Source organism: Pseudoalteromonas sp. NZS11, assembly GCF_015864765.1.
GTDB lineage: Bacteria > Pseudomonadota > Gammaproteobacteria > Enterobacterales > Alteromonadaceae > Pseudoalteromonas > Pseudoalteromonas arctica.
Genome location: NZ_JADYWP010000011.1, coordinates 1 through 57,671 on the forward strand (window position 1 = coordinate 1; position 57,671 = coordinate 57,671).

The 57,671-nt window shown below is 38.3% G+C and carries 53 protein-coding genes, 2 tRNA genes and 1 riboswitch (1 of these 56 running past the window's edge); of the genes, 30 read left to right on the plus strand and 25 right to left on the minus strand.

Annotation, left to right across the window (positions count from 1 at the left end; genetic code table 11):
* The first annotated feature begins 958 nt into the window (after positions 1–958).
* Complete coding sequence (locus tag I6E82_RS17190) at positions 959–2,152, plus strand: porin (protein ID WP_197113817.1); 1,194 nt, start codon at positions 959–961, stop codon at positions 2,150–2,152.
* Entirely contained in the window at positions 2,152–2,613 is a 462-nt protein-coding gene (locus I6E82_RS17195) for a hypothetical protein (RefSeq protein ID WP_007579756.1), read from the plus strand. The genes I6E82_RS17190 and I6E82_RS17195 overlap by 1 nt, the downstream gene beginning before the upstream one ends.
* A gap of 27 nt (positions 2,614–2,640) precedes the next feature.
* Here I6E82_RS17195 and I6E82_RS17200 read toward each other — a convergent pair whose 3' ends face one another.
* Positions 2,641–4,635 carry a putative bifunctional diguanylate cyclase/phosphodiesterase gene (locus I6E82_RS17200; protein ID WP_231616951.1) on the minus strand — a complete coding sequence of 665 codons (1,995 nt, stop codon included), beginning with the start codon at positions 4,633–4,635 and terminating at the stop codon, positions 2,641–2,643.
* Positions 4,636–4,997: 362 nt separating this feature from the next.
* On the opposite strand from I6E82_RS17200, the gene I6E82_RS17205 reads away from it, so the two are divergent.
* From I6E82_RS17205 to I6E82_RS17240, 8 genes are all read left to right on the plus strand, one after another.
* Positions 4,998–5,930 (plus strand): hypothetical protein, encoded by a 933-nt coding sequence (locus I6E82_RS17205; RefSeq protein WP_007579759.1) that lies wholly within the window; start codon positions 4,998–5,000, stop codon positions 5,928–5,930.
* Positions 5,931–5,956: 26 nt separating this feature from the next.
* Complete coding sequence (locus I6E82_RS17210; protein ID WP_024589503.1) at positions 5,957–6,856, plus strand: DUF350 domain-containing protein; 900 nt, start codon at positions 5,957–5,959, stop codon at positions 6,854–6,856.
* A 3-nt stretch (positions 6,857–6,859) separates the two neighbouring features.
* A complete protein-coding gene (locus tag I6E82_RS17215) occupies positions 6,860–8,581 on the plus strand; it encodes a polyamine aminopropyltransferase (RefSeq protein WP_101163052.1) in 1,722 nt (573 codons plus the stop codon).
* 79 nt (positions 8,582–8,660) lie between these two features.
* On the plus strand, positions 8,661–9,074 hold the full coding sequence (locus I6E82_RS17220; RefSeq protein WP_008170558.1) for a YjfI family protein: 414 nt from the start codon (positions 8,661–8,663) through the stop codon (positions 9,072–9,074).
* A 24-nt stretch (positions 9,075–9,098) separates the two neighbouring features.
* A complete protein-coding gene (locus I6E82_RS17225) occupies positions 9,099–9,791 on the plus strand; it encodes a PspA/IM30 family protein (protein WP_004335088.1) in 693 nt (230 codons plus the stop codon).
* 74 nt (positions 9,792–9,865) lie between these two features.
* Positions 9,866–10,504 carry a DUF4178 domain-containing protein gene (locus tag I6E82_RS17230; protein ID WP_024592232.1) on the plus strand — a complete coding sequence of 213 codons (639 nt, stop codon included), beginning with the start codon at positions 9,866–9,868 and terminating at the stop codon, positions 10,502–10,504.
* The gene (locus tag I6E82_RS17235; protein ID WP_010554828.1) at positions 10,501–10,827 is read left to right on the plus strand and encodes a hypothetical protein; all 327 of its coding nucleotides are present in this window, start codon (positions 10,501–10,503) and stop codon (positions 10,825–10,827) included. Before I6E82_RS17230 ends, I6E82_RS17235 begins: the two co-directional genes overlap by 4 nt.
* 15 nt (positions 10,828–10,842) lie before the next feature.
* Positions 10,843–11,028: a hypothetical protein gene (locus I6E82_RS17240; protein ID WP_197118366.1), complete on the plus strand. Its 186-nt coding sequence runs from the start codon at positions 10,843–10,845 to the stop codon at positions 11,026–11,028.
* A gap of 29 nt (positions 11,029–11,057) precedes the next feature.
* Here I6E82_RS17240 and I6E82_RS17245 read toward each other — a convergent pair whose 3' ends face one another.
* The 5 genes from I6E82_RS17245 to I6E82_RS17265 form a co-directional block, all read right to left on the minus strand.
* A complete protein-coding gene (locus tag I6E82_RS17245) occupies positions 11,058–11,459 on the minus strand; it encodes a hypothetical protein (protein WP_024589501.1) in 402 nt (133 codons plus the stop codon).
* Positions 11,460–11,469: 10 nt separating this feature from the next.
* A complete protein-coding gene (locus tag I6E82_RS17250) occupies positions 11,470–12,003 on the minus strand; it encodes a hypothetical protein (protein ID WP_197118367.1) in 534 nt (177 codons plus the stop codon).
* Between the two features lie 109 nt (positions 12,004–12,112).
* Positions 12,113–13,489, minus strand: a complete 1,377-nt coding sequence (locus I6E82_RS17255) for a class II fumarate hydratase (protein ID WP_076925893.1) — start codon at positions 13,487–13,489, stop codon at positions 12,113–12,115.
* An 11-nt stretch (positions 13,490–13,500) separates the two neighbouring features.
* A complete protein-coding gene (locus I6E82_RS17260; protein ID WP_231616833.1) occupies positions 13,501–13,866 on the minus strand; it encodes a hypothetical protein in 366 nt (121 codons plus the stop codon).
* 101 nt (positions 13,867–13,967) lie between these two features.
* Positions 13,968–14,153: a hypothetical protein gene (locus I6E82_RS17265; protein WP_010554833.1), complete on the minus strand. Its 186-nt coding sequence runs from the start codon at positions 14,151–14,153 to the stop codon at positions 13,968–13,970.
* A 200-nt stretch (positions 14,154–14,353) separates the two neighbouring features.
* Between I6E82_RS17265 and I6E82_RS17270 the strand changes: the two genes are divergently transcribed.
* Positions 14,354–14,944: a DUF938 domain-containing protein gene (locus I6E82_RS17270; RefSeq protein WP_197118368.1), complete on the plus strand. Its 591-nt coding sequence runs from the start codon at positions 14,354–14,356 to the stop codon at positions 14,942–14,944.
* On the opposite strand, the gene I6E82_RS17275 is transcribed toward I6E82_RS17270, so the two are convergent.
* The 4 genes from I6E82_RS17275 to I6E82_RS17290 all read right to left on the minus strand — a co-directional run bounded on the left by I6E82_RS17275 (position 14,921) and on the right by I6E82_RS17290 (position 20,693).
* Positions 14,921–16,060: a GNAT family N-acetyltransferase gene (locus I6E82_RS17275; protein WP_197118369.1), complete on the minus strand. Its 1,140-nt coding sequence runs from the start codon at positions 16,058–16,060 to the stop codon at positions 14,921–14,923. The genes I6E82_RS17270 and I6E82_RS17275 overlap by 24 nt on opposite strands.
* A gap of 6 nt (positions 16,061–16,066) precedes the next feature.
* Positions 16,067–17,455, minus strand: coding sequence for an alpha/beta hydrolase (locus I6E82_RS17280; protein WP_197118370.1), 1,389 nt, complete (start codon positions 17,453–17,455; stop codon positions 16,067–16,069).
* Entirely contained in the window at positions 17,445–20,165 is a 2,721-nt protein-coding gene (locus tag I6E82_RS17285; RefSeq protein WP_197118371.1) for an ATP-binding protein, read from the minus strand. The genes I6E82_RS17280 and I6E82_RS17285 overlap by 11 nt, the downstream gene beginning before the upstream one ends.
* A 72-nt stretch (positions 20,166–20,237) precedes the next feature.
* Positions 20,238–20,693 carry an Lrp/AsnC family transcriptional regulator gene (locus tag I6E82_RS17290; RefSeq protein WP_197118372.1) on the minus strand — a complete coding sequence of 152 codons (456 nt, stop codon included), beginning with the start codon at positions 20,691–20,693 and terminating at the stop codon, positions 20,238–20,240.
* A gap of 136 nt (positions 20,694–20,829) precedes the next feature.
* On the opposite strand from I6E82_RS17290, the gene I6E82_RS17295 reads away from it, so the two are divergent.
* Together I6E82_RS17295 and I6E82_RS17300 are read left to right on the plus strand one after the other, a co-directional pair.
* The gene (locus tag I6E82_RS17295) at positions 20,830–21,999 is read left to right on the plus strand and encodes a PrnB family protein (protein ID WP_197118373.1); all 1,170 of its coding nucleotides are present in this window, start codon (positions 20,830–20,832) and stop codon (positions 21,997–21,999) included.
* 1 nt (position 22,000) lies between these two features.
* Entirely contained in the window at positions 22,001–23,125 is a 1,125-nt protein-coding gene (locus tag I6E82_RS17300; protein WP_024592220.1) for an aminotransferase class V-fold PLP-dependent enzyme, read from the plus strand.
* Here I6E82_RS17300 and I6E82_RS17305 read toward each other — a convergent pair.
* From I6E82_RS17305 to I6E82_RS17320, 4 genes are all read right to left on the minus strand, one after another.
* On the minus strand, positions 23,109–23,597 hold the full coding sequence (locus tag I6E82_RS17305; protein ID WP_197118374.1) for an RNA-binding protein: 489 nt from the start codon (positions 23,595–23,597) through the stop codon (positions 23,109–23,111). The two genes, I6E82_RS17300 and I6E82_RS17305, sit on opposite strands and share 17 nt — an antisense overlap.
* A gap of 291 nt (positions 23,598–23,888) precedes the next feature.
* Positions 23,889–23,981: transfer RNA gene (locus I6E82_RS17310), tRNA-Ser, on the minus strand.
* A 52-nt stretch (positions 23,982–24,033) separates the two neighbouring features.
* Positions 24,034–24,124: transfer RNA gene (locus tag I6E82_RS17315), tRNA-Ser, on the minus strand.
* Positions 24,125–24,343: 219 nt separating this feature from the next.
* On the minus strand, positions 24,344–24,484 hold the full coding sequence (locus I6E82_RS17320; RefSeq protein ID WP_004335040.1) for a hypothetical protein: 141 nt from the start codon (positions 24,482–24,484) through the stop codon (positions 24,344–24,346).
* 326 nt (positions 24,485–24,810) lie between these two features.
* Here I6E82_RS17320 and I6E82_RS17325 point away from each other — a divergent pair, with 326 nt between their 5' ends.
* Positions 24,811–25,680, plus strand: coding sequence for a diacylglycerol/lipid kinase family protein (locus I6E82_RS17325; protein WP_197118375.1), 870 nt, complete (start codon positions 24,811–24,813; stop codon positions 25,678–25,680).
* Positions 25,681–25,717: 37 nt separating this feature from the next.
* Here I6E82_RS17325 and I6E82_RS17330 read toward each other — a convergent pair whose 3' ends face one another.
* Entirely contained in the window at positions 25,718–26,647 is a 930-nt protein-coding gene (locus I6E82_RS17330; RefSeq protein ID WP_007579798.1) for a DMT family transporter, read from the minus strand.
* 102 nt (positions 26,648–26,749) lie between these two features.
* Here I6E82_RS17330 and I6E82_RS17335 point away from each other — a divergent pair, with 102 nt between their 5' ends.
* Positions 26,750–28,192, plus strand: a complete 1,443-nt coding sequence (locus I6E82_RS17335; protein ID WP_197118376.1) for an aminotransferase-like domain-containing protein — start codon at positions 26,750–26,752, stop codon at positions 28,190–28,192.
* A gap of 238 nt (positions 28,193–28,430) precedes the next feature.
* Here the strand turns inward: I6E82_RS17335 and I6E82_RS17340 are convergent, their stop codons facing one another.
* A complete protein-coding gene (locus I6E82_RS17340) occupies positions 28,431–29,225 on the minus strand; it encodes a YggN family protein (protein ID WP_165736359.1) in 795 nt (264 codons plus the stop codon).
* A gap of 388 nt (positions 29,226–29,613) precedes the next feature.
* On the opposite strand from I6E82_RS17340, the gene I6E82_RS17345 reads away from it, so the two are divergent.
* A complete protein-coding gene (locus tag I6E82_RS17345; RefSeq protein ID WP_007579801.1) occupies positions 29,614–29,799 on the plus strand; it encodes a PA3496 family putative envelope integrity protein in 186 nt (61 codons plus the stop codon).
* Between the two features lie 118 nt (positions 29,800–29,917).
* On the opposite strand, the gene I6E82_RS17350 is transcribed toward I6E82_RS17345, so the two are convergent.
* The 3 genes from I6E82_RS17350 to I6E82_RS17360 all read right to left on the minus strand — a co-directional run bounded on the left by I6E82_RS17350 (position 29,918) and on the right by I6E82_RS17360 (position 31,488).
* Positions 29,918–30,415, minus strand: coding sequence for a glutathione peroxidase (locus I6E82_RS17350; RefSeq protein WP_165722824.1), 498 nt, complete (start codon positions 30,413–30,415; stop codon positions 29,918–29,920).
* A 72-nt stretch (positions 30,416–30,487) separates the two neighbouring features.
* Positions 30,488–30,787: an AzlD domain-containing protein gene (locus I6E82_RS17355; RefSeq protein ID WP_004335020.1), complete on the minus strand. Its 300-nt coding sequence runs from the start codon at positions 30,785–30,787 to the stop codon at positions 30,488–30,490.
* Entirely contained in the window at positions 30,784–31,488 is a 705-nt protein-coding gene (locus I6E82_RS17360; RefSeq protein WP_024589490.1) for an AzlC family ABC transporter permease, read from the minus strand. Before I6E82_RS17360 ends, I6E82_RS17355 begins: the two co-directional genes overlap by 4 nt.
* 107 nt (positions 31,489–31,595) lie before the next feature.
* On the opposite strand from I6E82_RS17360, the gene I6E82_RS17365 reads away from it, so the two are divergent.
* The 4 genes from I6E82_RS17365 to I6E82_RS17380 all read left to right on the plus strand — a co-directional run bounded on the left by I6E82_RS17365 (position 31,596) and on the right by I6E82_RS17380 (position 35,766).
* A complete protein-coding gene (locus I6E82_RS17365; protein WP_007579804.1) occupies positions 31,596–32,252 on the plus strand; it encodes a cytochrome b/b6 domain-containing protein in 657 nt (218 codons plus the stop codon).
* A gap of 88 nt (positions 32,253–32,340) precedes the next feature.
* Positions 32,341–32,429, plus strand: a riboswitch (cyclic di-GMP riboswitch).
* A 96-nt stretch (positions 32,430–32,525) separates the two neighbouring features.
* Entirely contained in the window at positions 32,526–33,089 is a 564-nt protein-coding gene (locus tag I6E82_RS17370) for a hypothetical protein (protein ID WP_024589489.1), read from the plus strand.
* A 142-nt stretch (positions 33,090–33,231) separates the two neighbouring features.
* On the plus strand, positions 33,232–35,307 hold the full coding sequence (locus tag I6E82_RS17375) for a S9 family peptidase (RefSeq protein ID WP_197103472.1): 2,076 nt from the start codon (positions 33,232–33,234) through the stop codon (positions 35,305–35,307).
* Between the two features lie 60 nt (positions 35,308–35,367).
* Positions 35,368–35,766: a hypothetical protein gene (locus tag I6E82_RS17380; RefSeq protein ID WP_197118377.1), complete on the plus strand. Its 399-nt coding sequence runs from the start codon at positions 35,368–35,370 to the stop codon at positions 35,764–35,766.
* A gap of 22 nt (positions 35,767–35,788) precedes the next feature.
* Here the strand turns inward: I6E82_RS17380 and I6E82_RS17385 are convergent, their stop codons facing one another.
* On the minus strand, positions 35,789–36,541 hold the full coding sequence (locus tag I6E82_RS17385; RefSeq protein ID WP_007579810.1) for a LytR/AlgR family response regulator transcription factor: 753 nt from the start codon (positions 36,539–36,541) through the stop codon (positions 35,789–35,791).
* A gap of 238 nt (positions 36,542–36,779) precedes the next feature.
* Here I6E82_RS17385 and I6E82_RS17390 point away from each other — a divergent pair, with 238 nt between their 5' ends.
* Complete coding sequence (locus I6E82_RS17390) at positions 36,780–39,722, plus strand: TonB-dependent receptor domain-containing protein (protein ID WP_165722827.1); 2,943 nt, start codon at positions 36,780–36,782, stop codon at positions 39,720–39,722.
* Between the two features lie 283 nt (positions 39,723–40,005).
* On the opposite strand, the gene I6E82_RS17395 is transcribed toward I6E82_RS17390, so the two are convergent.
* Positions 40,006–40,479, minus strand: coding sequence for a Dps family protein (locus tag I6E82_RS17395; protein ID WP_004334993.1), 474 nt, complete (start codon positions 40,477–40,479; stop codon positions 40,006–40,008).
* A gap of 334 nt (positions 40,480–40,813) precedes the next feature.
* On the opposite strand from I6E82_RS17395, the gene I6E82_RS17400 reads away from it, so the two are divergent.
* Positions 40,814–41,023, plus strand: coding sequence for a hypothetical protein (locus I6E82_RS17400; protein WP_007579816.1), 210 nt, complete (start codon positions 40,814–40,816; stop codon positions 41,021–41,023).
* Here I6E82_RS17400 and I6E82_RS17405 read toward each other — a convergent pair.
* Both I6E82_RS17405 and I6E82_RS17410 read right to left on the minus strand, forming a co-directional pair.
* The gene (locus tag I6E82_RS17405; protein WP_010554854.1) at positions 41,020–41,625 is read right to left on the minus strand and encodes an alpha/beta fold hydrolase; all 606 of its coding nucleotides are present in this window, start codon (positions 41,623–41,625) and stop codon (positions 41,020–41,022) included. The genes I6E82_RS17400 and I6E82_RS17405 overlap by 4 nt on opposite strands.
* A 184-nt stretch (positions 41,626–41,809) precedes the next feature.
* A complete protein-coding gene (locus I6E82_RS17410) occupies positions 41,810–42,346 on the minus strand; it encodes a YaeQ family protein (RefSeq protein ID WP_197118378.1) in 537 nt (178 codons plus the stop codon).
* A 91-nt stretch (positions 42,347–42,437) separates the two neighbouring features.
* Here I6E82_RS17410 and ylqF point away from each other — a divergent pair, with 91 nt between their 5' ends.
* Entirely contained in the window at positions 42,438–43,382 is a 945-nt protein-coding gene (gene ylqF / locus I6E82_RS17415; RefSeq protein ID WP_007579822.1) for a ribosome biogenesis GTPase YlqF, read from the plus strand.
* Positions 43,383–44,039: 657 nt separating this feature from the next.
* On the opposite strand, the gene I6E82_RS17420 is transcribed toward ylqF, so the two are convergent.
* The gene (locus I6E82_RS17420) at positions 44,040–47,018 is read right to left on the minus strand and encodes a DUF3857 domain-containing transglutaminase family protein (RefSeq protein ID WP_197118379.1); all 2,979 of its coding nucleotides are present in this window, start codon (positions 47,016–47,018) and stop codon (positions 44,040–44,042) included.
* Positions 47,019–47,517: 499 nt separating this feature from the next.
* On the opposite strand from I6E82_RS17420, the gene I6E82_RS17425 reads away from it, so the two are divergent.
* The 7 genes from I6E82_RS17425 to fusA all read left to right on the plus strand — a co-directional run bounded on the left by I6E82_RS17425 (position 47,518) and on the right by fusA (position 56,411).
* The gene (locus tag I6E82_RS17425; RefSeq protein WP_197118380.1) at positions 47,518–48,759 is read left to right on the plus strand and encodes an OprO/OprP family phosphate-selective porin; all 1,242 of its coding nucleotides are present in this window, start codon (positions 47,518–47,520) and stop codon (positions 48,757–48,759) included.
* Positions 48,760–48,770: 11 nt separating this feature from the next.
* The gene (locus I6E82_RS17430; protein WP_197118381.1) at positions 48,771–49,742 is read left to right on the plus strand and encodes a Bug family tripartite tricarboxylate transporter substrate binding protein; all 972 of its coding nucleotides are present in this window, start codon (positions 48,771–48,773) and stop codon (positions 49,740–49,742) included.
* A gap of 12 nt (positions 49,743–49,754) precedes the next feature.
* On the plus strand, positions 49,755–50,222 hold the full coding sequence (locus I6E82_RS17435) for a tripartite tricarboxylate transporter TctB family protein (protein WP_008136528.1): 468 nt from the start codon (positions 49,755–49,757) through the stop codon (positions 50,220–50,222).
* Between the two features lie 3 nt (positions 50,223–50,225).
* Complete coding sequence (locus I6E82_RS17440; RefSeq protein WP_008136529.1) at positions 50,226–51,746, plus strand: tripartite tricarboxylate transporter permease; 1,521 nt, start codon at positions 50,226–50,228, stop codon at positions 51,744–51,746.
* An 11-nt stretch (positions 51,747–51,757) separates the two neighbouring features.
* Positions 51,758–53,380, plus strand: coding sequence for an ATP-binding protein (locus I6E82_RS17445; RefSeq protein WP_101163937.1), 1,623 nt, complete (start codon positions 51,758–51,760; stop codon positions 53,378–53,380).
* 14 nt (positions 53,381–53,394) lie between these two features.
* Positions 53,395–54,120: a response regulator gene (locus tag I6E82_RS17450; RefSeq protein WP_024589479.1), complete on the plus strand. Its 726-nt coding sequence runs from the start codon at positions 53,395–53,397 to the stop codon at positions 54,118–54,120.
* Positions 54,121–54,326: 206 nt separating this feature from the next.
* Positions 54,327–56,411, plus strand: a complete 2,085-nt coding sequence (gene fusA / locus I6E82_RS17455) for an elongation factor G (protein WP_010554859.1) — start codon at positions 54,327–54,329, stop codon at positions 56,409–56,411.
* Between the two features lie 853 nt (positions 56,412–57,264).
* On the opposite strand, the gene mdoH is transcribed toward fusA, so the two are convergent.
* On the minus strand, positions 57,265–57,671 hold the end of the coding sequence (mdoH, locus tag I6E82_RS17460; protein ID WP_024593824.1) for a glucans biosynthesis glucosyltransferase MdoH. It continues 1,555 nt past the right edge of the window; 407 of the gene's 1,962 nt are visible here — the last part of the coding sequence; its start codon lies beyond the right edge, outside the window — the gene reads right to left on this strand; the stop codon is at positions 57,265–57,267.

Sequence of the window (57,671 nt, forward strand, 5' to 3'; positions counted from 1 at the left end):
CGCCGATGATAGTGTAGCATTTGCTATGTGAAAGTAGGACATTACCAGGCTTCAAATTGTAGAAACCCGTTACAGCAATGTGACGGGTTTTTTGCTATCTGGGATTTAGTAAATAGCCAAAAGCTCATGCCGAACTCAGTAGTGAAACCAAAGCTTCGACCGATGATAGTGTAGCATTTGCTATGTGGTTCTCCACCGCTGTGGGCACTACGACATCACCAGGCTTCAAATTGTAGAAAGCCCGAATCTAACGATTCGGGCTTTTTTACGTCTGCAGAAAAGTAAAATACGTGTAATTAATGCACACTCACATCAACACCCATCACGTAGGGCGGGCGTAGCGACTCCCGACGCTAAAATCACAATAAAATCCATCAATAACTCAGTCGGCCAATACAGCAGCATTTGCTACGTGACTTTCTACTGCTGTGGGCACTATGACATTACACAAGCTCCACATTGTAGACAGCCCAAATTTAACGATTCGGGCTTTTTTTACGTCTGCAAAAAAGTGAAGTTTGGGAGGGTTTTTCATATATCGGATTATAATTAAATCAGTTACGCCTTATCAAACACCCACATTAAACACTCAATCCTAGTGAACGACATAAATTAAGAATCAGTTTGATCCCCTACTTAGTTGATAAGCATCTATATAAGTATAATTAAGCTCTATCTCAGTAATATTCAAGGGGGGGTGAGGTGCTTTTCCATGTAAATAGTATTACCTAGATGCTTAATGTTTTTATAGAGTACATATATTGTTCCAACATGTAATTCATTGACTATAATGATTAATCCTAGTTATGACTTTGCTAACTAAACTTAGATAGCGGTAAAATGCGCTACTTAAAATAATTAAATAATTGATTATCCGAACAGGTGAATTATTTCATCGTTAGCATAATTAATCTTCACTGTATTTTGCATAATTCAACAAAGGATTTAATTTTCTCTGATGCGATATAAAATATCTTGGTGCTTACTTTTTACCACTATGCTTACTCATTTTTCTGTTTTTTCTAATGAGTTTGAATTTTCTGGTTATGCTCGAGTTATTGGTGGCTACTTAGACGAAAAAAATGTCGAATATAAGGGATATGAAGACAGTCTTAAATTTTCTCCATCTAGTTTAATTGGATTCCAAGGCGAGTATCAGTTTGATGATAAGTGGTCTGCAACAGCTCAAGTTTTGTTAAGAAGCAATAACACAACAGCTTCCGATAACTCAGGGTTAGAGTGGTTATATTTAACATATAGACCGACAGATAATATTCAAATAAAACTCGGAAAATTACGCACACCTTTTTTTACCATGAGTGACTTTTCGGATGTTGGTTTTGCGTACCCATGGATCAATCCACCTCAACAAGTTTATGATACTTATTTATTTAAAACGTTTAATGGCATAGATGCTGTTTATAAATTTGGTGCAGAAAATTTTGATGTGAGCTTTGAAGGTTACTATGGTGAAGAGTCGGGTGATATAGGTATTGGCGCCTTAAGAACGGGCTTTGAAGTTGATAACCTTTTAGGATTTATTGGTAAGATTAATATTGAAAACTTAGAATTTAGAGTTTCCCGTTATAATGGGAATATCAAGCTTGATATTGATGAGATAAGACAGCTAGAAAATGTGCTTAATAGCCTTAATTTTACAAAAAGCGCCAGCTCGGTAAAAACAAAAGGTCGAGCACATGCAGACCAATTTGGTGTAATTTACGATAATTTAGATTATTTTTTTAGAGGTGAGTGGATCCGCATAAAAACTGACCTAGGGATAGTGCCTATAATTCAAAGCTATTATTTAACTGCCGGTGTTAATTATGCCCCTTTTACTTATCACTTAACATTTGCAGATAGCGACGTTGAAACTCGTTCTGCTGAGAATGAAATTCCGTTAGGTATTAATAGCGACTTAGATCAACTTGCATATGGGTACAATCGTATTTTTGATGAATCTACGCCTGATTCAATTAAGAGTTGGACAGTTGGTGTACGCTGGGATGTGTTGCCAAATCTTGCCTTAAAAGCTGAATTTTCAACGCTAGAAGGCGACGATGTAAAAGACTCGTTTTTTGTTACTCCTGATGACTCTGATTTTGATAAAAAAACTAATCTTTATCTTATTGGTTTGGATTGGGTGTTTTAATGATATTTTTTAAACCTATTAATAACATTAAAAAAACTATGATGCTCTTTGTAGTCGCTAGTAGCCTATTTGGTATTAGCATTTCAGTTTATGCAGAAAATACAAAGTCCTCGAACGTCATTATTGTAGTAAATACCACAGACCAAAACTTATCTTTTAGTAAGCAACAAATTCGCCATATTTATATGGGTGGAGCTATGAGCAGACAATTTAAAGCTGTTAACCTATTTGTCGGCAATCCGCTTAGAATAAATTTTAATACTAGGATGGTAGGTCTTACTGAATCTAGAATACAAGCTTATTGGGCCCAAATGCGATTCACTGGGCGCAGCAAACCACCTGTTGAATTTGAGTCTACAGAAGAGGTTATAGAATACTTACTAACCGTTGAGGACTCAGTAGCTTACCTTCCTGCAGGGATCACTATACCTAAAGAGCTCACCATAATTTCACTAAATTAAAAGTAAGCCGTTTAGTTAGAAAAAGCATCAATTGCACTGAGTTATTGTTAGTTCTTTAAATAATGTTTCTGCTCGTTCAATTGCTTGTGGTAGTTGTGCAATGCACACTGGCTTTGCAAAATAATAGCCCTGCATTTCATCACTACCATGTGATACTAGGTAGTTAGCTTGAGCGGTTGTTTCAATCCCTTCGCTACATATTTTTAAACCAAGGCGCTGGCCTAAATCGAGTATTGCTTGTAATACCGCAGTGTCTTTTGCTGAGCTTGCATATTGATTTACAAACATTCGATCTATTTTTAATGTATCAATTTCAATTTTAGTAAGATAACTCAATGAAGAGTAACCAGTGCCAAAATCATCTAATGCAATCGAGCCGCCCATAGCTTTAACTTGATTAAAAAATTTATTAGCGTTCTCAAAATTTTCTAAATAGCTTGATTCTGTTATTTCAAACTGAATATTTGAAATATTTACGCTATGTTCAAGTAGTTTACTTTTTACAGTATGAATGAAGTTATGATCCTTTAAGTCATGGCTTGAAAGGTTCATGGAGACGAGTACATTGTTCCCCATAAGTTGTTTTAGCATTTGCATATCTTTAAATACTTGTGTGATAACCCATTGAGTAATCGCTTTTATTTTACCTGCTTGTTCCGCAATAGGTATAAACTCACCAGGAGAAACAAAGCCTAGCTTTTCACTTTGCCATCTTATTAAGGCTTCTAAACCTTTGGCTTCTCCTGTACTCGACATTTTAAGCTGGTAAAATAACTCAAATTCATTTTGTGTTATTGCATGAGTTATTAAGTTAGCGACTTGCGATTTTCGTTTGTTATCTTCAAGCATCTTATGATGGAAAACGGTATATGCACCTTTGCCTTTTTCTTTTGATGTGTACATTGCAATATCAGCATTACTAATGAACGTATTTATATCAAATTTAGCTTCTTTGGCACTCGCTATACCAATACTAATACCTGCTGGTACGTCCCATTCGTTTATAGTGAACGGCTCTTTCATACCCTCAATGATACTTTCGGCGATATCTATAACGATAGACTGCTCAGTGATATTAGGTAGCATAATTAAAAACTCATCGCCGCCTAATCGCGCAATTATGTCGCTACTTCGCAGATGGCTTTTCACTTTATTTGCGACGGCTTGTAAAAGCATATCCCCGGTTTCATGGCCAAGTGTATCGTTAACCCCTTTAAAGCTATCAACGTCAAAAAACATAATTGCAATGTCTTGGTCGTTACTTTTACTACTAGCTAACTCAAGTTTAAGCAGCTCCATAAAAAACATGCGGTTAGGTAGGCCTGTTAATATATCATAGTTAGCGAGGCGCTCCATTGAATGTGTTTGTACTAAAAGCTGTGAGGTGTGTTTATGATTGGTTTGAACTTGGGAGTCAATTGTTTGTAGTAATGTATTAATGTCATTACCAAGTTGAGATACTTCATCGTGTCCAGTTACTTGATATTGAAGCTTATAATTTGTTGATTTTTCTACTTTCTGTGTGAATTCTGAGAGCTTTAAAAGTGGGCTTAATAAACGCTGATATATCCAAAATGAAATAATAATGGTGAGTACAATAATTAAAACTACAAAGGGTGCTGCACTGTAAAAAAGGCTAACCTTACTTTCATCTAATGGTTTTTTAAAGTCTTGTACAATGAGTAAATACCCAATAGGAAACTGTTCCTCCCCAATTGCCTTTAAGGCAACTAGTCCTTCATTGGTTATTGTAACCGCGTAAGGTAAATCTTTAGGTTGAATACTGACGAGTTCAGGTTTGAAGTTCTCTAGATATAGATAGTTAGGGTGCACGTATGACTGAATTAACTGCCAGTCAGCATCAAATACATTTACAAACTTAATATGTTCGTATCGATCAAAACCGAGCAATTCGGTAGTTATGGAGAACAAGTCAACTTGCTCAGACATAACGCGTAATAAACTATCGGAAATGTTTGAAGACATTGCATCTAAGTTTTGTTTAACAGATTGACGATACAAATCTTCGTGCTCATTAATCGCGAGGAAGAAAACTAAATTTGCGCTAAATATAATTAAAACTGTTGTTATTATAATCAATTTATACCGAATACTATGAAGCATCAAATTTAACCCTTAACCGTCATTTAATTATGTTTTAGTTATTATTATGTAATCAGACAATCCATAATTACAAAAAAAGTTACTTACTTCGCCCTTTTTAGCACTAAAAATCTAACATTAAGAATGCTTTTAAATTCATATACTAAATATAGCTGTTTATTTAATTTTGTACTGACTTACTTTGTTGCAATTTCATTCTTGGTTTAATAAGTGACCTGTGTAAAACTACCTGAGTTAATTTAGTAAATCAGGTGACATGAATGTCGAATATTAAAGCTTGGAAACTTATAAGCCTGTTTTGTTTGTTCGCAGTGCTTATGGGTTGTCAATCGAAAGAAGAGCAGCTGCAACAAACAATTCAAGAGTCTATTAAAAAGGTAGATACGGAGCTGTCTCAGCTTGGTACTGCCCTCGATAATGGAAGTGTACGCAATGCTGTGTTACTTAAAGAATATGGCGAGCTTCTTAAAAAACAACAACCAGAGCTTACAAAAGTTGTTGATGTAATTACCCTTGATGCAACGCGCCAAGGCGCACTTTATAGTGGCTTAACACAGCGACTTAAAGATATTAAAGGAACTTACTTAATTCCTCCTTACGAAGATACGTTACATAGCATTGATTTGTTACGTGATGCATCTAAACCTACGCTATTTTCTGATGCGTTAACCGATCCTATCAATATGCTAGCTGATATGTCCAAAGGCACTTTAGCGCGTGTAGGCGCAATTAGTAAGCAAGCTGAAGGTGAGGGTGTTGGTAACCAAATGGTAGGTAACCCTAACTATGGTAACTGGCAATCAAATAGTAACGGTATTAGCTTTTGGCAATGGTACGGAATGTACCGTATTTTAGGTGATGTATTTGATCGTGTTGAATATGGAAGCTGGAGTAAGCGCCGAAAGTATAGCTATTACAATGACTATGGCCGCTCGCGTTATTCAAGCCCTAAACAAATTAAAACCCAAAGCGCTTTAGAAACACGCACGCGCCAAACATACCAACGCCAAGGTAAGCAGTTTACAAGCCCTTATGCGAGTAAAAAAACAGGTGCATCAGGTTTAAGCCGTAGTAGTTATACGCCAGCAAAAAGCCGCAGTAGTTATTCTCGTTCGAGCAGTTATAGCAATAGCTCAGGATCGGTGCGTGATAGCGGTAGCAGAACCTCTCGTGGCGTGAGCCGTGGTAAGTAAAAGAATAAAGTTGGAGTTAGAATAATATGTATGAATTTAATGGAATAACTATGTGGTCACTGCAAGCGCTGGCGATTGATTTTGCAATTATTGTTTTATTATTTGTAAGCCTTAAATATATAAAAGGCTGGGTTTCAAACTTACATGCAAATGATGAAATAACAGAGCGTGATAACTTTGCTTTTGGGATTAGCTTTGCCGCTGGCTTAGTGGCACTGGCGATTGTATTAACGGGTGTAAGTAGCGGAGCTTTTGCTGCAACACTGCAACAAGAAGCACTGCAAATGTTAGCTTATGGCGCATTAGCAATTGTACTGATTAAGTTGGGTCACTTTTTTCAAGATAAAGTAGCGCTTCGTAAAGTAAGCCTGCACGACGAAATCGTTAAAGGTAACGTTACAGCTTCAATAATTGATTTTGGCCATGTTGTCAGTGTTGCTATCGTTATTCGCTCAGCTCTTTTATGGGTGGCTACTGACGGCTGGCATGGTCTTCCAATTGTAATTGCCGCCTTTATTATAGGTAGTGTTGTATTACTACTTGTTAGCCAGTACCGAGTGCAGTTATTTAAACGTACAAATAAAAGTGGCGACTGCCTACAACAAGCAATTGTTGATGGTAACTTAGCTGTGGGTATTCGTTACGCTGGATTTTTAGTAGGTAGTGCATTAGCTATTACAGCAGCAACGGGTGTTGCACCTTACGCGGCTGATAATATTAATGCGAGTTTACTATACTGGGCTATTAGCGCAGTAGTGAGCCTTGTTGCATTTATTATTTTGCACTTAGTGACAATTAAAATAATTTTATCTGGTTGCGATATTTCCGATGAAGTTAATCGTCAAAAAAATGTAGGTGTAGCTACTATTTCTGCAGCAGTATCATTTGCTGTAGGTATCACTATGGCAACATTACTAGGCGCATAATCAGTGTCATCAACCAACACCCCCCCAAGTAAGTCTCGCTTACTTGGGCACGATATATTACTTATTACTGTTATGGCCGTGCTTGCTGGGTGCGGCCTTATTTATGAATACTTACTGTCTCATTATGCGGGCCGTGTACTTGGCTCAGTAGAGAGCGCTATTTACGCCATGATTGGTACTATGATTGTAGCAATGGGCTTAGGCGCTTTTTTAGCGCGTTGGTTTAAAGATGCATTTACCGCTTTTGCTTGGTTAGAAAGCATTATTGCTTTGGTTGGCATGGGCTGCATTTTAGCGATAGCGGGTGTAATAGCAGTTAGTTATTCTCTTCCTCATTTATTTTCGAGCATTTTTAATTTACCCCCTGATGTTGTACTTAATGGTTACGTATTTCAAAAGCTACAAGAGTGGTCACGTTTTCTACCTTATGTTTTTGGTTTAATACTGGGCTTATTTATTGGTATGGAAATACCGCTTATAGCGCGCATTCGTCAGCACGTTTATGGCCGTTTTTTAGAAAACAACGCAGGGACTATTTATGGTGCCGATTATATTGGTGCTGGTATTGGTGCAGCTATTTGGGTAAGTATCATGCTCTCAATGCCTATAATGCAAGCTGCAGCGTGGACGGCGTTATTTAATATCATTGCGGGGCTCGCGTTTTTATGGCGCTACCATACCCATGTGCGCTTTGCTAAGGCACTTTTAGTTTGCCATATAGTATTACTGGCATTATTTGGCTTTATTTTAGTATTTGGCAGTAGCTGGATGAACAATCTAAGTAATGTTTTATACAAAGATAAAGTAATTTATTCGCAAGCAACTAAATACCAACACGTAGTTTTAACCGAAAGATTAAGCAAAAACCAACCTCAGCCAATTACCGATTTATATTTAAATGGGCGTTTACAGTTCTCAAGTATTGATGAGCAAATATATCATTCAATGCTGGTTTACCCTGCAATGCTTGCCTCTAACAGACACGACCGTGTATTAATAATTGGTGGTGGTGACGGGCTTGCACTTAGAGATGTTTTAAAATGGCCTGTAAGCGAAGTAACGCTAATAGATTTAGACGCGCAACTACTCAATTTATTTGGTCATAAAGACGGTGACTTTACGCCGCCAGAGCACATCAATAAGCGATTACTACAGCTAAACAATAAATCGATGCATGATTCGCGAGCCAACATAATTGTGGGTGATGCATTTTTAGAAGTAGAAAAGCTACTTGACCAATCTAAGCAGTTCGACACTATTTTAATTGATTTACCTGACCCTAATCATCCTGATCTAAATAAAATGTACAGTGACTACTTTTATAATCATGTACGGCAGCTATTAGCACCCGATGGCGCAATGGCGGTTCAATCAACCTCACCTTATCACGCTAAAAAAGCGTTTTTAAGCATTGCTAAAACAGTTAAAGCTGCTGGGTTTGGCTATGTTGAGCAGTATCAGCAAAACATACCTTCTTTTGGGCAGTGGGGCTGGACTATAGCGACTAAAATGGGGCAGTCGGCCAGTGGCCGTATTAATGATGCGACGGCTATGCCTGTGCCATCAAGATGGATTAGTAAAGAATATTTATTGGCAAGTTTTGTATTTCCTAACCACTACTTTGAACAAGTTAAAAGTATTGAGGTCAATAGGTTAGGGTCTGGTCAGTTGTACGATTACTACCGAACTGCATGGCAAATTGAAAGCGAATTGTATAAAAACTAATAAAACATGGTTGACATAATATGTCAGCCATGAGAATCTTAACTCAGACATAATATGTCAAACGACAAAAGGCAGAGACATGGAATTAAATGAACTTTCAATAAAATTAGCTTCTTTTGAAACTGAAGGCGCTAACTTTGAGTCTTTCTTGATTGCCAACCCAGGCGAGCAAGATGTTTTACAAGTCATTGTTGATGGAAATGATGAGCTTCCAATTTTTGTTACGCAAACGCAAGAGCAGTTATTATGTATTAGCTACTTGTTTGACGAAGATGAAGTTAAAAGTGAATTACGCGACGAATTAAACGAAACATTATTACGTTTAAACGTGCCAATTCCACTGAGTGCATTTGCTAAAATCGATAACAAATACGCGATTTTTGGTGCACTGTCGGTAAATTCATCATTAGATGACGTTACCCACGAACTAGTGACATTAGCCGATAACGCTATCGATGCACTAGAAGCCGTGACCTTGTATTTAAACGATTAATAGCTAGTTAGTGGAGTTAAGATTATGAGTATTTTAAAAAAATTATTTACAGCAGTACGTGGCGGCGCTCGTGAAGCAGGCGAAGCAATTGTAGACAAAAATGGCATCCGTATTTTTGAGCAAGAAATTGCAGACGCGCAAAATGCACTTCACCGAGCTAAAAAAAGCCTTACTGAAGTAATGGCCAAAGAAATGCAAACTAAGCGTAAAATTAGCGCTGTAGATGCATCAATCGCTGAACATGAAGCGTATGCAGGCCAAGCTCTTGAAAAGGGCAACGAAGCATTAGCATTAGAAATTGCAGAAAAAATTGGTGACTTTGAAGCTGAAAAAGCTGAAAACGAGCAAGTATTGTCTGGCTTTAGCAATCACATTGTTGCGCTTAAGCAGCAAGTTAAAGATGCTGAAAAATCGATTAAAGAGAATCAGCGTCAGCTTACAATGGTTAAAACCACTGAAAGCGTACAGCAAGCAACAATGGCTGTTAATAGCACGCTTAATACAAACAGCTCGTCTATGACATCGGCTCGTCAATCGCTTGAACGCATTAAACAGCGCCAACAAGATCGAAGTGACCAGCTTGGTGCTGCAAAGCAACTTGAGTCAGACGTAAATGGCGATGACTTAAAAGCAAAAATGGCTGAAGCAGGCATTGGCGACACAAGTCCAAAAAGCGCTGATATTTTAGCTCGCATCAAAGCGAAACAAAATAGCTAACCATTACGTTTATACTTTAAAAAGGTAACCGAGTTTTTCTCAGTTACCTTTTTTGCTTAAAAGGCAGCCTTCCTATGTTTAATTTTTTCAAATCTAAAAAAGAGCCAGAACGTCAACTTAATCATCCGAGCGATCTTAAAAAAGGCGACATGTTTAGCGTTATTGACTCATTTGCCTATCCTGCATGGTTAAAGGGTGAAACGTTACGTGTTACTGATATTCAGACTTACCAATATCAGCACAGTAGCGATACTGAATTTGTACTTGAGACAAATAGCGGCCAAGTTGTATTTTTACAAATTGAGCAAGATGATGGCGAAGAGTGGGCTAACTTTTCTATTAAAATTCAGCGAAACGAAGTTGAAGAGATATTTAGCCTTGATGAGTTTGCGCGTATTTTTGATGAAGAGTCGTTAACCCACATTACAGTGCAAAATACACCAGAGCGCTTTATGCAGTTTTTAGCTAAAAGCTACCAACAAAGCGAGTCGCCTTATGTGTGTTATTTCCATAATAAAGATTACCGCAACCAAACTTTGCCTCGCTATGAGCAAGAAGGTGGTGAGCCATGTGAAATGATTTGCTTAGCGTCAGATAATGAAGGCTTTGGTTTAAATATCGAAATTTGGGATGGCGGCGAAACCGAAGTATCGCTAACGCTCATGCGTCCAATGTCAGACATTGTAGACTTGTTTCCCGGAGACGCTAAGTGAGTGATGCTAAAGACAAGTGGTTACGTCAGGAACAAGCTGTACGTGCCACACAAATGGCATTTGATCTAAGCAGCGAAGTTCAAAAACTGATAAAAAAGCAGGCAATTGATCAAGAGCTAACGCCGTCAGATATGATCCGAAAAATACTTGGCTTAGACGTAAAGTCTAAAAAAACGCGTCAACGTTTATCGTTTAACTTAAATGATGATGAAATAGCGCAACTAGCCAGTCGCTTTGATGTACAAAGCGATGATAAGCGAGCCGTAAAGCAACAAGTAGCTGATTTATTAATAGCTCACACTAAAAATAAAAAAGTGAAATAATTTAATTAGGTTTTTATGAATATTGTTTTAATTGCTTACTTAATTATTTTTGCGTTGTTTGGTACTGCGGCGAGTTATTTTGTACGTTTTATTTATGCATATTGGGTGCTTAAAACAATGCCCATGAAATACATTATTAAAGCGGGTATTTGCGTGGTACTGGTGGTAGTAATTTCAGCGTTAATTTCGTATTTAAGTTAACGCTGAAATTAGCTTATACGCGGCCGTTTTTATTTTATATCAAACGACTGGCATTGGTGGTTAATACACAGCGATTGCACTTCAAGTACAGGAGAACAATCAGTTAAGCCTTGTGCTTTATTTTGTATGTTTTCTTGTTTTGTTATTTGTTGAGCAAGCTGTTCTGCTTCTTCTTGAGATGTGTTTAGCGTTGAATAAACAGCATATTTACTCGGTCCGCCGCATGCGCGGGCGCCCACTTCAAGTACTTTGCACTGAAAGCTTGCAGTGCAGCTGTTATTACTCACCATGTTATTCAGATCATAGTTTAAGTCAGATAAGTTTTTACTTTGCTCATTTGACGTCACAGTACTAGCACAACCACTTAGTAATAAAATGCTGCTAGCAATGCTTAAAATTGATAGTTTAATTGCCGATGGTAAACAACTCATAACGTTATCCTTAAAATGCACTTACCGCTGAGCCTTCAAGTTTAACACATTTATTTTCAACACACTGCGTGCTTGGCGTTGTTAAATGCTGACAAATGCTCATCATCCCTTTTTGTGAATTATAACTACTTTCAAGCTTAGTAATTTTGTCGCTAAGGGTTGCTACTTGTTCCTCAGATGCTGCGTTTGTTGAGTACACAACAAAGCTGCTTGGCCCACCACATGCGCGACTGCCTACTGCATTTACTCTACATTGGGTGCTGGTATCACATTGCTTATCTGCAATTAGTGTATTTAATTCGGTTTTAGCTGTTTTTATATCGTCTATTGAAACGTTTTTCAAATCAGCTTTTGGTATTTTTTCAGCAACCACACTATTTTTTTTATTTTCTTGTAATTGAGTGTTTTCTTCTAGCTTTTGTAGCTCTTGCTTTGGTGCTTCAGCTTCTGAGGTGATTGTTACTTGCTGTGTTTTAGCGGGTTCTTTATCCAAACATGCAGTTAAACACAGTGGTAAAAGTATGGCTAACAATGGGGTACGCATAAAAAACCTTGATAGTGATGAAATATTCATCACTATCATACACTGTGCATTTTTTACGGCAATAAAAACTATATTATCAAGTAATTAAAGGCACTAAAAAATTGTTCTGTTAAAGTCCGCCCTGCGTTAGTTTGGTAGGGTTGAGTAATTTTTCGAGTTCTTCGCGAGGTAAATCAGTTTCTTGTTCGGCTACATCAATAATAGGGCGGGCTTCTTTATAAGCCTGCTTCGCTATTTTTGCTGCTTTTTCATAACCGATCACCGGATTAAGCGCAGTTACCAAAATTGGGTTTTTAGCGAGCGCCTTATCTATATTTGGCTGATTTACTTTAAAACTAGCAATCGCTTTATCGCCCAGTGCTTGCGCGCTATTGGCAAGTAATTCTATGCTTTGTAAAATATTATACGCAATGACTGGCAGCATCACATTCAGCTCAAAATTACCCGCCTGGCCGGCTACCGTAATAGTGGCGTCGTTACCTATTACTTGTGCACTTACCATTGCGGCTGCTTCAGGTATAACAGGATTTACTTTGCCAGGCATAATAGATGAACCTGGTTGAAGCGCTTCAAGCTCTATTTCACCTAAACCTGCAAGTGGGCCTGAGTTCATCCAGCGTAAGTCGTTCGCTATTTTCATTTGTGCGACAGCGAGTACTTTTAATTGCCCTGAAAGCGCGACGATGGCGTCTTGTGAGCCTATGTTATAAAAAAAGTTACTACTAGGCGTAAATCTAATGCCTACATTGGCACTCAGGTTTTCTGTAAATTTTGCTGCAAATTTAGGGTCTGCATTTATTCCTGTTCCAACGGCTGTACCGCCTTGTGCAAGCTCGCATACACGCTCTAAACTATGTCTAATTCCTGCAGCGGCATGGTTAACTTGTGACTGCCATGCACTTAGAGTTTGATCAAACGTTACAGGCATTGCATCCATTAAATGCGTACGGCCCGTTTTAACTATATGGCCTACTTCAGCTTTTTTCTTTTCCAGGCTTTGCGATAAGTTTTCAAGCGAAGGAAGTAATTCATACACTACGTTTATTGCACTACTGAGTGCGATAGCAGTAGGAACTACATCGTTAGAACTTTGCCCCATGTTTACATCATCATTAGGGTGAATGCTTTCACTGCCTATCCGGCTAGCAAGCGTTGCAATAACTTCATTGGCATTCATATTTGAGCTTGTGCCCGAACCGGTTTGAAAAATATCAACGGGGAAATGCTCAATGTGCTCGCCATCAATAATACTTTGGCAAGCTTGCTCAATAGCATTGGCTTTAGCTTTGCTTAAATGCCCAAGCTCACAGTTACTTTGTGCTGCGGCTTGTTTTATATAAGCCAGTGCAGTTATAAATTGCTTCGGCATAGGTAAGCCACTAATGGCAAAATTATTAACCGCTCGCTGTGTTTGCGCTTGATAGAGTGCATCAGTAGGTACTTTTAGCTCGCCCATGCTGTCTGATTCTGTTCTAAAGTTGCTCATAAGTGTGCTCCTTAAAAAGGGTTGAATTCGTGACTAAGAATACGAGCTTCACGCTCAAGTATTAAAAATTGTGCAGTATTGTTATGCACTTTATAAAACCGTTTTAGTGCTAATAAAGGTTTATATAACTGCTCTAAACATTGTTTACGAATAGCATTATGTATAAGAGGGTCGCACATTTTGTTTATAATTTCATGGTGTGTGCGTCTAAGGTAAAACTCTTGAAGCAAGGGATTACGTTGTTGCTCAAATTTTTTGGCGACGTTAAGGGCGGTTTCTATGTAATCGGCAACGAGCATGGGTGCATGTAGGCCTGGTCTTAAGCAATGGCAAGAGAGTTCTTGATGGTAACGATGCTGGGCATAATTTGAAGACATAAAAAAACCGACTCAAGTTAACGATAATGGTTATCATTACATTTAATCGGTTTCAGTGTAAACAGTTATTATAAAAATTATTTGCGATACTAATTTGAGTTTTAATTGTAGCCAAGAATAAATATCTGATCTGTTTCATGTTTGGTCATCGCCTGTTGATTATGTTTAGGGTGCGAAAGTAAATCGATTACTGTAGCTCTCATATCAACGGCGTAACTATGATCGTCGGTGGTTTTTTCGGTTATAGCAATAGCTGCGTCTACAGCGGTATAAGGGGGTATATGCATAATTTTATCCTTTGAAATTTAATATAAGTTAAACCCTTTAGTGGGTTAGTTATATAAAAGCATATTACGTACCAATCATAATAAATTAACTCAACTATATGATAGTTATAGTGTTTAAAAATTATCTTTTTTTCATCACGACAAAATAAGCTAAATTTGCTTTACTGTTGTGCATTAATCTACAATTTTGGTGCACAGTAATGACAAAGCCATTTTCACAAGCCTGTGAAAACAATAAAACCCCTATTTTAGAGCAATTAAAAGTTGTATTAAAAAATACTAAAACAGTACTCGAAGTTGGCTCAGGAACCGGCCAGCATAGTGTTTTTTTTGCAGAGCAATTACCACATTTACAATGGCATACAAGTGATCGTGCTATAAACCACGAAGGGATTAATTTATGGCACCGCGAAGCTAATTTAACTAATTTACATGCACCACTTGAGCTTGATTTAAATAATGAATGGCCAGTAGATAAGGTTGACGCTATTTATACTGCAAACACATTTCATATTGTGAGTTGGCAATTAGTTGAACGTTTTTTTGACGGTGTTAAACGTCACTTAAATAGCGACGGTATGTTGTGTATTTATGGGCCATTCAAATACCAAGGTGAATTTACCAGCCCAAGTAATGATGACTTTAGTGCCTTTTTAAAAGAGCGCGATCCGTCAAGTGGAATAAGAGATTTTGAAGCAGTTGAACAACTAGCTAAGCAAGCAGGGCTTACGCTTATTAGCGATACAGCCATGCCTGCAAATAATCAGTTACTCGTTTTTAAACGGCAGTAATGAGCTACATTGCTCTTTATATATATCAATATGGCCGCGTTCACGCTTTAAGTAGTCGCTTATTGCATTACTAAAGTCGCCATCAACAATATGGTGAGCAGAGTAGGTAAGTACGGGTTCAAATCCGCGTGCTATTTTGTGCTCACCTTGTGCACCCGAATGAAAACAGTTGAGTTTATGCTTTATTGCAAACTCAATACCTTGGTAATAACACAATTCAAAGTGCAGCGAATCTACTACCTCACTTGCTCCCCAGTAGCGCCCATAAAGCGTGTTTTTACCTACTAAACTAAGTGTTGCAGCAATCACGTTATCGTCTCTTTTGGCCAGCATAATAACTAGAGTATTAGCCATTAAGGCATGTAAAAGCGTAAAAAACTCCATATTTAAATAGCCCAAATGACCAGAGCGCTTTAAGTAGGTACGCTGATAAAACTCACAAAACAATTGCATTATCTCGGGCGTAATTTGCGTTCCTTGCAGCCATTTAATATCAATGTTCTGTTGCGCTATTTTAGCTCGCTCTTTTTTAAGGGATTTACGTTTGCGTGAGTTAAGTATTTGCAAAAAGTCGTCAAAGGTTTCAAAACCTTTATTAAACCACTGAAACTGCACACCCACTCTTAGCATGGCGTGTTGCTCAGTTAATGATGTTGCTTGAGCTTGATCGCAAAAGTTAACATGCCATCCCGACCATCCTTGCTGAGCACTGTGTATGCTAAGTTGCTCTGTAATGTATTGATATACCGCATTTGGATTAGCGTGCTCGATAGCAATGCGCTTGCCTTCAATAGGGCTAAAGGGAATGCCAGATAGCCACTTGGGATAATATTCTAAACCGTGTTTTTCGTATGCCTCAGCCCATGCCCAGTCAAATACATACTCGCCGTATGAATGACTTTTTAAATACCCGGGTGCAAGTGCAACGAGCGTATCATCTTCAAAAATAGCTAAGTGGTGTGGCTGCCAACCGCTTTGCTGTGTTACGCATTGGCTTTGTTCAAGGGCATATAAAAAAGCATGTTGAGTAAATGGATCATCACCAAATAAACGTTGCCACTGCGCCTGATCAATCTCATTAATACTGCTAAACCATTGGTGCGAAAACGTTCCCATGACTACTTACCTTGTAGTTGTTTTAAGCTGTTCTACGTTTTTAATAAACGTACTAATTTGCATTTTAAGCTCGGTAAAATGAGGATTATAAGTTAAGCGCTGTAAAGCCGGATAGTGTTTTAAGTTAGCGCTTGTACGCTCTCCTAGTTGTGGGTTTTTAGTTGTTTTACATGTTTTATATAGGGGCTCGTCGTTAATGAAGCTGCCACAATTGCGATAAGTTGCGTTAATTCCATAATGTGGATTTTGCGGTGAGTTAACAACCGCAATATGCGATATACCATGAACTTTTTTACACTGTGGTGTTGTGCATTGCGGGTTATTTACTGTGTAGTCACCAGCAAAATCTGGCGGTAAAATATCAGTGCTTCCATAAAGTACTAAAGTATCGAGCGGCTTATATTTAATTGAATTACCTTTGTGTAGTGCACTCAAGAGCTTTAGCGTGGCACGCGTATCTATCGTGGTATCAATATCGCTAAGTACACTAAAAATAGGTAATTTAAGTGCAGGGCGTTTGTTTAAGCTACTTACGCTTGCAAGTGACATTGCATCGTACGAAGCGGCAGCTGCATTTAAAGGAAATGATTCATACTTAGCGAAGTCTACATCGGCGTCTTTATCAATCCAATTAACAAAGGGAATGGCATCAATCCACTTTGCTATCCAGCCGTACTTATTATGTGGCTCAGAGCCGGGCGAATAAAGCATAAGCGCTTTAATTTTTGGCGAAACAGTGTGTTTGGTTGCGTAATCAATAAGTAACGCTGCACCGGTAGAGTAACCTGCGAGTATCACCTCATCAAAGTCTTGCACCGAGCGTTCAATACCGTATTTTATTGCTTGTTGCCATTGGCTAACCTCTACATTGAGTAACGCACTTGCGGCGCTACCATGTCCTGGTAATAAAATAGTACGCACAGTATAGCCTTGCTGATAATACACTTGTGCTAAATCGTGATACGTAAAGGGGGAGTCAGTTAGTCCGTGGATTAGTAGTGCAACTTTATTACTGTTTGAATGCGTTAGCTCAAAAGGAGCAATAATATCTGCAATAGTAGGCTTAGGTTTTCGCGTACCTTGTGTTACTAATTGCTGATACGTTTGTGTAATAACAGGGCATGGCATATTTGAACGTGGATTGGCTTTATTTATATGTTTATATGCAAAATCTAAGTAATCGTTAAATGGTAAAAGGGCGTGGTAATTAAAGCGCTGGTGGTTGTGCTCATTTTCAAAGCGTAATAAGCCTTGTTGCTTACTTTTTGTTATAAATTTAAAGTCGCTCGCCTGCGATATACAGTTTTGAGCGACGGTAATATGCGAAAAAATACTTAAAACAAAACCAAAAGCTACTCTTAAAACTATTCTTAAAATTAAACCACTATTGTTCATTAACTTCTGCATATTGGACAAGACACTCGGTTAGCTTAATGAGTTCAAGCGGTTTTGCAAGATGTTGATTAAATCCAACTGCTTGTGCATGTGCTTTATCCTCTGGCATTACGTCGGCAGTTAAAGCAATAATAGGGAGTTCTTGTTCGGTTTTAAACTGGCGGATCAGTGCCGTTGCTCTATAGCCATCCATTACAGGCATTTGGCAATCCATAAGCACTAAGTCAAAATGCTGCTTTTTCACTATATCGACCGCCAACTCACCGTTTTCTACTATATACGGCACAATCCCTAACGAGCCAAGCATCGCTTTAATAACCATTTGATTTACTGGGTTATCCTCTGCGACCAAAATGTCTAGCGAAGTAATATTAGTATTATCAAATGTAATAACATGTTCTTTTTTAGGCTCTGTTGTTTCTAATCGTATTGAAAATGTAAAAGTAGAGCCTTTGTCTATTTCACTTTTAAGGGCTATTTCTCCCCCCATTAATTGGCTTAGCTCTTTTGCTATTGTTAAGCCAAGCCCTGTACCGCCAAACTGCCTTGAGGTAGAACTATCAGCTTGGGTAAATGCGTTAAATAATTTTTTATGCTGGCTTGGTTTTATACCTATTCCGGTATCACTAACGTTTATCACAAGCTGTACTTTATTGGCGGCAGTAAACTCTGTTTCTATGTTTAAAGTAACGCTGCCTTGGCTTGTAAATTTAATCGCGTTACTACATAAATTAAGTAATACCTGCTCAATTCGCATAGGATCACCAATAAACCAGGTATTTAAAGGTAGCTTTGAGTTAACTTGCCAGTTAATACCTTTGTTAACTGCGCTTTGTTCAAACATATTGTCTATGCGTGTTATTAAGGCACCTAGGTCGAATGCAATAGATTCAATAACTAACTTTTGGGATTCTATTTTTGATATATCAAGAATGTCATTAATTAAGTTTAATAAACTTTTAGATGATGAGTTTATTTTATCTAAATAGCCAATGAGTGTACTTGCACTGTCTGTTTCTCGAGCAAGTGAAGAAAAACCAATAACGGCGTTTAATGGTGTACGTATTTCGTGGCTCATATTCGCTAAAAATTGGCTTTTAGCCTGATTAGCTAAATCAGACTGCTGCTTTGCTTGTGCGAGTGAGTGTGTACGCTCTGCAACTTGACGTGTAAGTGCAATCTGTTGCTGATTAAACAGCAGTAAAACCATTAAAATTAAAGAACATACGGCAACTTGAAGTATGAGCAATAATAGAGTTAGTTGACTATTATGTTGTGTTAAAAAGCTTTCTTTAAGGGCTAGTTTTACAATCCATTTTTGCCCTGCAAAGTCCACGTCAAACGACATTAAACGGCTGCCTTTGGCTTGCTGAACATCTTGAGAGTAATTACTATAAAACGGCGGTGTGTTTGTATCTTCGTATATACCAATCGAAAACATATCAGACTGTTCTTTAGAAATGGCCTGCTCAATAATACTACGCACTAAAAATATACCAGTGGCATAGCCTTTAATTGTTTTTTCATCGTTATATTGGGAGTACACAGGGGCAAATAATAAATAGGCTGGTTTAGGTTGTTTGGTTTGCACCAACTGAATTATTTTAGTTCCGACTGGCATGTACTTTATAGCGGGGTTAAGCAGAGAGTTTTTTCGATCAGGGTTTGAAAATACATTAAAGCCAATCGCTTTTTGATTACCATTAAAAGGAGCTATGTATTTTACTATAACAAGGGGATCGTTAATTTCAAGAGGTTCGCCAACTATATCAATATCTAAATGGTAAATACTTGATATTTCTTGAGCAAATACTTCGCGTTGATCTTGAGGTATTTTTGCATTCCACGATAAAGCGTTAATAAACTCGTATTGAGTTAGTAACTGACTAGCATAAGAATAAAAATCTTGCTGGCTCAGCATGGGAGATGATTGAACCTGACTTGCTAGGCTCTGCACTGCAATAATACTGCGATTTGTATATCTATAAAGGCTGTTTTCTATAACGTGGACTTCACGTTCGGCAATTTTAATAGTGCTTATACGATTTTCCTGATCGTATAATTGTGTTGTTACCGCGACTGATAAAAATAAAACTGAGCATACTGCAATTGTCGGAAATGCCGATATAGTATGTTGATTAGACTTTTGTGGTAATAAAGAAAGTAAAAACGGAGTCGCAATTAATACCCCTAATGTATCGCCAAGCCACCAGTAAATAACATTATTCCAATGATTATCAATACTGTAAATCGAGTTAAATTGACTCAGTGCGAATACGCCAAAGTTAGCTGAAATTAAGCTGACCAATATGGCTATGACTAAAATAAAGTAAATTATATTCTTGCGCTTTTTAAAGCGCAGCGGGTGGCCAAGCCAATACTTTAAAAGAGCTGCGCCGACCATTGCCTGTATAACAACACCAAAGGCGATATACATTGCCTCGTTGAATGAGTTGCCGACCAGGACTAGCTCATGAGCTGAACTGTCAAAAATATTTAGGTTAAACGCAATTGCAGCTACAAATAAAGGCGGGATAAAGCGCCACCACCAAATATAACAACCGACTAGAGCTATGCCGGCAGGTAACCAAATTGGAATTATTTGCGAGTTAAAAGCAAGTTTAGTGAGTGCTATGCCGACTAAAAAATATGCTAAAGCAAACATAATGTAAAAAATAATGGAATGATTTTTAGAGTTAAAATTTTTCACATAAGGTCCAAGCAATTATTATTATCGTTTTGAAATATCAGTATAGCTAACAGTAAGTTATTTTGGTTATTTTTATAATGGTAACTGTTTTTTGCTAAATGACTGCTTTAACACGACTGTTGATTCTATATTTGCAATACAACTTAAACTACCTAGTTGATGTTTTACAAACGTTTCGTAGCTCTCAAGATCATGTGCAATGATTTTTAATAAATAATCATAGCTTCCTGATATTACACAACACTCTAATACATGTGGTAATTTTTCTACATGTTGCTCAAATTGCTCTGCAGCACTTACCGAGTTTTGGCTTAATCGTACGAACGCATATACCAACACATTAAGGTTAAGTGCTTTAGGATTTATGGCGGCGTGGTAGCCGGTAATAATGTTTTCTTGCTCTAACTTTTTTATACGCCTTAGGCAAGGTGTATCCGATAGGTTAATACTGCTGGCCAAGTCTGAAACCGACATACGAGCTTGGCTTTGCAGTGCAGTGAGTAATTGCTGATCTTTTTTATCTAACATAGTTGTCGGCTTTTATTAATTATTTTTATATTTGTAGTGATTATTGCTAAGTATTGCAGTTTTTACTAATTTTTTTGGCGTTTTACCCTCATTGAACTCTGTTAGCATTTAACTATAAAAATAATAGAGCACAATAATGAACACACATACCGCTATTTTTGATCACTGGATACGAACAGAGTTTGTCACTTTAAATAGTGAATTAGAGCAGCTTTATTGGCAGCAAACCGATAAAGCAAATGTAGAAGGAATAGGTGAGGCCTTAAAGCAACAATTAGAAAAAGAAGGCAACGTATTAATTAGCAATTTATTAGCCGAGGGAAACACAGATCAAGGCTTTGATAGCGCTTTTGACTTACTCGGTAACGTAGGATTGTTTATGGCGGCGTGTAGGCGCCATGAAATTACTGAGCCAAGCAGAGAAACCAGCTCCCCACTAATTGAAGCCTCAGCGCTTGCTATGCATATAGGCGCATCCATTGGCGTAACCCCTCGTTTTGCTACCGCCCACTTAACTACTCATAACAAAGCACTTAACGGTATTTATAAACGATTTACCAATTTACCTGATGAAAAGCTGTTTCTTGATTATAACACTCAAGGCATTTTGGCCTACAAACGGGCAAGTGATGCATTATTAAAAATATTGCCGTTAGGTATTTCACATCCCTTGTGTGGTGAGTTATTAAAAGTAGCTAAACAAGCGCTTATAGATGTAATTGAGTCAAACAATGCACTTTATTCTGAGCTCGATACAGATCGATTTTTTAACTGCGTTCGCCCTTATTATAAACCGTACCGTGTAGGTAAAGAGGTTTACAGAGGTGCAAATGCTGGTGACTTTGCAGGTATTAACGTGATTGATATGCTGTTAGGACTGTGTAGTGCAAACGAGCCTAGTTACTCGCAAATGCTGGTGGATAAGTTTTTATATATGATGCCAGAGGATCAACAAATCCTACGAGAAGCCATGCGTATGCAAGGCTTTATGGATGACTTTTTACAAGCCAAACCATATAAAAATACAGATTGGTTTAAAAGCCACGCAACGTTATTTATTCAAGTGTGTAAATTACATGGCGACACCGCAGTCGGTCATCATAATCAACTGGTTGAAAAGTTTATTGCTCAGCCCTCAAAAAATATGCAACAGCAGCATATGAGCAAGGTAACAGCAAGTGGTCCGCCGCTTAATGTGTTACTTGATTCGCTCGAAAAATTAAGAGATAGGCGAGCCAGTGCCAAACGCGACGATATAAAAACACGTTTTGACGATCTAAATACACTTAAAGAATGGGTTAAATAGCATGCTTAAAAATGATTTTTGTATGGCCGATGGCTGTTATTTATTAAACCACTCGGTAGGGCGTCCTCTTAAAAATACACAGCAATATTTAGATCAGCATTATTTTTTACCATGGGAGAGCTCAAATAAAGAACCTTGGCAACAATGGCTGCCCGCAGTTGAGCAATTTACTACCGCGCTTGGTAAGTTATTTAATGCGCCTAGTTCGCAGTTTTGTCCTCAGGTTAATTTATCAAGTGGCTTAACAAAGTTGCTTATGTCGCATCCACGGCTACAGCAAAAAAATTGTAAAGTGCTAATGGCACAAAGTGATTTTCCGAGCATGGGTTTTGCAATGCAAAAAGCATTACCAGAGTGCGCACAAATTATGTTTATACCAGAGCACGAAAACCTAACTGATATTAGTGTTTGGCAGCGTTATATAACTTGTGATATCGATTTAGTTTTTATAAGCCATGTGTATTCAAATACAGGTGTACAGGCGCCTGTGTACGATATTGTAGCTATAAGTAAATTAACCAATAGTTTATCAATAGTTGATGTTGCTCAGTCAGCGGGTGTTATACCGCTTGATTTAAGCATACTCGATGCTGACTTTATGATTGGCTCGAGCGTTAAATGGTTATGTGGTGGCCCAGGTGCAGCTTATTTATGGGTTAACAAAAATCAAATAGAGTATTGCGAGCCTAAAGATGTGGGGTGGTTTTCGCATCAAAATCCATTTGAGTTCGATATTAACCATTTTGAATATAACGCCAGTGCGCTCAAGTTTTGGGGTGGTACTCCCTCTGTAGCACCTTATATTATTGCCGCAAATAGCATTGCTTACTTTGCAGAGCTAACTGCTCACAAGGTAAGGGATCATAATTTAGCTATGCTTACGCTTATTCATGAGCAACTAGGCAAATATGTTGCATCACCTATGAGTAGTGATAAATGCAGCGGGACAGTTATTTTGTTTTTTAACAAGCAGCAAGACCATGTACTTACAGAGCTTAATAAAGCGAAAGTCAGTGTAGATGCCCGTAAATTTGGGATACGAGTATCGCCACATATTTATAATACTCAAGAAGACGTTGCGCAGTTTATCTCGATAGTAAAACGAGCGCTTAAGGGTTTTGGCTAAGCTGCTGCTTTCTTTGTTTTAATGACTCTATTTTTTGCTGCGTTTGATTAATTGATGCGTCGTAAGCTTGCTTTAACGAATTTGTTTTAGTTGCGATAGCATCAGCAATAGACGAAGCGCCTAAACGATTGGCTTTATCTTGAGTCATGTAATCTATCTGCTGTTTTTTAGCTGCGTATTCTTTTTGGCTTTGTGCAATAGATAGCTCAAGACGCTTTATTTCTCGTTCTATTTGTTGAACTTCTAAGTAGTCATCCACAGAGGTGTCGGTAATACCTTTACCGGGCGTAGAGCTTTTGTATGCTTCAATTACGTTTATATTTTTAAGAGTAATAACTTGTGCATCTTTAGCGCAAGGCGTTTGGCTAAAGGTAGGAACGCCCTTAATTACACACTTATACACTGTTGTACTTTGTGCCAAGGTAAAAAATGGTGCTGCCGCGCAAACTGATAGCAATATGAACCGGATCATAGCTAAACCTAAAAGTGGCTAAAGTTGTGTTAATAATGCCCTAAGTTATTACTAGGCACAATTTGTTTAGTTTTTATAAATTTTAGGCACAAAAAAACCACAATTAAGTGGTTTAAATTAAGTATGGTCCAGAGGGAGGGATAGACTTGCTTGCATCCATGTAATCAATCGCTGCGCGACGCTTGCAGCGGCCCAAAATGTTCCAGACATTTTGTTGACCCCTGTCAATTTAGTATTGGTGTTAAATTTTAGGCACAAAAAAAACCACAATCAAGTGGTTTAAATTAAGTATGGTGGAGAGGGAGGGATTCGAACCCTCGATAGAGCTACAAACTCTATACTCCCTTAGCAGGGGAGCTCCTTCGGCCACTCGGACACCTCTCCAACGCATAACCGTTTGTATTGATGGAAGTAAAAAAAGCCACCAATTAAAATATGGTGGAGAGATAGGGATTTGAACCCTAGATGGGCTATAAACCCATGCCGGTTTTCAAGACCGGTGCATTCGACCACTCTGCCATCTCTCCGTGACGCAGAATAATACTTAGGTGATACCGCTGTGTAAATAGCAAAATGACTGTTTGCCTAAAAAACGTACGTAAATGAGGTTTTTTTTGTAAATAAGGGGAAATTAAGGCAATTTTTAATAAAATAAATAGGTTGCAGCAAACAAGGGGGAGCTAAATAAGTGACTTCATTTAGTGGTTGAGTGTTCGCTGCACCGAAAAATAATCATGGTTGGGTGATTATTTATATTGAGCTGCGCCGCTAAGTGCTAGTCTTTTACCAATAGTGTTAAGTTTAGCTAACATTCTTGCTTTACGGTTAGTTGGTTTAACTGCTACTTGAGCTGCTGCTGTTTGATTTAATGTGTTAATTGGTTTCATTATTCTGCTCCGGGTTGTATATGTTGAAATCGCGTGCATTTTGCACGTTGTTTGATTAAAAAGACAACGATAAAAATTGAGCCTGACGGATTAGTTAAACTAATCCTTATTGATTTTATTAACGTGCGGTTCAGTGTTTTTTATTATCGTTTTTGCATAAATAGTTAAAATAAAATCGGCTTTACTCTCATTTATACTGGTGTTTGTGTGTTTTTTATTTATTTATATGCATTTTACACAACCTTTTTTGACTAGTTATTCAGATTAAAAAAACTCAATTAAACTCTTTTTTATTCGTTCTTAAATACATTGTTGGAAACAAAAGCTTGTCACTACTAATAATTATTAAACCAAGTACAAAAAAACAGAATGAAAAATCACTAATGTGGCTTAAAAGCATTTGTAAAAAATGCAGTTTTTCTTATTGTATGTTTACTACAACGGGAAACTTTAACGATGACTGCGCTCAAATAAGGTTGCTACTGAGTAAATTTACCAAAGTAGTTGTACTTGGCGGAGACGGTACATTGAGCTTGGCGGTTAATGCGTTAATAGGGAGTAGCTGTACGTTAGCATTATTGCCTTGCGGTACAGGTAATGATTTCTCGAGAGGGTTTAGTTGCAAAGAAGATGATTGGCGAAAGGCATTATTTAATACACCGACAGCAATTGATGTAGGAAAAATTAATAGTCGCTATTTTATTAATATTGCAGGGGTAGGGTTTGATGCTCATGTAGTTAAAGCGATTAATGCTAAAGCTAGTTTTTCATCTTTTGATTACAGTTGGACGAGCATTAAGGAGCTATTTTATTATCAAGCTCAGCAGTTACAAGGTACGTTTAATAACGATGTTAGGCAGTATAAAAATTTAATTACCGTATTTGCTAATCATAAGTACTTTGGTGGTGGTCTAGAAATAGCGCCAAAAGCAGATTTAACTGATGGGCTGCTTGAGTGTTATCAAATGCGATCGGGTGGGCTTTTTTATAACGTAATAAGCTTTATGAAGTTGTTTTTTAAGCGCCATCAGCATATAAAAAACCTTAACTACAGTCGCTTAAATACAGCTTCCATAAAAACTGAAGGGTTATTGATTGAAGCAGATGGTGAACTGGTAGGTAAAACTCCTGCCGTTATTAGTGTACATGGGCAGGCTTTACTTTTTCATATGCCAATAAAAAAGCGCCTACAGTAGGGTAGGCGCTTTTACGTTAGTTGCGTTAATAACGCGTCTAACTGGGGACGGAGCCACTTTTAGCCATTGCTCTATTAGCTAAAAAGGCGTTAATTCGTTTTGTTGGGGTAAGCACAATGGCGTTACCTAATAGCACTAGGCTAAATCCTGCAAAGGTATTTGCGTGCCATTCAAAGCCTTCAAAAAAGCTACTCAGTGTTACTGCCACTAGTGGGAATAAAACAATAACGTAGCTGGCTTTTTCAGGGCCTATATTTCTAAGTAGAGCAAAGTAGCAACCAAAAGCGATTACAGTGCCAAATATTGATAGATAAAGTAGTGATAGCCAGTAACTTGGTGGAGCGTTTAAACTAAATTGCACATCGTTCATTAATACATATAAAGCCAAGCCTATAGCGCTGTATAACATGCCCCATGCATTGCCTTGCAATACACCAATTTGTTTACGAGAATTACGAACGCTTACCATATTTCCTAATGAAGCCACAAAGGTGCCACCAAGGGCAAGTAGTAACCCGACCAATGCACCATTACTCAAGTCGAACTGCTGTAACTGTGGCCAAAACAGACACGTAATACCTAATACAGCGAGTACAGCACCTGTGTAAATTCGTTTTGAGATTGGCTTACCAAAAAATAACCGAGTATTGACTATGTTCATAACCAGCAGCATTGAAAAGGCAATAGAGGTCATGGCTGAGGTAAGGTGATTTTGTGCCCAGTAAAGCATTAAATAATTTAATCCAAAATTACAAATGGCTAATAAAACAAAAAAGCCATGATCCAGTAACTTAAATCGCATGTCGGGTTTTTTGTACGCTACATATAACCACATTAAAAGCGCTGCAATAGCAAAGCGATAAAATAACGATAACTCTACCGCAATATCACCTAACTGAAACTCTATGGCTAACCAAGTTGAGCCCCAAATTAAAACGGTTGTAATGTATAGCGCTGCACTTTTCATGGTTAGTCTCTAAAGCCCGATTGAATGGCTATTTTAAGACCTATCTGTATACTTACCATATACAGAAAAGTAAAAATGTAACCTATACAGATTTGGTGTGTGATGATAAGACAAAAAAATAGCCAAGGGCATGAGTTTTTATATCAGCAAGTTATTCAGTTGATTAGAGATATGAGCGCTCAACAAGTTTTACTCCCCGGCGAAAAACTTCCATCACTGCGTAAAATGGCAGATAACTTAAATATAAGTATCCCCACTGTAAAACAGGCTTACCAGTCACTTGAAGATCAAGGGTTGGTAGAGGCGCGTGAAAAATCAGGATATTTTTTAAAAGTCGTTAGCATGGCGCATAATTTACCTAAGCGAGTTAAATTAAGTCGCGAACCTGTTGTGGTAAATAAACAAGCCTTAATAGAGCAGGTGTACAGCGCGATTCATCAAGCGAACGTAGTCCCTTTTGGTATCGCTAACCCAATTGCCGCAGCACCTACCGATAAAGCACTCGCCAGAAACATGCGCCGCGTAATGACTATCGCAGGCAGTAAAGCCATAAACTATGGCCCAACAGATGGGTTTGTACCGCTGAAAAAGCAATTAGTGCATCGCTATTTAGATTTTGGCATTGGCATTGATATGGACGAGCTTGTTATCACCAATGGTGCACAAGAAGCCATGGCTATTGCACTTAAGTGTGTAACAAAGCCAGGCGATGTAGTGGCTATTGAGACACCTTGTTATCACGGGATTATAGAGCTAATAGAAAGCTTAGGGCTTAAAGCGCTCGAAATACCACTGTGCCCAGATAATGGCATTTGGTTAAGCGATTTGGATCGCGCTTTGAATGAACATGACATAAAAGCGTGTTTATTCTCGACAGCAATTAGCAACCCTGTGGGCAGCTTTATGCCAGATACAAATAGGCAGCAGCTGGTGGAGTTACTCGAAAGCCACGACGTAGTGCTTATTGAAGATGACGTATACGGCGATTTATATTTTACGGCAAAACGAGGCACACCTGCTTTAGCGTACTCTAAAAAAGGATTAGTGATCAGTTGCTCATCTTTTTCTAAAACGGCAGCGCCTAGCTATCGTGTGGGTTGGGTCGTTGCCGGTAAATTTGCAACACAAGCACGGCGATATAAACGAGCACTAAGTTGCTCCGCTTCGTTAATAAACCAATGGGCGTTATCAGAATTTATTGCCAGCGGCGAGTACGACCGTAACTTAAAGGTACTCAGGCAGCGCCTGCGCGATAACAAAGAACGTATGCGATGGTGTTTACAACAAGCTATGCCAAAAAATACACGTATAAGCGATCCAAAAGGAGGCTGTGTAATGTGGCTAGATTTAGGAGGCGAATACGATAGTCAAAAATTATTTTTACTTGCTCTTGAGGTTGGTATTAGTATTACCCCTGGGCTTATTTTTTCAGCCTCTAATAAGTATAAAAGCTGCGTAAGGTTAAGTTATGGTGTGCCGTGGAGCGAGCAGATAGAGCAAGCAATTATTACTCTGGGTAAGCTCACTTTATTAGCTAAAAAGTAATACCAATCTGCTTATATATGGGGTCTATTTAACGTTAAGAAAATTACGCTAGAACTAGGCAAAAGTTTTTGTATCTAGTTGTTCTAAATAAAAAATTTTTAACGACGTTATAGTGCAATTTAATTCGTTAAATTGATCAAAGATTTATTCAGGTTGGTATAAGTTTGGGAAACACAAAAAAGCAGCATTTAAGTAAACTTAAGTGCTGCCAAAGGGATGTTAAATAACGTTTGCTGTACTAATTCTGTTTAAAGCTAAATAACTGGTAACCTTTAAGCTCTGGCACTTGCATTACTAATTGCTCTTCTTGTTTTGCAATATCAGCAAAGTTTTCACATAAAGAGTTAGCTCTCTCTTCAAGTGCGCTTGCATGTAGCTCTACTTTTTCTTCTATTTGTGCACCCATATTTTCCATGCGCTGTTCAAAGGCATCCATATCGCCGCCTGAACCAAGTAACTCAGAACCTAAAGCCACTAAAATACTGCCCATTGATTGCATTACTGCTGATTCAACCGCTGTTTCTATCTGCTGCTCAAATTGTTGTTCAAAGTTTTCGCCAAATTGATTAAAACTTTGTTGGCCCATTACAAATGTACCTTGCTGGTAAAATGTGTTTTCTACCTCAATTTTAATGTCGTCCATAAGCTCAGACATATTATCAAGACCGTCAATATTAAATGCACTGCCTACTTCTTCTAATGCCACACCGGCAATTTTAACACCCTCTAACGCTATGTTAGCTACTTCAGGTAATTGAGTGCGTAAGCTGTCAGAGTACTTATTCAGTGCTTCGCGTTGTGAGCTATTAAGCGCTACAAGCTCGCCATTTACGGTTAAGTCACCATGGGCATTAAATTGCATAGTTTTATTATTGGCAGTAAAAATTTCTAATTCGTTTGGTTTAATACGTACATCGTTTTTAAATTCGACGTTACATTCATCGTTACTAAATGAAATTGCAGAATCGTTGTCGTTATGAGCCATAGCGGCTGGCGTACAAATTAATGCGCTAACTAATAGTAATTTTTTCATGTTTGTTCTCTACTTTTTGTTGATGACGATTAATTAATAACAAGTTTGATGCCAGTTTTATTTTTCCATAAAAAACAATTGATTAAGTGTTTTTCTTTATTTTTTAGCAAGTCAAAATAATTAATAAATAACTATTTTTTAGTCAAATTGGCTAACTAATAAAAATTAATAAATTTTATTTATCGATACGATAAAAAACTCTCACTTTCCTCAATTCAAATTTAGCGCTATTTATTCACATTACTGACATGAAGACTATTTACAGTAGTCGCGTGGCTTTATTTTGATGTTAATTTGCAGTGCACTTTGGCATTAAACATTTTTAATTTTACCGGCTATTGCGATAATAAAATCCTTGGTTGGTCTCAAACACTTTATGGAGTGGGTTGTGGGTAAGACATTTAGTTACGATGCGCTAGATGACGATTTTGTTGAAGACGAGTACGAAATGCTCGGACGTAATCAACACGATAAGAACAAGCAAAAGGTTAAAAAGAAGTTGGAAGACTACCTTGAGCAAAAACGCTTGCGTAAAAATCTAGGCGAAGACGATTTAAGCGATTACACCGATTAAATTTCACTAGTATAAATAAAATACCAATTAATATTGAGAGTTTAAATGTGCAGTTATGCGTATGTTTAAGTTTCAATAGTATTGGCAATAAAGAGGCCTTGCGCCTCTTTATTACTTTTTAAAGCGTACTTTTAGCCTGTGCTAATGCTTTTTGAATTGTAAGTTCTAGCTTTTCGGGTTTAATAAAAGGTGCATAACGTTTAATTGGTGTACCGTCTGCGGCAATTAAAAATTTAGTAAAATTCCACTTTATTTTACGTGTTAAAAAACCAGGTAAAGCCGATTTTAAATAACGAAAGATTGGGTGAGCATGCTCACCGTTTACATCTACTTTGGCCGCCATTAAAAAACTCACACCAAAATTAATTAAGCACCCTTGCTCTATTTGTGTTGCGTCGCCGGGTTCTTGCTGACCAAATTGATTGCACGGAAATCCCAGAATAACTAAACCTTGGCTGGCATATTTATTATGCAAAGCTTGAAGCGACTCGTATTGGTAGGTAAATCCACATTTACTTGCGGTATTAACAATAAGCACAACCTTCCCTTCAAAATCATTAAAGTTGATAGGTTGACCCTGCAAGCTTGTTGCGCTTAATTGATGGAATTTGTGCATATTGGCGTCTTTTTATTGTTGTTAGCCGCATTTTAACCTGAGTGCAGTATTTCATAAAGTATAAAGATCGCACTAATTTAAAATTAGAAATAGCCCCATACCGGCAAGCGTAGTGTAATAAATATTATGTGTTTTGTAGGCAACAATAATGGCGACTATTGCTGCGCTTAAATAAGGGTTTTGCCAGTTTAAGTTAATGCCATCTTCATTCAAAAACACGATAGGCACCCAAATTGCTGTAAGCACTGCTGGTGCGCTAAAGCTTAAAAATTGCTGCATTTTAGGGCCTACTTTAAACGGCAAAGCACGGTGTAAAAATAAATAACGCGTAAAAAATGTAATGCACGCCATGAGTAAAATAGTCGTCATCATGGCGTTACTTCCTTTTTAGTGGTTAGTCTTGCTGTGCTGTAACCTGCGGCCATTGCCAGCAGCGCTGAGCAAACAAGCCATAACTCAAATCCTGTGCTTTTTAAAAGCGTTGCGCTAATGCCTGCTACAATTACCGTAACGAGTGAGGCCAGATTTTTAATGCCCGGAATAACCAAAGCTATAAACGTGGCAGCAATGGCAAAGTCGAGCCCTAAATTAGTTAAGTCGGGCAGCATTGTGCCTGCTACAATGCCAATTAACGTCCAAATATTCCATGCAATATAAAAGCTAAAACCAGCGCTCAATGCGTATATTAAACGTGTTTTTGTTCTGTACGCTTTTCTATGGTGAGAAAATGCAAATAGCTCATCGGTTAATACAAAACTTACTGGTAAGCGCCAACGCATAGGTTGGTCAATTACCTTATGACGCACAGCTAAACCGTATAAAAAGTGCCGAGAGCTAATAATAAATGTTGTGAATAAAATTGTGAGCAATGGTGTGTTGCCCGCCATAAGTTCAATTGCAACAAGCTGTGCAGAGCCTGCAAAGACTAATAACGACATTGCTTGGGTTTCTAGTGCACTAAAGCCATTTTGAATCGCTAAAGAACCACATAAAATACCCCAAGGAACAACGGCTAAACACAGAGGTAGCATATCTAAAAAGCCTTTTAAAATAGCTTTTTTAACTGGTTGCATGATATTTACTCGCACGGCTTGTAGAATGGCTCATAAGGATACCTTAATATTATGATGTTAAAGTAGTTAACGAATTAGATAATACTGTTTTTTTAAGGATAGGCGCAATGACGACGTTAAAAGTGTGGGATGGGTTTATTAGATGCTTTCATTGGTTTTTGGTTGTAAGTATTGCGGTGCTTTATTTTAGTATTGAAGAGGGCATGATTGAGCTTCATTTTGTTGCTGGGTTCTTTACTTTAGCACTCATCGTAACGCGTTTAATATGGGGCATTATCGGAAGTAAAACTGCGAGATTAAGTGGGTTGCTGCACTCTCCTCGTGCTATTTTAAAGGCACTAAAGACACCAAGCGACTCGCTAGGTCATTCAGCACCTGGCAGTTGTATGGTAATGGTATTTTTTATAATTATAATTACGCAGCTTATTACCGGGTTAATGAGTAGTGATGGCATTTTAACTGACGGCCCGCTTGCTCAATATGTGTCTAGCGATACGATTGATTTTGCAAATTGGCTACATGAGCTGAATTTTGACATTTTACTTTATGCTATTGGTTTACATGTATTAGCTATTATTGTTTATAGAATAAAAGGTAAGCCGCTAGTTAAGGCGATGATCACAGGCTCAAAAGAGTTAAAAGCGGATGACTCTGAGGCTAAAGTGACAAAAGCGTCTTGGCCTGCGTGGCTAATATTTATATCTTTATTGGTGTTGCTGATATTTACGTGGGCAAAAGAACCTTTAACTTATTTATTTAGTTAAAAACACATTAAACCAACCTTAAAGGGTTGGTTTTTATTTTTGGTTACATTCTTTTGTTTGATTGTTATGCGGGGCCGAATTATAATCGCCGCATTGCTGGCAAACTAATCGAAAGATTAGGGCGCAAAGTTTCCGGTCTAAGGCTTTTTATAAAGCTATGGTAGCGGGACTACTGCATAACGTGTTGTTATGTATCACTTGCCCTCAGTGTATTTTTTGTGTATCCATAGTGTATGGATAAGATTTTGTAACTCTTAAGGTGTTGCCGTGTTTATGCATACGTCGTTGGCCTGTGGAAAGTGGTCAACAATAGGTTGCTTAAATCATCATACCCAATTGTTTATTGGCGATGTGGTGAGTGTAACCTTTTATGACATGCAAGGAGAGCTAGTTAGTTTATCATTTGATTACAAAATCACCTCGCTTGAACAAGGTGAACCTCACGCATGGCCACGTTTAGTTGCCGAGCATATTAACGTGCATGTACCCCTTGTTAGCGCAGGTAAAATGACCGAACAAGGTTTAATTGTAGCCTATAGAAACAATGAAATTTTTGCTTTGCAAAGCAGTGGTATATGTAAAGCGCATGTCGATTTTCATTGTATTGCAAAATGCGATGAGCGTGTTGTTAATAACCTTGATACTTATGATTACGTGTACCCTGAAAATTGTGAAAACTATAATGCGGGTACAAAGGTATTGCAGCCAAAAACAGGGCATGTTTATCAATGTAGGCCTTGGCCATTTAATGAGTTTTGCCGCGCGAGTGACGATAAAAAGTTTATGTTCGAGCCCGGTATTGGACAAAGTTGGGCTATGGCTTGGCAGCAAATATAAGGCTGTTAGTGAATTATCTTCCCAAAGGTATAGCGGTTTTAGTAATGAAGCGTTTACCGTTTTAGCCCATCCAACTATTGGATGGGCTTTTTTATTTTTATGATAAACTGTAAATCACGTTATTTTTTTAATTGGTTTTGTTGTGTCTCGTCCTGACTATTCTTTAAGTTTATTACCTAATTTCCCGATTGCTAAACAGCAAGCCCATACATTAAGTACTCATAATAAAATACGCACTGATAATTACTATTGGATGCGTGATGACGATCGTCAGGATGAGCAAGTACTTGCACATTTACATGCTGAAAATGCATATTGCGATGAACAGTTAGCTGCAATGAAGCCACTCCAAAATACACTTTTTGAAGAGTTAAAAGCACGCATTGTAAAAGACGATAACTCGGTACCCGTTAAAGACGGGAAATACTGGTATCACTCAGAAGTTCGTGGTGATGATGAGTACTCTCGCCATTATAGAAGCACGAGCATAAAGGCTGATAATAAAGAGCTTTTACTCGATGTGAATATATTAGCTGAGGGATTTGAGTTTTTTGAGCTAGGAGAAGTCGCACTAAGCCCATGCGAGCAGCTTATGGCTTACTCTGAAGATACTGAAGGTCGTCGTATTTATAATGTTCGCTTTAAAAGCTTAACGACCGGTGAAATGCTACCTGATGTACTTGAAAATACAGAAGGGCAGGTTGTTTGGGCTAACGACAATAAAACTGTTTTTTATGTAAAAAAAGATTTAAAAACGCTACTAGGATACCAAGTATTTAGGCATGAGCTTGGCAGCGAGCAAAGCCAAGACGTAATGGTTTACGAAGAGCAAGACAGCAGCTTTTTTATGGGGCTTGGTAAAAGCCGCGACGAAGGCTTAATTATTATTGATTTAGCATCGACAGAGACCAACGATACATGGGTGCTTGATGCTAATAAGCCCACTGACGAATTTAAAGCATTAATGCCGCGTGAAGATGGCCACGAGTTTGACGTAGATAAGCTAGGTGACACATTTTATATTGTGACTAACTGGCAAGCTAAAAACTTTAGATTAATGACGGCAACAAACGAAACGATTGCTGATAAAACACAATGGTTTGAGCATACAGCTCACAGAGAAAATGTACTACTTGAAGGTGTAGAGTTATTTAATGACTTTTTAGTATTGAGTGAACGCGAGCAAGGGCAAGCTCGATTTGTAGTTGTTAATAGGCTAGGGGATCGTATGGCACTTGAGTTTGCCGATCCTTGTTATTATGCTGCAATAGCAATGAACCCAGAGCCAGACACTCGCACTGCGCGTATTTATTACTCAAGTTTAACAACACCAGGCTCTTTATATGATGTTGATTTAGCAACTGGCGAAAAAACACTACTTAAACAGCAAAAAGTACTCGGTAGTTTTAATGCCGATGACTATCAGTCGGAGCGATTAATGGTAACTGCTCGCGACGGAGTTAAAGTACCTGTATCAGTTGTTTATCGAAAAGACAGCTTTAAAAAAGATGGCACAAATCCGTTATTTCAATACGGCTATGGCGCCTATGGCTATACGATTGATCCTAGTTTTTCTAGTTCGTCACTGAGCTTGCTCGATCGTGGCTTTGTTTATGTTATTGCGCATGTTCGAGGCTCTGAAATGCTAGGTCGCGAATGGTATGAGCAAGGTAAAAAAGAGCATAAACAAAATAGCTTTAGTGACTTTATTGATGTGACAAAAGCGCTTGTTGATCAAGGTTATTGTGATAGCAATAAGGTGTTTGCCTCAGGCGGCAGTGCCGGTGGCCTATTAATGGGGGCGGTTGTAAACCAGGCACCAGAGTTATATTGCGGTGTTGGCTGTCATGTACCATTTTTAGACGTATTAACCACAATGCTTGATGAGAGTATTCCGCTCACAACAAATGAATACGATGAATGGGGTAATCCAAATGAGCCTCAATTTTATGATGTAATTGAAGCTTACTCACCTTATGACAATATTAGCGCACAAAACTACCCGAACATACTCGTTACTACCGGTCTTCATGACTCACAAGTACAGTATTGGGAGCCTATGAAGTGGGTTGCAAAAATGCGTGAACTTAAAACAGACAGTAATATTTTAGTCTTTAAAACCGATATGGATGCAGGCCATGGCGGTGCATCAGGTCGTTTTAAAAGCTTAGAAGAAAAAGCCCTCGAAATGGCCTTTTTTATTGCGCTGTTAAATTAACTGCAAAATCGGAAAATTGTATTACTCTATATATAGAAGTTGATATATATAAGGTAATTTATGTTTGGAGCACATGGCGAATTTCAGATTTGTTCAAAGCCCCCTCATATGTATTTAAAATTGAAGGGGAGCTTTAACAATGAAGGTATAACATCATTAACTAATGGTGTTATTCAAGAATTGAGCTTTCACCCTGAAAATACGATTAAGTTTGTGATTGTTAACTTAAAAGAGTTTGAACTGTTAACTTTAGATAGTCTTGATTCGTTAGAGGCCTATTTTGCGGGTGTAAAAGAACGTGGCTATCAACGAGTTGACTATATAAACATTAATATCATAGCTAAAAACATGTTTGAAAAAGTATGGAAAAATAGCGATGTAGAAGTTAATTTTTATAAAGATACCGAAAGCTATTTATTAGTGCATCCAAGTGATAGTTATATAAAACAGAACTGGTAATTAATATGAGTATTATAAACCGCTACTGAAGAGGGCTTATAATACTCTCTAAACACCCTTTATAGCGCCTTGAAAGGTTTAAGCACATATCGTTTTTAAGTCTGACTTTATAATCGCCACTGTCAGTAGGCATCAGTTCGCAGATAGCTTGTTTTCTTACCAGCGTTGAGCGATGAATACGAATAAACCCTTCTGGCTCTAGCTGCTGTTCAATATTTTTCATGGTTTCGCGGTGTAATACCGGTGTACTACCTTGGGTAAAATGCAGCTCTACATAATTGCCCGCACCATTAATCCAAATAATATCTTTTATATCAATTAGCCTTACCTTACCTACATCTTTAACTACGATATGTGATGATGGTTTTTCGGTTTGTGTGCTTTGTTGATATTGACGTTCGGCCGCGCTTGCAATCGGGCAAAGGTGAATCAGTTTATCAAAGCATTTATCAATACGTGGTGCAGTTGAATCTACTATTAAAAAATCAACAGCGCCAACTTCAAAAGCAAAACTCGCAAAATGACCCGACTGGGCAATAATGACTAACTTAAGCTTTTTAGCTAGCTCTGTTAAATGCACTATTTGCATAGGGTCAGCCAGATTAGTTAGTTCGTAAAACAGTACGTTGTATTGATCTGTATCTATCTGATCTAATCTGTTTGCCTGAATAAAAGATTGAGATTCAAAGTGTCGGTGCTCTTGCACGCGCTTTGTTAAAAATGTTGCAAACTTAGTGTTACTAACAAAAGTTAATGCATGAAAAGAAGCGACCATTATTTTATTTCTCTTGCTGTATATAATAATAAAGACCGTGCTTAGCGGAAAAACTGTTATGAAAAGTACAATATATTTATAAAATAATTGTGACGTACTAATTCGTCCCATCAAACTAGCTATTCATACCAAAGATTACGCCTAATAAATAACGTACGTAGAGTGTTTAAATAAATCCCCTTACTGTAATCCGCGAAGTAACTATTTAGTTACAAAAATAACAATTCAGGGGAATTATATGACATTAACTAACAAAGGTAGCGCGCGATTATTTAAAAAATCGTCGTTAACAGTTGCGCTAAGCAGCGCTATACTTGCAAGCATTTCATTTCAAGGTGTGGCTGCAGAAGATGACGAAATTACTAAAATAGAACGTGTACAAGTTACAGGCTCTCGCATTCGTTCAGCTGAGGCGATGTCATCAGCGCCTATTCAAGTTGTAGATAGCACAGCAATCGACGCATCTGGTTCATTAAATATTCAAGATTTACTACTAGATAATCCAGCATTTGGTTCACCGGCAATCAGTCGTACTAACTCAAACTTTAGTACAGCTAGTGCAGGTGTTGCGACTGTAGATTTACGTAATTTAGGTTCTAACCGTACATTGGTATTAGTTAACGGTCGTCGTTATGTATCAGGTGTACCAGGTAGCTCTGCTGTCGATTTAAACACTATTCCGAGCCAATTTATTGAACGTGTTGAAATTATGACAGGTGGTGCTTCATCTGTTTATGGCTCTGACGCTGTTGCTGGTGTAGTTAACTTTGTTTTAAAAGATGACTTTGAAGGCGTTGAGTTTGATGGTCAGTACGGTGAATCGAGTGAAGGTGATGATGAGTCACGCCAATTTAACTTTACCTCAGGCTTATCAAGCTCAGATGGTAAAGGACACGCAATGTTTCACCTTGGTTACTCTGATCAAGGCGCTGTTTTCTCACGTGACCGTGATCGCTCAGCGGTAGACCAATTTTCAGGTATTTTCTTCGAAGATGATCCAGTAGCAAATCCAGGTTCTGTATTTGATGCAGTAAGCCCGTTTTTATCTTCATTTCCACCACAAGGTCGTTTTAGCGCTGGGGATGAAACATTTACGTTTAATGATGCAAACAACCTACAAAACTCATTTAGTACTAATGGCGGCGATGGCGTAGCTGCAAATGGTTTTAACCGAAGCGGTGTACGTACAATAGCAATACCTACAGAACGTTACTTATTTGCCTCAAATGGTAGCTACGAGTTAAGCGACAAGCATAGCTTTTTTTATGAAGGCACTTACGCTGCAACAACAACCGTTTCTGAATTAGAGCCATTTCCTTTTGCCTCTGACGACATTTATGCAAATGGCCAGGTACCAATTGAATTTAATGTAAATGGTGAGCTTTTACGTAACGCGTTTGTTCCAGACGATATATATAACGCAGCAACCGATACCGACGGTGATGGCGCACGAGATATCTTCTTTGCAAAACGTTTAAGTGATATCGGTAATCGTGGAGCACGAGCAGAGCGTGATACATTCCGTTTAGCACTTGGTTTTCAAGGTGAAATAGCCGATGGTTGGTTTTACGATACTTACTATGTATACGGTAAAACAAAAGAGCAACAAGTTTCAGGCGGTCTAGTTAATGTACAAAGCTTCCGTCAAGGTTTAGAAGCTGTGATCGATAGCCAAGATTTAGATGGTGATGGTATTACTGATGAGGCTATCTGTATCGATGCGACAGCACGTGGCTTTAATTGTGCACCAGTAGACATTTATGGTTTTAATTCGTTATCGCAAGGTGCTATTGATTTTGTAAGTGCACCTAGTTCGCTTTCAACGTCGGTTGAGCAAGAAATCATTGGTGGTAATATTTCAGGTGATTTATTTGATTTACCAGCAGGTACGGTAGGTATTGCAGCTGGTTTTGAATACCGCGAAGAATTTTCACGCAGTGAATTTGATGCACTACAGCAAGCAGGTCTTAATGCGGGTAATGCAATCCCAGCAACAGAAGGCTCGTTTGATGTAACTGAGTATTATGTAGAAGCAAATATCCCTGTGCTTGATACTGTAACAATGAACGCAGCTGTTCGTTTATCTGACTATTCAACTGTAGGTAGCACTGAAAGTTGGAATGTGGGTGTTGATTGGGAAGTAATGGATAGCTTACGTTTACGTGCTACTCGTGCTCGTTCAACACGTGCTCCAAATATCGATGAACTATTTTCTCCGCCTTCACAAACTTTCCCAAGTGGCTTAAACGATCCATGTTTAGGTGTTACTAATAGTGGCGGTGGTGCTGCTGGTGATGCTTGTCGAACAGATGGTGGTGTTACAACTAATATCGCTTCAAATGGTGAGTTCACGCTTAACCAGTCTGACTTACAAGGCATTAGTGGCTTTAACCGTGGTAACCAAGATTTAAAAGAAGAAGTTGGTGACTCTGTAACAGTAGGTTTAGTATTTACACCAGAAAACCTAATATCAGGACTAGATATTACGCTTGATTACTTTGATATCGAAATTACAGATGCAATAGTATCAACACCTCGTCAGTTTATTCTTGACCAATGTTATGGCGGCGGCGATACAAGCTTTTGTGACTTTGTAACTCGTCGTAGTGCGCCATCAGGTAATAATAGTGCTGGTTCACTAGAATTTATCGACAGTGGTGTATCTAACAGTGGTGGTTTAGGTACAGAAGGTGTTGATTTAACACTAACGTACTCTGCTGATATTGGTCCTGGTGCGTTTAGAACTCGCCTTGCTTATACTTACCTAATCGATGGTTATAGCATTCCACTTCCAGGCGCTGATAAAGATGAGTTTGCTGGAGAAATTGGTGCATCAGAGCATAAAGCTAACTGGAACTTTGGTTATAAACTTAACGACTTTGATTTTAACTGGAGCTTAACTTACATTGGCGCTGCAGACTTTGATGATCAATTCTTAAGTGGTTTTGGTATTGCTCCAGGTGGAGTAGGGATTGGTTCAGTAACGTATCATGATGTTCAAGCAAGTTACCATATCAGCGATTCAACAGAGCTTTACGCTGGTGCAAGTAACTTATTTGATAAAGAGCCACCACGCATTTTATCGGGTGTGAGCGGTTCAAGTACTGGTACTGAAACTGATGCAGGTACGTACGACCCAATTGGTCAATCATTCTACATAGGTTTTAGAAGTAAATTCTAACCAACAATAACGACACTAATATAGTTACTTAATTAGTTACGTTCACAAAGCCTCAGTATCGCTGGGGCTTTTTTATTGGAAAAAATAATAAGAGCAGTAATGCTTATACATTGTTTATCCCAATATATGAGCATTGTGCCCACTTAAACCAAAAACAACGCCACTGGTAACAGGGGCGTTGTTTAGTATTGGGAGGAGACTAATATAGTAACCGAATCGCTTGATTATTTAACGATTTATCCCTATTTGTGGCCCTCTTCATTGAGGGCTTTTTTTTGCTGGTTTAGTCTAAGTAAGCCTTTAGCATCCAAACCAATTTTTCTTGCTCTGAGATGTAATCGCTCATTAGTGAGGCTGTACCTTCATCGTCTGCATCACCAGCTTGGCTTAAAATATCACGCTGCATGTGAATTAATGTGCTGTAACCAGCAAGTAGGTTTTCTACGGCTGTAACGCCATCACTAATACCTTTAGCTTCTTTGATTTTACTTACTTCAAGGTAATCAGAAAATGCATGTAGAGGTGCGCCATCTAACGTTAAAATACGTTCTGCAACTTCATCTACTTTTAGAAGTAGTAAGTTATAAATTTCTTCAAACTTAACGTGTAGTTCAAAAAAGTTACGGCCTTTAATATTCCAGTGAAAGCCACGCGCGTTCATGTATTGAATCTGGTAGCTACTCAATAATGTATTGAGTGACTTTATGATGTCTTCGCTTTTTGCGCTGTTTAGACCAATTGCGTTTACATGTGACATAACTTGCTCCTGAATAACCGTTTGTTTGTGAACTTGTGATAAGTATTACTAATTTCGATAAATTAGTAAAATCGTTTAAATGTATCTAGTTAATAGTTTTAACCAATTAGCTGTTTTTGATACCTATATTCACTTTAGACTATTAATAGAAGTGGGTCTGATTAATAAAAATACTACCCCTCAAAAGTAAATAAACCTCAAAAGTATATAAATCATGATCTAAAACAAACTTTATTCAAGGTAATAACTTAGCTATTTTTTTATTGATGCAGGTCAAAAATCATCCACCCTAACGGCGCATAATAATGTTGTCGAAATAATTAGGAGAGATAACATGCATGCAAAAACAGCGAAACAAAATAAAGCAGAGTTAATAGTGGTAGGAATTGCAGTCATCGCATTTGTACTTGGGTTAGTAGCGCACTTAGCGGGTGCAAGCTTTGCGAACTCAGATTTTTTTGGCTACATTGCGGCGCCGATTCCGCTTATATTGGCAGTGGTATTTTTAATTAGTTATAAAATAGCAGCCAATGCTGAGGATTAATCTTTCTCGTTTAAGCACTTTAAAATGTAATCGAGTACTTGGCGCGAGTAAATCATACTGGTATGGCTTAAATGAAACACTTTATGTTCGGCCATACCTTTAAGTTTGGTTTCATCTAGTAATACAGTGCCATCTGACTGGCTACCTTTGACTATTAAGGGCATAAGCCCAATAGGTAAATCGCCCGCAATACTGTAAAGCTTAGCTTTAAAAGGCCAATTACCATTTTTAGTGAGTAAAAATTCAACACTATTTTTTAAAAATGATTCAAACCCTTTTTGCTTCATTTTTTGCGCTATATGGCTGCCTTTATGTGGAGTACCCAGTGTAATTACCTTCGTAACATTCTGGCTAGCAGGGGAGTTTGCCTCTAGGTAAGCACGTGCAATAAGCCCTCCCATTGAGTGGCATACAAGCGCTGCAGGTTCGTTAGAAATACACTCATCAATTTGTGCAAATATGGTATCGCGGTGAGGGTCGAGCGTATTATAGGTAATGTTTAATACCGTCATCCCCGATTCTTCAAGTCGTGAACAAAGTGGGCGCATAACAAAGCCAGACATATACAAGCCATGTAAAACAATAACGTGTTTAACTTTCATATGCTCCCTAATACCAATTTTATTAAAAACATGATCATTCTAGCGTATTAAATAACCCGCTACCTGCGTTAAAAATTATTTATATAGAACAACTATATGTCATAATTTTCGCCTTGTTATCGACTTATTTATTTGTCGCTATAATAGATAACTAATTTAATGCAATTGGTATAACCTATCTTAGTTACATCAATTGCTGTGGTTTTATTTCAATGTTTGTTGTATCGGTATTTACCCATACTTCACCATCTTGAATGGTAATGGCGAGCTTAATTCCACGATCAACCAAAGCAGCAAGTGCTTGTGTTGCTGCATAATCAAGGCTAAAAACACTTAGATTTTTAAATTCATACAATTTAGGTTGGTGTTTTTGCCACCAAATTGCTTGATTGTTTTCACCATAAGTATATAGCACCACTTTTTTAGATTTATTACAGGCTTTTTTAAGGCGTTTTTCATCTGGTAAGCCAAGTTCAATCCATAGTTCTATTTCTTCACTATAGCTTACATGCCAAAGTTCAGGTTCATCATCAGCGCTTAATCCTTTAGTAAATTCTAAACCATCACAGCTATTTAGCGCAAAAGCGAGTAAGCGAATCATCAACCGCTGATCGGTTTCTGAAGGGTGTTGAGCCAAGGTTAAATTAAAATCTTGATAAACGTGGCGGTCCATATCGCTAAGCGATAACTGCACTTTCATAATGGTGGATTTAAGAGCCATAACAACTAATCTGAAAAAATTTGCGTCAGTATAGCGCAATTAAATGAATTGCCAGTTAAAATAGCGGTTAATTATACGTTAGGAGTTAAAAATGGCTATCCAGTGGTTCCCTGGGCATATGAATAAAGCCCGCAATGAAATTAAAGAAATAATGCCACAAATGGATGTGATCATTGAAGTGCTTGATGCGCGCATTCCCTACAGTAGTGAAAACCCGATGGTGGCAACCTTGCGTGAAGGTAAGCCGGTCATCAAAATTTTGAACAAAGCTGATTTAGCTGATCCTAAAATGACTCAAATCTGGAAAGATTATTTTGAGCAAGAAAATGGTGTTAAAGCGATTTCTTTTGGACATGATAAAGCAGCTGAAGTAAGTCGTATAAATGAGCTTTGTAAAAAGTTAGTGCCGCATAAAGTGGGTGCAGATAAGCAAATTAAAGCCATGATAATGGGTATTCCTAACGTGGGTAAATCTACGTTAATTAATGTACTGGCTGGACGCATAGTTGCAAAAACAGGTAATGAACCTGCGGTAACCAAAGCACAACAACGCATTAAGCTTGAAGACGGTATTATGCTTTACGATACGCCAGGTATGTTGTGGCCAAAAGTAGAGAATGAAAACTCAGGTTATCGTTTAGGCGCTACAGGTGCCATTCGTGATACGGCGCTTGAGTATGAAGAAGTAGCAAGTTACACCGCTGAGTACTTATTGCGTGCATACCCTGAGCTTTTAAAAGCACGTTATAAAATTGCCGAACTACCTGAAAGTGATTGGGAGTTTGTTGAAATGGCGGGTAAAAAACGCGGCTGTATTCGTGGTGGTAATCAAATAGACACATATAAAATGTCTGAAATACTAATCAACGAATTACGCGACGGTATTATTGGCCGTATTACTATGGAAACTCCGCAGATGCGTGAGGAAGAAGAAGTAATGGTTGCTGGTTTACGCGCCGCTGCAGAAGCTAAAAAAGCAGCTAAAGAAGAAGAGAAGCTTCAACGCCGGGCAAGAGCTCGTAAAAACCGTCGTTAATATTTAACCAGAGTTCAGGTTATTTAATTAAAGTGATTTAGTTTTATTAAATTACAGACATAAAAAAAGCCCGTAAGGGCTTTTTTAGTTTCATATCTACCGTCACCGATATGAGCAATGTAGCAAGTAAAATAGTAGGGCGGTTACTCATCATCAACATCAAGGGGCGTTGCGGTTCATAACAAGTAACCATAGCTGTTTACGTGCGCCACACGTTGTTTCAGGGTCGAGAAACAAATCAATTCATTCCTTAACAAGTGGTATGCAATCCGTCTTGTTGATATTGATTATCAGTTAGATCTAACTGTCTGTCAATACCTAAATGCAAATAATTCTTATTATTGTGGTGCTTGTTTTTTATTCATATATAAATCGGCTAGTTAGCACTGCCATTTCATAAAAATGCTTATCTTGGTTAAGCAATTAAGAATAGATTTTTAATACTTATTAAATAATTTGATATGGATTTTTATTATAAAAGTATTAATCTTTCAAAGTTAAAATAAATTCAAGCTAAGAATGATTTTATCGCCTTCCAAGACAGCTACTGCTTTGATATCAAATCAAATAGTCTCTTGTAAAGTCTTAGCCCCCAAAGATCAATAGCCTTTAATTAGTGGCTAAAAATATTCGTACTTAATTGGATGTTTTAAGCCACTAACGCACTTTATTTGCTGTTATACGTAAATTAATCTGCTCCACTAGTACTTTATCCTGCTTGTTTAGACGCCCTACAATGAGCAAGAAATCACTACCGTCAGTTTTTATTACTTTAATGCTTGTGTTATCAAGTTTGGTTTTACCGTAGGTGGTTTCTATTTTTTCTATGTCTTTAAAGTGACTAAGATCCGATTCAAGCTTACCGTCATCGTTTTTGTAGTAACTAAAAATATAGTTCTCGGTTATTCCGTTACCGTCTTCTCGGTAATCAAATACTGCATCGCTATAAAAATAAAGTATTTCTTCGTTTTCAGGTGTTAGGCGATTACGTTTTAAAAAGTGTACTTGGTAAGACCATAAACTATCGCCTTTTATAATTGCGGCATTGGGTAAAATATTTACTTCTTGAAGTACGCCTAAAAATAATAGAGGTGCAAACGCAAGCGAGATTAAATACTGTCTAATTCGCCAGTACGAGTTGTAATGTAGGGCTTCTTTACTTGTATCGGTTTGTTCAATGTAGCTAACTAGAGGCAACCATAAAAATGGCATTATACAAATCACTATGGTTGCGTATTCGTCCATACGATAAGCAAAGACGCTGGCGAGTACCATTAGCCAGAGTGTTAAGGCAGTCCAGTTAGGCATTACTCTATTTTTGTTTAACTGTTGTTGGCTGTGCTCTGCAAGTGCGAGATACAAAGGGTAATACCATAAAAACGCAAATATACCTCGAGCAATAGGCATAATACTTGAGTTGTCGCGTTCTTTAATGGCTTTAAAGTTACGATAACTCCAATAATTAACAAATATGCCTAAACTTAAAATACTGTAAATAATAAACTTACTTACAGATACTGCATAAAATGGACTATCTTCAAATTTCACTTTTTTTGCTGACTCTAATCGCCAATCGGCAAAAAAGAATATGAGTACTAAAATATAGCCAGCCAACACATATTTAAGCCAGCTATAACCAAAGCTATCTAGCACATCAGCTGTTGTTTGAGGTGTTTCGGTCGTTTCCGCGTATTTTAGAATAGGGTAATGGGTTGCTGATATTAACTTTTTACGCTGTGCTAAATAATCATCTATTTGAGCGGCTTTAATATGATCTTGTTTTGCGTAATAGTCATAACTCAGTGTTAAAACATTATCATTAAATTCAGTAGTTGTTTTTAGGTTGAAGTAGTCGTTATCAATTTCTTGTTGATCGCTATCAAATCCCCAACCTTTTTCTGCAAAATGCAGTTTTATTGTGGTGTTAATTATATTGGGGTAGCCAAAGTAGAGTGGGTCGGTGCGATTTACCTGCTTTGGTTCGTAAACGCTATTTTGTATTTCATTCGCGTAAAAACTAGCTTCGTAGCCTTCGTCTGTTTTTTCCCAAAATTCACTAATTAAATACGATTCTTTGGTTATTAGTTTACCCGTTTGTTCTTGTTCACTAATAGTCATTGCTTCATTGATTGATAGACCATTTAAAAAGCCTTGGTAATACTCGAAATAAGATTTAGCAACGCTATTTAGACCACTGCTGGCTATATTGCTTCTTCGGTTAATAGCTTCAAATTCAGCATAAGTGTACTGGGTTTCAAAACGTGATGGCTCAGATACTTTTTCAGCAATAAAAAAGTTATCTTCTACAGATACATTTGTATGTACAGGTTTTTGCGCCATTGAAGTTAAAGTGTTTTCACCTTTATCAATAATTAGGGCATAGCCATAATCAGGCTGTGCTAAATATTCGAGAGTACCACGTTGGTAGCTAACCGTAGGATCGAGCCAGTAGCGTTTTCCGTTTTGTTTAAGCGTAACAATTACGTGATTAAATACACTTGCAGAAGGTGGGAGTTCTTTTAAACGTTTGGTTTCTTCTGTATCAACTAGCGCGGGGAAGGCCTCTATATCCATCGCTTTTAATAACGAAATAAGCAGTACTGTTTTATCTTTACAATCGCCGTATCGTAGCGAAAGCGTTTCTGAAGCTGACGTTGGTTGATGCGAGTTAGTGCCCATTTCAAGCCCTAAATATCGAACTTCGTCTTGGCTAAAGCGCAGTGCTGCGGCAATTTTATCTGATGTTTTTGTGTGTTTTGCTTTTATTTTTTCAGCTATATCCAAAATGCTATTTGGGGTTTCTATGGCTGATTGATAAAGCGGATATGCCCAGTTAACTACCTGACCCCAATCGTCAAACTCAGAAAAGTAAACTTGTGTATATGGGTCGTACCACGTTGGGGTTTGAGAATTCTGCTCCAGTAAAGGTTCTTCAAAAAGAGTTATAGAATAATCTTTGCCATATTTATTAAGCGTTTCTTGAATATCAGCTGCGCCGTTTATTGTATTAATATGTAAAGGTGTTTGTTTACCCCAAAGTACACGCATATTCTGTTGCACTACGGGTACCGACCAGTTTAGCGTGCGTCTTGTACTAAATTTATTAGCATATATAGGGTTGCTACCTGTCACTGTGTAGCTGTAATCGAGTATGTCGCCACTGCGCATATCATCAATAATAATATTGAGTGATAAGCTACCATTATAAATACGATCAGCTAATTCAGATTCACCTTGTATAACCGTCATTCTCGCGCTACCAAGCTTATCAATGCGCTCATTATTTCTGATAATCGTTAAGCTGTTTAATGTTAGCGACTCGTAACTTGGATCAAAATCAAGATTAAGCTGGCTTATATAATCAACACCACTTTGATTTAAAGCTTTCATAACCAAACGCGTATAGCGTTGCTGTTTTTGTCTGCTCGGTATATAGGATTGGTTATCAAGTAACAAATAAAGTGTGCCGTCACGTACCTTGGTTATGTCGGAATGCTTGGGTTGCTCAATAATATGTGTATTAACCCAATTAGCTGGTTTATCTATTTTATATTGCTGCGCAAAAATACTATGAGAGGAAATTAATAAGGTAAGTGCAATTAGCCAAGAGCTGAGTCGAAGGAAGTTCCATTTCATTGTAGGGTCTTATAGTTGTTTTTATAAATACTATTGAGGGAATAATGTACCAAATTCAGGCTTTTTTGACAATGAGATGTTAACAAATTCATTGCTGAGCAGTTAATTAATAGTATATAAATGAACTCTATGTAAGTGCGAAACGCTTAACTCCCCCCTCAAATGTTCCTGAAATGATTTTTTAGTTGTATTGCCAAATCATAATTAGTTAAGCCTACTTTATTGTGGGCTTTGTTAGAGCTGCAAAAATTCTATCTATTTATTCGTACGGTAATCATTCAAACCTTTAAAAGTGTTTATAAATCAAAATATAACAGTAACTGTTTTTGCTCTTTTTGTTCATGAACTTTATGAGCAAAAAGCACATAACGATCATCAATGCACCTTACCTTCTAAATATTTAGTTAATTTCACGTTAACAATAAGCTGCGAGTTAGATAGCAGTTTGTCGTCGCTTATCTACCTGACAATAAATACATACACAAGCGTGGAGAAAATAATGAAAGGAAGTAACACACAACTCGCTTTGGCAGTTGCTGCTGCATTAGCAAGTACATCCGTTTTAGCCGATAACGATACGCAAAAACTACAAGAGCAATTAGATGCGTTACAAAAAGAAGTAAGTGCATTAAAAACAACCAGTGGTTTTAATTTAGAGTTTGGTGGACGGGTTCAGCTCGACTACAACTATTTTGATGGTGCTTACAATGCCGATAACGAGGGCTCTGGCGGGAGCGATTTTTTCCCTCGTCGTATTCGTACTTACGTTGAAAGTGAGCACGGAAATTGGGATCACAAGTTGTTACTCGAGTTTGCCGAAGGCACTGCTGAAATAGTGATGGCGCGTGTTCGTTATGCGTTTGATAACGGACTTAAAGTTAAAGCAGGTAAAATTCGCGAAGATATATCGCTAAATGCATTAACCAGTTCAAAGCACATTAATACGATTGAGCGTAGTTCGCTTGCCAATACTTTCTCCCCATTTTTTCGTTGGGGCGCTTCTGCCTATCAATATTTTAAAGACTCTGGCTTTCGTTACGCGATAGGCGTTTATAAAAATGATGCATTTGGTGCAACAGGTAGCGATGAAAACGACAAGCTTACTCTTGCTATTACTGGGCGTGCTACATGGTCGAGTGCATCACCTGGCGATGTAATTCATTTAGGCGTGTGGCATTCATATCGCGATATGGGTGGCAATGAATTAGGCGCACGTTTTGCGCGTGGTGAAGTACGCGAGACTAATACTCGCCTTGTTGATTATGCTGCTGGTGGTGTAACAAGCCCACTTGATAGTTTATCGCAAACCGGTCTTGAGTTTGCTTATCAGGCGGATTCTTTAACACTTGAGGCTGAATATGCAAGCCGCTCACTTGATGCCGCTAATAGTGCTGATTTTTTAGATGGCGAGCGCTTTGATGGTTTTCATGTATCGGCAAGTTATTTTTTAGGTGGCGAACAGCGCCAATACAAAGCGAGCTCTGCATTATTTGTACAACCTAAAAATATTAAAGATGCATGGGAGTTGGTGGCACGTGTTTCAGAAGTAGACGCTACAAGTCGCTTACAAGGCACAAAAGCGACAACTTATACATTAGGTACATCTTATTACGTAAGTAGTGATATTAAGTTTATGGGTAATCTAATTTACAGCGATGTAGAAGGTGCCGGTACTACTGCGCTGGTTGGCGACGAAGACTCTGGTATGGGCTTTAGTGCACGTATGCAGTATTTATTTTAAAGGGATACACAATGAAATTATTTAAATCATTACAAACGACCATACTTGCAGCATCGTTAGTACTTAGCAGCCCAATCGTAATGGCCGACACTCACTTTTTAATCCCAGGCGGACCTGGTGGTGGTTGGGATACAACAGCCCGTGGTATAGGCGAAGGTTTAGTTAAGTCGGGCATTGAAAATAATGCATCTTTTCAAAATATGTCTGGTGGTGGAGGCGGTCGTGCTATTGCCTATTTAATTGAGTCGGGCACTAAAAAGGGCGATATTTTAATGGTTAACTCAACGCCTATCGTATTGCGCGCGTTAAGTGGTCGAATTCCTTATAGCTATCGCGATTTAACACCTGTAGCCAGTATGATTGCAGATTATGGCGCGTTTGTAGTGCGTAATGACTCTCCATTTAAAACTTGGGAGGATGTTATTAAATCAATAAAAGAAGATCCAAGTTCGGTAAAAGTGGCGGGCGGTTCTGCTCGCGGCAGTATGGATCACTTAGTGGCGGCTCAAGCAGTTAAAGCTGCGGGTATAGATGGTCGACGCCTACGTTATATTCCTTACGATGCAGGCGGTAAAGCGAAGGCTGGGTTGCTTTCAGGCGAAGTGAATTTACTTTCTACTGGCTTAAGTGAAGCGCTTGAAGTAGCTAACGGTGGTCAAGCACGTATTTTAGCGGTTACATCGGGTGAGCCCTTACCTGATTACCCAAAAATACCCACACTTAAGTCACTAGGTTACGATATGGAATTTGTTAATTGGCGTGGTCTTTTTGCTGCACCTAATTTACCCGCTGAAAAGTTAGCACAGTACACAAAAAAACTACGTGAGTTGCAAAGTACACCTGAGTGGGAAGCTGTACGAGCTCGTAACGGTTGGCTAAATCTTTTTCAAGAAAAAGATGAGTTTATTAAGTCACTAGAAGCGCAAGAAGTGCAGCTTAGAGCTGTAATGGAAGAGCTTGGCTTTATCCGCACATTGCCGTAATCGAGGTTTAAAATGACGAATCGAGAATTAATAGGGCCAAGTTTATTCTTGGCGCTATTTACTTTATACGCTGTGGTTGCATGGCAAATTCCGCTACTACCGTTTGAAGAATACGAAACGGTTACCTCAGCGACACTTCCTAAAGTATATGCCGGGTTTGGTATTGTGGTGTGCTTACTTTCTATTGGTTCAACATTGCTTAAACCAAGAGAGAAAACTAATACCGATGATGTTCTTGAAAAGTCACACGTACTGCGCACCTTTGGTTTATTAATATTAATGGTAATTTATAGCGCGGCGCTGGAGCCAATTGGTTTTTTAATTTCTACTAGTGCGTTTTTGCTTGCGGGCTTTTTTGTGATGGGCGAAAGACGTAAGGGAATTTTGCTATTTGCATCGATACCGGTTGCGGTAGTTTTTTGGTTTTTGATGACTCAAGTATTAGGTATTTACTTGGTTCCGGGCGATTTGTGGAGTTAAGTTATGTTTGATGGAATTATGCTTGGTTTGTCGACCGTGCTCGACTTTAATAATTTAATGTACGTTATAGCAGGCTGCTTGGTAGGTACTTTTATAGGTATGTTACCAGGATTGGGGCCAATTACCGCAATTGCCTTAATGATCCCAATTACTTACAGCATTGGCGCCGATTCGGGCATGATTTTAATGGCGGGTGTTTATTACGGCGCTATTTTTGGTGGCTCTACGTCATCTATTTTAATTAATGCGCCAGGCGTGGCGGGTACGGTAGCTTCCTCCTTTGATGGCTACCCGCTTGCTAAACAAGGGCACGCAGGTAAAGCATTGGCAATTGCTGCTTATTCCTCCTTTATAGGCGGAACGATTGGCGCCATATTATTAATGGTAGCTGCGCCTTTATTAGCAAAAGTGTCATTGAGTTTTCAATCCCCTGATTATGTTGTGCTGATGTTTTTAGGCCTAACAGCTATTGCAGCATTTTCAAATAAAGGGCAATTTTTAAAAGCAATGATGATGACTGTGTTTGGCTTGATGCTAGCAACGGTTGGAATTGATCCATCATCAGGTACTGACCGATTTACCTTCGGGCAACCTGATTTACTCGATGGAATAAGCTTTTTACTGGTTGCTATGGCAACATTTGCATTAGCCGAGGCGCTTGTAAATGTTGTAAAACCAGAGAAAAAAGATGCTAAAAACATTAATGACTCAGACACACCGCAAATAGGTTCAACCAAGTTAAGCAAAGCCGAGATTAAAGAGATAGCACCAGTGATTGGTCGCTCGTCTATTTTAGGTTTTATAGTGGGAGTGTTACCGGGTGCTGGTGCAACTATTGCGAGCTTTATGGCTTATGCAACAGAGCGAAATTTAGCGCCAAAAGGTTTAAAAGAAAAGTTTGGTAAAGGCTCATTACGTGGTTTAGCTGCACCAGAGTCGGCAAATAATGCGGCGTGTACAGGATCGTTTGTTCCACTGTTAACGCTTGGTATTCCGGGCTCAGGTACTACGGCAATTATGCTAGGTGCTTTGATTGCTTACGGCATTCAACCAGGTCCAATGCTTATGCAAGAAAACCCAAGTGTATTTTGGGCGGTTATTGTAAGTATGTACTTTGGTAATATTGTACTGCTTATTTTAAATTTGCCGCTTATTCCTTACTTTGCAAAAGTATTAGCAATGCCTAAGTCGGTACTCACCGTGATGATATTGTTCTTTAGCTTAATTGGTGTTTACTTAGTGTCCTTCAATACCTTCGACTTATTTATGATGGTAGGATTTGCGGTGGTTGCGCTAGTATTGCGATTACTGTCATTTCCTATGGCACCATTATTATTAGGTTTTATATTAGGAGATATGATTGAGCGAAACTTCCGTCGTTCAATGATGATTTCTGATGGCTCATTAAGCTTTTTATGGGATCGTCCGCTAACATTGAGCATATTTGTAATTTCAATTTTAGTGCTGTTGTTTCCGTTAAAAGATTATTTAATGCAACGCCGTGCAGACAAAGTAAATGCATAATTGAGAATGAAATGAAAAACACCAACAAGCTAAATCCATTGCAAAACATGGTCACAAAACCTAAGCGATTAGAAACACGTTTAATTATTTGGGTAACAGGATTGTGTGTATTGCAGGCTTTATTATTTGGCGCGTTGGTGTATCAACTTACAGCGCAAAGCTTACATAACCATATTGGTGATAAAGCATTAGCTGTAGCAAGCAGTATTGCCACACGTGCTGATGTAATTAATGCACTGAGAATACCTAGTGACTTAACCGCTATTAACATGCAAATTGAAGATTTACGACAGCTTGTAGGTGCTGATTTTATTGTTGTTGGCGATGAAAATGCGCTTCGTATTGTGCATCCAGATGAAGATAAAATTGGCAAAAAAATGGTCGGAGGCGATAGCCAAGCTGCATTAAAAGGTGAACGCTATATTTCGGTGGCCCATGGTAGCTTAGGTGAATCAATTCGTGGCAAAGTGCCGGTGTACGCAGGTAATAATGAAATAGTAGGCGTTGTATCGGTTGGTTTTTTAGTACAATCAATCGATCCGCTTATTCTCTCTCGCAGTAGTGAAATTTTAATATGGGGCTTAATACTTGTAGGTTTAAGTATACTGGCGGCTATTTATATTGGACAGCGTGTCAGAAATGCTATTTTTGGCCTGCAGCCAGATGAAATTGCACGTTTGTTTTCAGAACAAGATGCAATTTTAAATACGGTACGCAGCGGTATTATTGCACTCGACCCGGACGGAAAAGTACGAAAACTCAATCAACGCGCCTGCGAAATATTAGATAAACCAACTTCAATTATTAATCAGAACCTCAGCTTAAACGATTTATTACCTGAACATGCAGAATTTTTATTGCGTAATCAGCGACGTAAAATAGTGGGTTTTGAATTATTTGCCGCCGATAAACGCCTTATATTATCGAGATTTTCTTTGCAAGTGCAAGGGCAGGCGGATGGTATTTTACTGAGTATGCGCCCCTCTGATGAACTTGAGTATTTAAGCCAACAACTTACTAAAGTTCAGGCTTTTGCAGAGCTTTTAAGGGTACAAACTCATGACTATTCTAATAAGCTCAACTTAATTGGTGCGTTAGTGCAAATGGGCAAAAACGAACAAGCTATAGAAATAATAGGGCAAGAAAGCCAGGGCTCTCAGGCACAAATTCATAACTTGTTAGAGCGCATACAAGACCCTGTGCTTGCTGGTTTGTTGGTGGGTAAATATCATAAAGCAAGAGAATTAAATGTTGCGCTTGAGCTTAACCCCGACAGCCTACTTGGTGTTATTGCACGTAAAGATATGCTCGAGCGAGTTGTATCTATTTTAGGTAACCTTATAGATAATGCGATTGAGGCTGCTATTAGGTCATCGAACTCTCGCTCTGCAAAAGTACGGGTAACCGTTGATGAAACCAGCCAAACTCTCTTATTTGATGTAGAAGATACAGGCTTTGGGTTAGGTTCTGACCATGATGTTATTTTTACCCCTCAGTACAGCTCTAAATCAGGAGCAGAGCATGGTATTGGTTTATATTTAGTAAAAACAAATTTAGACTCATGCGGTGGCACGTTAGAAATTGGTGAGTCAGACCTACTTGGTGCAAGACTAAGTGTTTACATTCCAAAATAATAAGAGCATTAAACATGACGTATTCAGTAGTAATAATTGAAGACGAAGTAGAGGTAGCACAGCTATTAGCGCAGTACTTGTTATTACCAAATGGTGTCGCAGGTAGTCAAACGCCAAAGCAAAGTTTAAGGCAAGCACAGTATCAGGTAGTGGGCATTGCAGGTAATTTAAGCACGGCAACAGCCTTACTGCATGCAATTGAACCCGATTTGATTTTACTCGATATACATTTACCTGATGGTAACGGACTTGATTTATTGACCGACTTACGACGTCGAACGATTAAAAGTGAGGTTATGCTGCTCACTGCTGCAAAAGAGGTCGAAACCCTTGAAAAAGCAATGCAGTTAGGTGCATGCGACTTTTTAGTAAAACCATTAATGTTAAACCGACTTGATCAAGCACTCGCACGTTTTGAATCACGTCAGCAATGTTTTTCTGATGCAAGTGAAGTAACGCAGTCAATGGTTGATACGTTATTTGGTTCAAAGCAGCAAACCAACACGTCTGTTCGTTTACCAAAAGGGGTCGATCAACTTACCCTGCAAAAAATACATGATGCTTTTGTAGAGCACGCAACCACTGCATTTACCGCTCAGCAAATGGGCGATTTGGTTGGTGTTAGTCGCTCTACAGCACGCCGTTACTTGGAGTATTTGCTTGAATCAGGTAAGTTAACAGCGGATCAAAGTTATGGCAGTATTGGCCGCCCTGAACGTTGCTATAAAATAGCGAAGTAACTTTTTGTACCTAAGGCTTAAATATTAAATTTCATTTATTTCAATGCCTTACGTTTTTTTTGTTATGTTTGATATTTAATAGATTCTGACGATAAAAAAAATATGTTGAATTGATTGCATTTTAAGCGGCTTGTATGGTGATGTTCGCTTTAAGTGATGTTATACTCCTGCGGAATAATTTATCGACTTTATTAAGAGCAAAATTAATGGCAGATTTATCGAAGTACAGAAACATTGGTATTTTCGCGCACGTTGATGCGGGTAAGACCACGACTACTGAGCGTATCCTAAAGCTTACTGGTCAAATCCATAAAACTGGTGAGGTTCATGATGGTGAATCTACTACTGACTTCATGGAACAAGAAGCTGAGCGCGGTATTACTATTCAGTCTGCGGCTGTAAGCTGTTTCTGGAAAGATCACCGTTTTAACGTTATCGATACTCCTGGACACGTTGACTTCACAGTTGAAGTTTACCGTTCACTTAAAGTACTAGATGGCGGCATCGGTGTGTTCTGTGGTTCTGGTGGTGTTGAACCACAATCAGAAACTAACTGGCGTTATGCTAATGATTCAGAAGTTGCACGTATTATCTTCGTAAATAAATTAGACCGTATGGGTGCTGATTTTTACCGTGTAACTGAGCAAGTACGTAAAGTACTTGGCGCAACTCCACTAATCATGACTTTACCAATTGGTATTGAAGATGAGTTTGTTGGTGTTGTAGATGTTTTAACTAAAAAAGCATACGTTTGGGATGACACTGGTCTTCCTGAAAACTACGAAATCACAGACATTCCTGCAGACATGGTAGATAAAACTGACGAGTATTATGAAATGCTTGTTGAAACTGCCCTTGAGCAAGACGATGCACTACTTGAAGCTTACATGGAAGGTGAAGCACCTTCTTTAGAAGACATCAAACGTTGTATCCGTAAAGGTACTCGTGACCTTGCTTTCTTCCCAACATACTGTGGTTCTGCGTTTAAGAACAAAGGTATGCAGCTTATTCTTGACGCTGTTGTTGATTACTTACCATGTCCTACAGAAGTTGATCCTCAACCTCTTATGGATGAAGAAGGTAACGAAAATGGCGAGTTCGCAGTAGTATCTACTGACGAACCTTTCAAAGCGTTAGCATTCAAAATAATGGATGACCGTTTTGGTGCATTAACATTCGTACGTATTTACTCAGGTAAACTAAACAAGGGTGACACTATCCTTAACTCGTTTACTGGTAAAACTGAGCGTGTTGGCCGTATGGTTGAGATGCAAGCAGATGATCGTAACGAATTAACTAGCGCGCAAGCTGGTGACATCATTGCTATCGTAGGTATGAAAAACGTGCAAACTGGTCACACTCTATGTGATCCTAAGCACCCAGTAACACTTGAGCCAATGGTATTCCCAACTCCAGTAATCTCGATTGCTGTACAGCCTAAAGATAAAGGCGGTAATGAGAAAATGGGTGTTGCTATCGGTAAAATGGTTGCAGAAGATCCATCTTTCCAAGTTGAGACTGATGAAGATTCAGGCGAGACTATCCTTAAAGGTATGGGTGAGCTTCACTTAGATATCAAAGTAGATATTCTTAAGCGTACTTACGGCGTAGACCTTATTGTTGGTCAACCACAAGTTGCTTACCGTGAAACTATCACTAAAGAAATTGAAGATAGCTACACGCATAAGAAACAATCTGGTGGTTCTGGTCAGTTCGGTAAAATCGACTACCGCATCAAGCCAGGCGAAGTTGCTTCAGGTTTCACGTTTAAATCATCAGTTGTTGGTGGTAACGTACCTAAAGAATTCTGGCCTGCAGTTGAGAAAGGCTTCAAGTCAATGATGGGTACTGGTGTTCTAGCTGGCTTCCCTGTACTTGACGTTGAAATTGAACTTTTCGACGGTGGTTTCCATGCCGTGGATTCATCTGCAATCGCGTTCGAAATCGCTGCTAAAGGCGCTTTCCGTCAATCGATCCCTAAAGCGGGCGCACAACTTCTTGAGCCAATCATGAATGTTGACGTGTTCACTCCAGAAGATCACGTTGGTGACGTAATCGGTGACCTTAACCGTCGTCGTGGCATGATGAAAGACCAAGAAGCTGGTTTAACAGGCAGCCGTATTAAAGCTGACGTACCGTTATCAGAAATGTTCGGTTACATCGGTACACTACGTACAATGACATCTGGTCGTGGTCAGTTCTCTATGGAGTTCTCACACTACGCTGCATGTCCGCAAAACGTTGCTGATACAGTAATCGCTGCAGAAAAAGAGAAAAAAGCTGCTAAGTAATTAGCTCTTTAACTCTTTAAAAAAACCCGCACATGTTGCGGGTTTTTTATTGCCTATAATTTGGTTTTATTTTTTAGTTGTTTATAACTACTTTTTATTATTAATTAGTCCTATGTTACTAATTAATAAAAAGGTACTAGAGAGCAATTTATTTACCTCAATCACTTAATTGGTTGGTTTATAAGAGGTTAATTGTAAAGTAAATGTAACTGTATGAATTTTAAGAACTTCTATTGATGCATCTATATACGTAATGTAGAATACTAGCACTTTTAGACTAGAGCTCTAAAGTCAGATAAGGAAGTCTCCGCAGCAGAGACGTTTGCTATTAATTCTATATAAGACGTAACAATCATGAAATCTATTAAATTAGCACCAAACTGGTGGCTACAATTTACAAAATGCGTTTTAGCATTCAGCTTAATATTTTTAATTCATATTATATTTTCTGTGAACCTAAAAATTGTTTTTCTCACTGTAATGCCAGCTCTACTGATTATTACTACTTTTAATATTCTTCATCTTCGTTTTTTACATTGTTATAAAGCAGGCATTTGTTATACGCGTTTATGCACAAAGCGTTATATCAATAGCGAGGAAATTAGTTGCGTATCATTTAGTTCGTTTTTTCTTTTCACCATTTTTAAGGTGGAGTTAGATAATGGTAAAACGTTCCATTTTTATAACTGGCAACTTGATGATGAAACGCAATCAGCTATTTCTAAAATGTACTGCAATAAGTTAGCTAACAAAATTGAAAATATTAGCGATAAATGCAATGCTTGATCTTTAATTTAGATAGCAAAAAGGAGCGATTAATCGCTCCTTTTTTGTTTTTGTATTTTATAACGCGCTAATTAAACTTTTTTATAGCCTTAGCTTTTAGCGCTTTCATCTTTAGCCTGCGTGGCTTCTTAAAAGACTGGATAGGCATTGTTACCAACTGCTCTTGTGGTAGTGCCGGTATTGTTTGTGGATAAGCACCTTCCTTTGGTACCGAAATTTCTTTTAGATGTATTTTAAGTGCTTCTAGAGTTGAGTCGTTATCAACTTCACTAGGGCAAATAAATATACCTAACTTTCTTAGTTGTACACCGAGTTTAATGCTACTGGTATAACGGATAATCGGAGCGCCTAATACTAAGCCCAGCAATATAGGTGATAACCACCAAAAGAATACTGGTGTGAAGTAGTAAGCCGTACAACCCCATGCAATAGCCACAATAGTTGAGAATAACGTATAACCAAACGCCTCTTTCC

Bases quoted from the DNA above. Each gene is read 5' to 3' on its own strand.
- I6E82_RS17190 (WP_197113817.1), top strand. From the start codon at position 959: ATGCGATATAAAATATCTTGGTGCTTACTTTTTACCACTATGCTTACT.
- I6E82_RS17195 (WP_007579756.1), top strand. From the start codon at position 2,152: ATGATATTTTTTAAACCTATTAATAACATTAAAAAAACTATGATGCTC.
- I6E82_RS17205 (WP_007579759.1), top strand. From the start codon at position 4,998: ATGTCGAATATTAAAGCTTGGAAACTTATAAGCCTGTTTTGTTTGTTC.
- I6E82_RS17210 (WP_024589503.1), top strand. From the start codon at position 5,957: ATGTATGAATTTAATGGAATAACTATGTGGTCACTGCAAGCGCTGGCG.
- I6E82_RS17220 (WP_008170558.1), top strand. From the start codon at position 8,661: ATGGAATTAAATGAACTTTCAATAAAATTAGCTTCTTTTGAAACTGAA.
- I6E82_RS17225 (WP_004335088.1), top strand. From the start codon at position 9,099: ATGAGTATTTTAAAAAAATTATTTACAGCAGTACGTGGCGGCGCTCGT.
- I6E82_RS17230 (WP_024592232.1), top strand. From the start codon at position 9,866: ATGTTTAATTTTTTCAAATCTAAAAAAGAGCCAGAACGTCAACTTAAT.
- I6E82_RS17240 (WP_197118366.1), top strand. From the start codon at position 10,843: ATGAATATTGTTTTAATTGCTTACTTAATTATTTTTGCGTTGTTTGGT.
- I6E82_RS17245 (WP_024589501.1), bottom strand. From the start codon at position 11,459: ATGAGTTGTTTACCATCGGCAATTAAACTATCAATTTTAAGCATTGCT.
- I6E82_RS17250 (WP_197118367.1), bottom strand. From the start codon at position 12,003: ATGCGTACCCCATTGTTAGCCATACTTTTACCACTGTGTTTAACTGCA.
- I6E82_RS17255 (WP_076925893.1), bottom strand. From the start codon at position 13,489: ATGAGCAACTTTAGAACAGAATCAGACAGCATGGGCGAGCTAAAAGTA.
- I6E82_RS17260 (WP_231616833.1), bottom strand. From the start codon at position 13,866: ATGTCTTCAAATTATGCCCAGCATCGTTACCATCAAGAACTCTCTTGC.
- I6E82_RS17265 (WP_010554833.1), bottom strand. From the start codon at position 14,153: ATGCATATACCCCCTTATACCGCTGTAGACGCAGCTATTGCTATAACC.
- I6E82_RS17270 (WP_197118368.1), top strand. From the start codon at position 14,354: ATGACAAAGCCATTTTCACAAGCCTGTGAAAACAATAAAACCCCTATT.
- I6E82_RS17275 (WP_197118369.1), bottom strand. From the start codon at position 16,060: ATGGGAACGTTTTCGCACCAATGGTTTAGCAGTATTAATGAGATTGAT.
- I6E82_RS17280 (WP_197118370.1), bottom strand. From the start codon at position 17,455: ATGAACAATAGTGGTTTAATTTTAAGAATAGTTTTAAGAGTAGCTTTT.
- I6E82_RS17290 (WP_197118372.1), bottom strand. From the start codon at position 20,693: ATGTTAGATAAAAAAGATCAGCAATTACTCACTGCACTGCAAAGCCAA.
- I6E82_RS17295 (WP_197118373.1), top strand. From the start codon at position 20,830: ATGAACACACATACCGCTATTTTTGATCACTGGATACGAACAGAGTTT.
- I6E82_RS17300 (WP_024592220.1), top strand. From the start codon at position 22,001: ATGCTTAAAAATGATTTTTGTATGGCCGATGGCTGTTATTTATTAAAC.
- I6E82_RS17305 (WP_197118374.1), bottom strand. From the start codon at position 23,597: ATGATCCGGTTCATATTGCTATCAGTTTGCGCGGCAGCACCATTTTTT.
- I6E82_RS17320 (WP_004335040.1), bottom strand. From the start codon at position 24,484: ATGAAACCAATTAACACATTAAATCAAACAGCAGCAGCTCAAGTAGCA.
- I6E82_RS17330 (WP_007579798.1), bottom strand. From the start codon at position 26,647: ATGAAAAGTGCAGCGCTATACATTACAACCGTTTTAATTTGGGGCTCA.
- I6E82_RS17335 (WP_197118376.1), top strand. From the start codon at position 26,750: ATGATAAGACAAAAAAATAGCCAAGGGCATGAGTTTTTATATCAGCAA.
- I6E82_RS17340 (WP_165736359.1), bottom strand. From the start codon at position 29,225: ATGAAAAAATTACTATTAGTTAGCGCATTAATTTGTACGCCAGCCGCT.
- I6E82_RS17350 (WP_165722824.1), bottom strand. From the start codon at position 30,415: ATGCACAAATTCCATCAATTAAGCGCAACAAGCTTGCAGGGTCAACCT.
- I6E82_RS17355 (WP_004335020.1), bottom strand. From the start codon at position 30,787: ATGATGACGACTATTTTACTCATGGCGTGCATTACATTTTTTACGCGT.
- I6E82_RS17360 (WP_024589490.1), bottom strand. From the start codon at position 31,488: ATGCAACCAGTTAAAAAAGCTATTTTAAAAGGCTTTTTAGATATGCTA.
- I6E82_RS17365 (WP_007579804.1), top strand. From the start codon at position 31,596: ATGACGACGTTAAAAGTGTGGGATGGGTTTATTAGATGCTTTCATTGG.
- I6E82_RS17370 (WP_024589489.1), top strand. From the start codon at position 32,526: ATGCATACGTCGTTGGCCTGTGGAAAGTGGTCAACAATAGGTTGCTTA.
- I6E82_RS17380 (WP_197118377.1), top strand. From the start codon at position 35,368: ATGTTTGGAGCACATGGCGAATTTCAGATTTGTTCAAAGCCCCCTCAT.
- I6E82_RS17385 (WP_007579810.1), bottom strand. From the start codon at position 36,541: ATGGTCGCTTCTTTTCATGCATTAACTTTTGTTAGTAACACTAAGTTT.
- I6E82_RS17390 (WP_165722827.1), top strand. From the start codon at position 36,780: ATGACATTAACTAACAAAGGTAGCGCGCGATTATTTAAAAAATCGTCG.
- I6E82_RS17395 (WP_004334993.1), bottom strand. From the start codon at position 40,479: ATGTCACATGTAAACGCAATTGGTCTAAACAGCGCAAAAAGCGAAGAC.
- I6E82_RS17400 (WP_007579816.1), top strand. From the start codon at position 40,814: ATGCATGCAAAAACAGCGAAACAAAATAAAGCAGAGTTAATAGTGGTA.
- I6E82_RS17405 (WP_010554854.1), bottom strand. From the start codon at position 41,625: ATGAAAGTTAAACACGTTATTGTTTTACATGGCTTGTATATGTCTGGC.
- I6E82_RS17410 (WP_197118378.1), bottom strand. From the start codon at position 42,346: ATGGCTCTTAAATCCACCATTATGAAAGTGCAGTTATCGCTTAGCGAT.
- ylqF (WP_007579822.1), top strand. From the start codon at position 42,438: ATGGCTATCCAGTGGTTCCCTGGGCATATGAATAAAGCCCGCAATGAA.
- I6E82_RS17420 (WP_197118379.1), bottom strand. From the start codon at position 47,018: ATGAAATGGAACTTCCTTCGACTCAGCTCTTGGCTAATTGCACTTACC.
- I6E82_RS17425 (WP_197118380.1), top strand. From the start codon at position 47,518: ATGAAAGGAAGTAACACACAACTCGCTTTGGCAGTTGCTGCTGCATTA.
- I6E82_RS17430 (WP_197118381.1), top strand. From the start codon at position 48,771: ATGAAATTATTTAAATCATTACAAACGACCATACTTGCAGCATCGTTA.
- I6E82_RS17435 (WP_008136528.1), top strand. From the start codon at position 49,755: ATGACGAATCGAGAATTAATAGGGCCAAGTTTATTCTTGGCGCTATTT.
- I6E82_RS17440 (WP_008136529.1), top strand. From the start codon at position 50,226: ATGTTTGATGGAATTATGCTTGGTTTGTCGACCGTGCTCGACTTTAAT.
- I6E82_RS17445 (WP_101163937.1), top strand. From the start codon at position 51,758: ATGAAAAACACCAACAAGCTAAATCCATTGCAAAACATGGTCACAAAA.
- I6E82_RS17450 (WP_024589479.1), top strand. From the start codon at position 53,395: ATGACGTATTCAGTAGTAATAATTGAAGACGAAGTAGAGGTAGCACAG.
- fusA (WP_010554859.1), top strand. From the start codon at position 54,327: ATGGCAGATTTATCGAAGTACAGAAACATTGGTATTTTCGCGCACGTT.